Here is a 57,671-nt window from a genome sequence, read left to right on the forward strand (position 1 = left end):
CCGTACCACCTCGGGCATCGGGTGAGTATTCTCATTGACGTTGAGCTGAATGGGTACATCGAGCTGCGGAGCACCGTAGGGCGAAACGCCCCGCAAGTTTTCCCGCAATGGTAGGTTTGCCAGTCGCTCAAGCAGTTCACTCACCGGCCCAGTCTAGGACTCACCTCCGGCCGCGAACGAATGAGGGACAAGCAGGAGTAACAATCACCACGTAGGGTCATGGCCTAATTCACCGGTACATGCACCTGCTGGCCCACCTGAAGCACGTTCCGCTCCAGATTGTTGAGCTCAACGATCTCGGCCACGACGACGCGTGGATCTCGGTCGGGCGCGAACTCCGCGGCGAGGCCCCAGAGGGTGTCGTCCTCCAGAACTGTCACGGACTCGACGTCGGGGAACTGTACATCGCTAGAACTTGCGGCGCTCACCGGCGAGGCGATCATCGCGAGCCCGAGAACCAGCAAAGCACCCACGAGCATCAGCGGCAGGCCAATCAAAACCAGCCGCCCACGCTGGGTGAGGCGGAGCCGGGAGGACGATCCGGCGGCCATGCCGTACCCGGCGTCCGTTGCGTTCAGTGCGTAAGCCATCGTCTTGCCCTTCTTCTCTCTCGAGTCATCAAGCCCAGCCGAAACCGTGAGTTTCGAAGTGGGCCGGCGTTCGAACATTTCTGTAGAACGAAGTTTCGAACGACCTACCTCATGTTTAGCACTCTTGACCGAAGATTGTCGAGACACGTTCGAACAAATCTTTGAAACCCCTAGTCGGCTGGACTAGGGTTAATCCCGGTAGGTCACAGGAACTACTGCACCACCCGGCCCCCACAATTTGGGATGTGCCTGGAGCAGGTGCCCACCGGGTAGCGAGGAAGATGGTCCATGGCTTCGAGCGAGATTCCCAAGCGACGGCAGCAAAAGAGCCTCACCGTTCGCCAGCGCAAGATCTTGGAGACGATCCAACGGTCCATTGCCGCACATGGGTACCCGCCCTCCATGCGGGAGATTGGCGATACCGTCGGCTTGGCCAGCCTCTCCAGCGTGACCCACCAGCTCTCCCAATTAGAGCGGCTTGGCTATATTCGCCGGGATCCTCGGCGCCCACGAGCCATGGAAATCCTCAAGCCGTTGACACTCAATGCGGACACCACCGAGGACGAGCAGCCCAGCTACACATCGATCAACGGCACACCGGTAGCGGAGCTCACGAGTGCGGTCGACACGGCCATGGTCCCGCTGGTCGGACGCATCGCGGCTGGTGGGCCCATTTTGGCTGACCAAACTGTCGAAGATGTGATGCCCCTTCCCCGTCAGTTGGTGGGACAAGGTGAGCTGTTCATGCTCAAGGTCAGCGGTGACTCCATGGTGGAGGCGGCGATTTGTGACGGCGATTGGGTTGTGGTTCGGCAACAGAACACAGCAGAGAACGGCGACATCGTTGCGGCGCTCCTGGACGACGAAGCCACCGTCAAAACGTTCCGGCAACGTGACGGTCACACCTGGTTGTTGCCCCAGAATCGCCAGTACGAGCCCATCTTGGGCGACCACGCGTCCATCATGGGCAAAGTCGTTTCCGTGATGCGCGCCATCTAGCAGCCTTCTCCAACGGCCAGACGGGCCGGTGTCGACCCACCAGTGCAGGTCGACACCGGCCCGTCGTTGAATCTAGGCCGTCTCGCCCAGCCGTTTGAGCGCGCCGGTCACAATCTTCTTATCGACCGTTGGCCACATTGGCGGTAGTGATGAGCGCAGGAACCCGCCGTAGCGCTCCGTTGCGAGGCGCGAGTCCAGCACGGCGACCACGCCACGGTCATCGGTCGAACGGACGAGCCGGCCCGCGCCTTGGGCCAGCCGCACGGCGGCGTGGCTGGCCGAGACCGCCATGAACCCGTTGCCCCCGCGTTGGGCGATATCCCTGCTCCGCGCCGTCGAGAGGGGGTCATCTGGCCGCGGGAAGGGGATGCGGTCAATGATGACCAACCGGCACGAGGGCCCAGGAACGTCGACGCCCTGCCAGAGCGTCATCGTGCCGAAGAGGCAGGAATCCTTCTCGGCCCCGAATTGCTCCACGAGCGCGGTCATGCCCGACTCGCCTTGGCACAAAATGGTGGGTTTCAGCCGGGGCCGCAAGGCTTCGGCGGCGTCCTCCGCTGCGCGTTTCGACGAAAACAGCACCAGCGCACCGCCGTCTGAGGCCTCGATGAGATCGGCGATTTCGTCCAACGCCTCGGCTGAGACCTGGCGCCCCGGCTTCGGCAGGTGCTTGGCGACGTACAGCATGCCCTGTTTGGGATAGTCGAAGGGGCTGCCGACATCGATCCCTTCCCACGACGGCGCCCCGTCGCCTAAGAGCCCCAGATCCCCTGCCACGTGTTCGAAGGCGGCCCCAATGGCCAGCGTGGCCGAGGTCAACACAACGGTGCGGCCGTCAAACAACCCTTCACGCAACTTGCCAGCAACCGACAACGGAGCGATGTAGAGCGTGGCCGGGGTCGAATCGTCGGGCTGCACGTATCCCTGGCCGGGCACGAAGCTCCCAGGGCGCGAGGCCCACACGACCTCCCGCTCCTCAGCCGCCTCCAAGAGACGCCCCGACTGCTCCACGAGATAGACCAGTTGAGAACGTGCCATCTGCCGGGCACCATCGACCGGCTCGTTCCCTTCCGGCTTGGAATCGGCCATCGCCACGCGAGCCGCGTCATAGACTTCCTGGACTGCGGCGGACTGCACGTCATTGAGGCCCTTCGGCATGAGGCCAGCAGCAACACCCGTCAATGACTTGTCCAATGACTTGCCCGCTTGAGTCAACTTCTCGACGTTGACCTTGCAGTGCTTCCGTGCCGCGTTGGCAGCGCTGAGCACCATGCCGCCGGACAGGTCGCGGGTCACCGAACCCGTGACCCGGTCTTGGAGTTCGTGGGCTTCGTCGATGATCACCGTGTCGAACTCTGGCAGCACGGCGAGGCCCTCAAAGGCTGAGACAGCCAGCATGGCGTGGTTGGTGATGACGACGTCGGACTCCGCTGCTCGCGCGCGAGCCATCTCACTGAAGCATTCCTCTGCCATGGGACACTTCTGCGCACCGAGGCAATCGCGGGCGCTCACCGAGACTTGGCGCCAGGCCAGATCGCTGACGCCGGGGCGCAGATCGTCACGGTCCCCGGACTCCGTCTCTTCCGCCCACTCGCGCAGGCGAACGACCTGCCGCCCGAGGGACGACGTCGGTCCTGACGCCGCCTGGCGCGAGGCCCCATCCTCGGTCAGCGCAAAGAGCGCCCCCTCGTCCTCGTCCGGGTACCCACCACCCAGCTTGTACTTGCAGACGTAATTTCCACGGCCCTTGGCAATGGCCACGTCCATAGGCCGCGGTAATTGATCTTCGAGGTGCTCGAGAAGTCGCGGCACATCCCGATTGACGATCTGCGACTGCAGCGCGAGAGTCGCCGTGGAGACGATGACCGGCTTGTCCGCATTCACCGCGTGGGCGAGCGCTGGAACCAGATACGCCAGAGACTTTCCGGTTCCAGTCCCGGCTTGCACGAGGAGGTGGCGTCCCGTGTCGAAGGCGTCCGTGACGTGCTTGGCCATTTCCTGCTGGCCCGTGCGGCTTGTGCCTCCCATGCGAGCCACTGCGGTACCGAGTAGGTCAAGCACCTCGCTCGTACTAGGCATCCGGTTCGTTCCGCGCGTCGAGTCGGAATTCCTGCAGCTCGGCGCTCAAGGATTCGCGCACTTTGACCAGCAGCTTGGTCCCCTCGGCAAGGTGTTCAGTGGAAAGGATCTCGGCGTCATCTGCGTGGAGCCGACTGACCACATCGCCACGCTGATAGGGAACGAGCAGTTCCATGAGCACGTTAGGACGCGGAATTGCTTCCGACACGAGCTCCATGAGCTCCTGGATACCAGCACCCGTGCGCGCGGAAACGACGGCGGTGCGCGACTCGTGCTGCCGCAGGCGTTCGATGACAAACGGATCTGCCGCATCCGCCTTATTGAGCACGACGATCTCCGGAACGAGGTGCGCATCGACCTCCCTCAGAACCTCACGCACCGCGCGAATCTGGCCTTCAGGATCCGGATGGGAGACGTCAACCACGTGCAAGATGAGGTCGGAGTCAGCGACTTCCTCCAGCGTTGAGCGGAAGGCCTCGACGAGCTGTGTCGGCAGTGAACGGACGAACCCCACGGTGTCGGCGATCGTGAAGCCCACCCCGTCCGGCGTTTCTGCCTTACGGACTGTGGGGTCAAGCGTGGCGAACAGCGCGTTCTCCACGAGGACTCCGGCTTGAGTCAGGCGATTCAAGAGCGAGGACTTTCCCGCGTTGGTGTAGCCAGCAATCGCCACCGAGGGGACGGAATGGCGCTGTCGATTGGCGCGCTTGGCTTCTCGGGCCGGCTTCATGGCGGCGATTTCGCGACGTAGTTTTGCCATGCGGTTGCGGATGCGGCGGCGATCCAGTTCGATTTTCGTCTCACCAGGACCACGCGACCCAATCCCGCCGCCTGCCGCTCCGACGCGACCACCAGCCTGCCGGGACAGCGATTCACCCCAACCACGCAGGCGCGGCATCATGTATTCGAGCTGAGCCAGCTCCACCTGCGCCTTGCCTTCGCGACTCTTGGCGTGCTGAGCAAAAATATCGAGGATCAACGCGGTGCGGTCGATGACCTTGACTTTGACGATGTCTTCCAGCGCGCGCCGTTGTGACGGAGCCAATTCGGAATCGACAATGACCGTGTCCGCGCCCGTCTCCTGAACAATGTCTCGCAGTTCCTCGGCCTTGCCCGAGCCGAGGAACGTGCCGGGGTCCGGCTTCATGCGCCGCTGGAGGACACCATCGAGCACCTCGGAACCGGCTGTTTCCGCCAAGGCCGCGAGCTCTCGCAAAGAATTCTCGGCGTCTTGAGCCGTGTTCTCGCCCCACACTCCAGCCAAGACCACTCGTTCCAGGCGCAGCTGGCGGTACTCGACCTCGGTGACGTCTTCCAGCTCGGTCGACAATCCGCTGACGCGACGCAGTGCACGGCGATCAGCCAGGTCCTGTTGCTCGCCGTCGTAGTGACCGTGCTCCTCGCGCAGATCTGATAGCTCGCGAGCTGTCCCACTCAACCCCGCGGTGGATGCGCGCGCAGGCGCGGCGCCGCCTTCCGTTGCGAGGATGCGATCGATGACGGACTGGATTTCGGCATCGGCGGCCGAGGGCGTCGAGTCGTTGCCACGCGGCTCATCGGCAGCTGGAGTGTTGTGCTTCTGGGTCATATTTCCTTTGCAGTCATTGGTCCTTTAAGGATAGTCGCCCGGGCCCACAAAGTAGATCCCGTGGAAGAGGATGTGCCGGACAATTCAGTGATTGGGAAAAGTCTATCAGTTCGCTGATTCGCGCGCGGCCACACGGACTATTAAGGTTCAACGCATGAGCTCGGAGCACTATTTCAGCGCCCAACCGGCCACGGATCAGCAGCGTCGGACCCTGACCGTGACGCTGCGCGGCCAAGACCGCCGCGTGGAGACGGCAAACGGCATTTTCAGCCCGGGTGGGCTCGACAAAGGAACGGCCGTCCTGCTGGATGCCGTGCCCGAGCCCTCACAGGTCGGCCGCCTGTTGGATGTGGGGTGCGGCTGGGGCCCGCTGACCTTGTCGCTCGCCTGGGCCTCACCGGATGCGATGGTTTACGGGGTCGACGTCAATGAACGTTCCCTTCAGCTCACGCGGGACAACGCCGAACGCCATGGACTCACGAATGTCCATGCGGGTCAGCCCGAGTCGATCGATCCAACGCTCACCTTTGACACCATCTGGTCCAACCCGCCGATCCGCATCGGCAAAGACGCCCTGCACGCCCTGCTCCTCACCTGGCTGCCGAGGCTCACGGTCGGCGGCGAAGCGTGGCTCGTGGTCCAAAAGAACCTCGGCGCAGACTCATTGCTCCCGTGGCTTGCTCGGGAACTCGGCGCAGGCTATTCCTGCACCCGAGACTCGTCGGCGAAGGGATTTCGCGTGTTGCGGATCGTGCGCGAGGCCTAGACCTGAGAGTCAGCCCACGGTACCGCGCGCCACGATCGTTGCGGGTCCGGACAGTTCGACGTGTTCCGCCCCGTCAGCACCAGGGACGAATTTCACGCGCACCACGCCCCCTGGTACGCGGACATCCCAGGCCTCTGCCTCGGGATAGCCAGCCCAGTGCCGCGTGGCGATGACAGCGGCACACGCCCCCGTTCCGCACGACTGGGTCTCCCCCACCCCGCGCTCGTGCACCCGCATGGTGATGTGCCCGATGCCATCGCTGACCAGCGGCTCGGCGGGCACCACGAACTCCACGTTGGTGCCATGCGGCGGCGCCGGGTCGACGCGGGGAATCGTCGTGAGCTGAGCTGCGGACAATTCGGCGAGCTGCTGGAGCGCCACCACCGTGTGGGGGTTACCCAGATCCACGCTCAACGCCGGACGGGCCGCATCGATGCCCGGCGTTTCTACGAGCGAATCGAGGGCTTTCTCCTCCGCGGAGACCGGAAACGTGAAGCGCCACGGTCCAAGATCCACGGCATAGCCGTTGGCTGAAACCGCAACGTGCTTTACCCCTGCCCGCGTGCCGATCGGCAGTGACTCTCCGGGGGCTAGCTCGACGAGTCCCTGATCTAGCAGGAAGTGCACAAACGCGCGCACCCCATTTCCGCACATTTCCGCGATCGACCCATCGGCATTGCGGTAGTCCATGAACCATTCGGCCTCTGGGTGCTCAGCATGCAGAGCTTGGGCGTCCTGTACGTGCCGAGTTGGCACAGCCCGGATCAGACCATCGCCACCGATGCCTCGATGACGATCGCAGAGCGCGGACACCTCGTCCGCCGAAAGATCCTGCTGGGCTTCCGGATCGGCAATGAGCACGAAGTCATTGCCGGTCCCGTGGCCTTTCGCAAACGCGAGAGGAGCCAAGCGGGCGAGGGTCTCTTCAAGGTGTGGCATGGAACCAGCCTATCTGTGGAGGGAGTACAGTGTTTCGCTCAGTCGCTGGATGCTACAAAACGTTCGACGGCGGAGCATGCGGCCTCGGCCGCGTCCGGGGCAAGAACATCGAGCCAATCAACGCGCGGGTCCGCTCCGAACCAGGTGATTTGACGGCGAGCGAACTTGCGCGTGGCAATGACCGTGCGCTCGGTTGCTTCGGCGAGCGTCAGATCCCCGTCAATCACCTCGAGCGCCTCGCGGTATCCGATCGCCCGTGACGCAGTTTTGGAGTTTCGGAGCCCCACACCGGCCAGTGTTTCCACTTCCTCCAGGAGGCCTGCCTCCATCATGCCGTCCACGCGTCGGCGCAGCCGCTCGTGCAAGCTCGTGCGTTCCAGATTGAGCCCCAGCTGCAACGTGGGTTGCACGTATTCGCGTCGCGGCATGAAGGAGGTGAATGTCCGTCCGGTCAGTTCGAAGACCTCGAGCGCGCGAATCACCCGGCGTGCATCACTCACGCGCTCGGCAGATTCCGGGTCGATCGCCCGCAGGCGGTCGCGGAGTTTCGCTGATCCCACGGCCGCGTGTTCCCTCTCGAGGGTCTCCCGCACGGTGGCGTCCGTCGGCGGAAATTCAATGGCATCAACCGCGGCACGCACATAGAGGCCGGAGCCGCCGACGAGGATGGGCAGTTTGCCCCGTCCGCGCACCTCGGCGATGACTTTCCGCGCGTCCCGCTGGAAGCGGGCCACGGAGGCCTCCTCGGTGACGTCCATAATGTCCAGGAGGTGATGCCGGACCCCTCGGCGCTGATGGGGCAAAAGCTTGGCGGTGCCGATATCCATGCCGCGGTAAAACTGGAGTGCGTCCGCATTGATCGCCTCGCCATCGAACTGCTCGGCGATCCGCAGCGCCAGATCCGATTTGCCGGTACCGGTAGGGCCGACGACGGCGATGAGGGGCGGGTGACTGTCGCCCACGAGCAGCGCCCCTTAGGACCGGATGCCGATGGTCGGCATACCCAGGCTGACGCCCCGACCGTTACTGGCTGACGGCTGGGCCGGCACGCCACAACTCTCGGCCTGAGCGCGATCCCACGCGTCACCGGCTCGCGTCCGGCGCAGCACGTAGTCGCCCATCCCTTCCGGGTCAGCCACCACGTGGAAGGCGGCGGCGCCCGTCACGGTCACCGTGACCACGTCTCCTGGACGTGGCTGCTCCGCTCCGTCGGGAACCGAGAAGTGGACCAAACGTTGGTCCTTAGCTCGGCCAGACAACCGGCCGGTCTCGCTGGCTTTGCGCCCCGATTGGGCCGTGACCATGACCTCCACCTGAGTCCCGACGACCTTCGCGTTCTCTTCGGCGCTGATCCGATCTTGCAGCGCGACGAGCCGCTCGTAACGCTCTTGAACGATGTGCTTGGGCAGCTGCCCGTCCAGTTCAGCGGCGGGAGTTCCGGGACGCTTGGAGTATTGGAACGTGAAGGCGCTGGAGAAGCGAGAGGCCTCGACGACGTCGAGCGTGGCCTGAAAGTCCTCCTCGGTTTCGCCGGGGAAACCGACGATGATGTCCGTCGTGATCGCGGCGTGCGGGATACGCTGGCGCACCTTGTCGAGAATGCCGAGGAACTTCTTGGAGCGATAGGACCGGCGCATCTCCTTGAGCACCTTGTCCGAGCCGGATTGCAGTGGCATGTGCAGTTGCGGCATGACGTTGGGCGTTTCCGCCATCGCGTCAATAACATCATCCGTGAAGGCCGCCGGGTGGGGGCTGGTAAAGCGCACTCGCTCGAGGCCTTCGATCTCTCCGCAGGCGCGCAGGAGTTTACCGAACGCCAAACGGTCACCGAACTCCACACCGTACGAGTTGACGTTCTGCCCCAAGAGCGTGACTTCAATCGCCCCGTCGTCGACGAGCGCTTGCACCTCCGCGAGGATGTCACCTGGACGCCGATCCCGCTCCTTACCGCGCAGCGACGGGACGATGCAGAAGGTGCACGTGTTATTACACCCGACGGAAATCGAGACCCAGCCCGCATAGGCGTTGTCCCGCTTCGTCGGGAGCGTGGAGGGAAAGACGTCGAGGGATTCGAGGATCTCCAGCTGCGCTTCATCGTTGTGGCGTGCGCGTTCTAACAAGGTGGGTAGCGACCCGACATTGTGAGTACCGAAGACAACGTCTACCCACGGCGCCCGCTGAAGGATGGTGTCCCGATCCTTCTGGGCCAAGCAGCCACCGACAGCGATCTGCATCCCCGGACGTTCTTCCTTGACACGCGCTAGCTGTCCGAGGTTTCCGTAGAGCTTGTTGTCTGCGTTTTCCCGAACTGCGCACGTGTTAAAGACAACAACGTCTGCCGGAGCCTCATCGTGCTGCGAGGCCTGACTGAGTCCGGCGTCCTCGAGGAGGCCGGCAAGTCGCTCGGAATCATGCACGTTCATCTGGCAGCCGAAAGTGCGCACCTCGTAGGTGCGGGCGGCTGCAGGGGCTTGGGTCTCACTGGCGTCGGTTGTCACACTCACCCTTAAAGATTACCGAATCCGGGCAAATCGCCCGCCGTCGCGCAGCGTTAGTCCTGCGGGGCAGCACGAGCCTCGTCAATGGCCTCGGCGACCAGGGAGAACGCCAGCCCTCCGCCATACCCGCGGCGCGCCAGCAGTGACACGAGGCGGCGCGTGACCTTGTCCCGCTGCCCGCGGTCCGTCCAGTCAATACCGTGCTGGGTGCGTAGTTTCTTGTCAATCAGTTCCCGCGCCGCGGCTCGCTCGTCATCCTCGCTGACCTGTTCGAGAGCTTCCTCGATAAAGTCGGGGTCAATCCCTTTGGTTATCAGTTCCCGCTTGAGAGCGCTCGCCGAGAGCCGCTTGGTGGCCGCCCTGCTCCGCACCCACTGGGTGGCGAAATCGCGGTCATCAACCAGGCCCAGTTCTTCAAACCGATCCAAGAGGCTGCTCGCCACGTGAGCCGGAATGTCACGCTCACGGAGCTTAACGGTCAACTGGTGGCGCGATTTAGCCGCGCCCGTCAGCTGGCGCAACACGATGGCACGGGCTTGTTCCGTCAGCTCCGCGTCTGTGGGCTCCGCGGACGCAGACGAGGCCGTGACTGCGCCACGCCGTCCGGCGCCCCGACGCTCCGATCGGCGCCGCGGTGCGTCGGAGCGTGGCGGAGGACTTTGCTCGATCTGTGAGATCTTCTCCGCCAGCAGATGCCGCACGTCGTCAGGGTTCGACGTCTCGACCGGCGCGTGGCCAGCATCGGCCTGCGTCGCGGCCGCCGGAACCTGATCGGGAGCGGCCACCACGGGATCGTCGTCGGGATGCACGGCCCAATCGGGCGGCGGCCCAGCGGAAGAGAGCCACTCTTCCGCGTCCGGCGACACTCCGGTGACGGTTCGTTGGTCCCTGCGGGCCATCGAGCTACTTCTTGCCGTCGACGGCCTTCAATGGTGCCTCGGCCTCGACCTCAGACTCGATCGGCTTGTCCACGCCCAGCTTTTCGCGGATTCGGCGCTCAATTTCCGCGGCGAGATCCGGATTATCTTTCAGGAACTGACGGGCCTTTTCCTTACCCTGGCCCAGCTGATCGCCGTCATAGGTGAACCATGCCCCGGACTTCTTCACGAGGCCATGCTCCACACCCATATCGATGAGGCCACCTTCACGAGAGATGCCTTGACCGTACAGAATGTCCATCTCAACCACCTTGAAGGGCGGGGCCATCTTGTTCTTGACGACCTTGACCTTGGTGCGGCTGCCGACCGGGTTGGTGCCCTCCTTCAGCGTATCGATGCGGCGGATATCGATTCGCACGGAGGCATAGAACTTCAGCGCCTTACCACCAGTGGTGGTTTCTGGGCTGCCAAAGAAGACGCCAATCTTCTCTCGCAGCTGGTTAATGAAGATCGCGGTGGTCTTGGACTGCGCCAGGCGACCAGTGATCTTGCGCAGGGCCTGGCTCATCAGGCGTGCCTGCAGGCCGACGTGGCTGTCCCCCATCTCGCCCTCGATTTCGGCGCGCGGCACAAGGGCAGCAACCGAATCGATCACGATGATGTCCAGCGCGCCCGAGCTCACCAGCATGTCCATAATTTCCAAGGCCTGCTCGCCGGTGTCAGGCTGTGAAACGAGCAAGGCGTCGGTGTCGACGCCGAGGTTCTTCGCATACTCCGGATCCAGGGCGTGCTCGGCGTCAATAAACGCAGCGATGCCACCGTTCTTCTGAGCATTAGCGACAGCGTGGAGGGCAACAGTGGTTTTACCCGACGACTCCGGGCCATAGACCTCCACCACGCGCCCGCGTGGCAACCCGCCAATACCGAGTGCGATGTCCAAGGCGATCGAGCTCGTGGAGATCGTCTCGATGGGGGCCCGCGTCTCGTCGCCGAGGCGCATCACCGACCCCTTGCCATACTGCTTATCGATCTGCGCGAGTGCGGTCTCTAGGGACTTCTCACGGTCCATTGCTGCAGCCATTGTTCACCTCAAGTTCTTGGGCCCAAGGCCCGTATTCCGATTCGAGTCCTACGCTAGCGATTCGTACACACACATTGGGTTGAACGGCACGACGTGTGGACAAGATCCAGACTGTGGATGGGAAGTAGTTCGGGTTCAACTGTACCGCCAACCGAAGAAATCTTCGAATGTCGGGCCGGCGTGTTCGATCGGGATTCGAACGGTTACCCCTTGGGAGGAAGGTCGCGCCCCAACCGCCGCCCCTCAGGAATGGACTGGGTGTCACACACCGCGAGCCACACCGCTCGCGGATCCTCACCATCCGCCAAGGCTTGGCTGCCCGTGCGGTCCCCCATCCCATTGAGAACCAAGTCATCTGCCACCACGTGGGCATACCCGGTACCAAACTCGTCTTCCATCAGTCTCCAGAATTCACTGCGTCGCACCTGCACATTCTGTCATGCAGTCGGCCCGGAATCTGGGCCTAGCCCTAGCCGCCCTAGGATGGTCTGCATGACTTCCGAGGAAAGCACCGAGCGCGTGCGCGAGGACGCGATCAGCAGTATGGAGGAACAGCTCAGCCTGCTTTTTCGCCGCTCGCGAGCCATCGGCAACCGAGTCGCGCGCCGCGTCCATCCCGATATGGAACCCGGCGCCTACGGTTTATTGCGCGCACTGCAGCGCCACGGCTCTCTGCGCTTGACAGACCTCGCCGCGGAAATCGGCGTAGGCAAACCGACGGTGAGCCGGCAGGTGGCCATGCTGGAGAGCCTCGGCGTCGTGGAAAAGAAGTCCGACCCCCGCGACGGGCGCGCGCAAGCGATCTCGCTGACGGGCGACGGTTCCGCCCAATTGGCAGCCGCCCAATCCGCCCGACGCACCGTCTTCCACGGGCTGCTCGAGGATTGGGACGACGCAGACCTGACGCAGCTCTCGGGGCTCTTGGAACGGCTCAACGAGGCCTACCAGCGCGACGACGCCTTCTAAGCGCTCGGAACGCAGTACGCCCCGACACGCGATGAAGACTGCGTGCCGGGGCGTTGACGGATGGCGCTACTGGGCCGTTAGGGCTGGGAGACCGCTGGTTGCGGAAGATCTCCCGGCGTCGTCGGCCAATCCGTCAGTTCTTGACCGTATTCGTGAGTCAGCTCGCTCGGGACGGTATCGGGGACGCCGACACCCTCCGCCAGCGCCACGCGATCGCTGACTTCACGCAACATGAGGGACAGGGGGACGTCCAAAGCGGTACAAATCGAGGAGAGGAGCTCTGATGAGGCTTCCTTTTGTCCGCGCTCGACCTCGGACAGGTATCCAAGGGACACACGAGCGCTGTGCGACACCTCGCGCAGGGTCCGGCCCTGGCGCTGGCGAACGTCACGGAGGACTTCGCCGATCTCGTGGCGTAGGACAACCATGGTGCGCTCCTTCTGGTCTCGACGTTCGTCTTCTGCCGTGCCCACGTCCCGCCAACGGACCACGCCGTTGATGGTGACGGGTTGCTTGACCATTGGTATAGCCATTCTCCTTAGTCCTAGTCGCCACCGGGAGTAGCGGCGACACCGGGCCTTCACTTTCCGTTGGCCCTCATGCACTTCCAACGGAGGAGCGGGTGCTTTTGTTCCCGGTTGATTCTCACCCTATCCAGAGTGAGGCGCATGTCACCACCTCATTCCCCGAAGTTGTGGAAATTCTAGGAAACAAGATGCCGCAAAAGTGCCTGCAGGGCCGCGTCCGTGGCCTGTGCGCGGATGCTCTCCCGATCGCCCGCGAGTGAAAGCCTCTGCTGTCCGGTGCCACGCGACGTCGACCACCCGATGTAAACGGTTCCGACCGATTGACCATCATGGGCCTCCGGACCGGCCACCCCCGTCGTCGACACGGCGACGTCGGCGCCACACGCCGTCCGCGCCCCCACCGCCATGCGTTCCGCAACGTCTGGATGCACACTGCCGACCCGGGCTAGGAGGCTCGTCGACACCCCCAGGAGGGAGGCTTTAACTTCACTCGCATAGGAGACCACTCCGCCGCGCAGTACCGCCGAGGCACCCGGAGTATCAGCGATCGCTGCGGCGACTCGGCCCGCAGTGAGCGACTCGGCCGTCGCCACGGTCAAGCCACGCGCGACCGCCTCGGCGACGATGCGGGCCGAAACCGAGGCCTCGGTCATGAATCCTTCTGTTGCCGCGCCGTGTGCCGCAAGCGCACGGCTTGCACGACGTAGTCGACGCCGGTCACGACCGTGAGGACGATGGCCGCCACCATGACGACCATGGCGACCACCCAGAGCCATCCAATGGTCCATGTCAGCGGAATCAAGAAGAGCACAATGGCCACAGCCTGGGTGACGGTCTTGAGCTTGCCACCGCGGGAGGCCGGCATCACGCTGTATCGAATGACTACGAACCGCATGGCGGTAATGCCCCACTCACGCACCAGAATCAGCCCGGTGGCCCACCACGACAGCTCGCCGTAGATCGAGAACAGCACCAAGGCTGAGCCGGTGAGGAGCTTGTCCGCAATCGGGTCAGCGATCTTGCCAAAGTTGGTGATCAATCCGCGGCTACGCGCGAGGTCGCCGTCGAGCTTGTCCGTGTACATCGCCAGTGCAAACAGGGCGAGGGCGGCCCAGCGCCACGGCCCGTACTGCGGGTCACCGGAAGAGGTATCAAGAACATAGAACCAGACGAACACGGGGACCATGACGATCCGCGCCGTGGTGAGGACGTTGGCAATGTTCAGCGTGGGCACCGCATCCTGTGGAGCCCGCTCGCTGGCACTACCGCCGGCTGCGTGAGATTCACCTTGTTCGCTAGTCACGGTTCAAGGCTACCTGCCGGTGAGATTCCACGCGTCTTCTGAACCCGAGTCCTCGCCGTCGTAGTAATCCACCGCTTCCGGGCGGGCGTTTTCCTCATCCGCCAGGACGTCATGGGAATACTCCTGAGCGCTCGCGTACTCTTGCCCCTCGCCAGAGTGATTGGCGTTGGCGTTCTCCACCAACGCCGACTCCTGCGCGGACACCTCCCCCTCGTTGGCCGGCGGGGTTTCGCCCTTCATGGCAGCCAACACTCCGGGGAGATCATCCGGCTTAACCAGGACATCACGCGCCTTGGACCCTTCCGACGGGCCGACGACGCCACGCGACTCGAGCAGGTCCATGAGGCGCCCTGCCTTGGCGAAGCCAACGCGCAGTTTGCGCTGCAGCATGGAGGTGGAGCCAAACTGAGTCGTCACGACCAGCTCGGTGGCCTGCAGCAACACCTCGAGGTCGTCGCCGATGTCCTCGTCGATCTGCTTCTTCGGCGCCTCGACGGTCACGTCCTCCCGGTACACGGCCTGGAGCTGCCCCTTGACGTGTTCCACGACCTGGTGAATCTCGGATTCGGTCACCCAGGCGCCTTGGACGCGCATCGGCTTGGAGGCGCCCATGGGCAGGAACAAAGCATCGCCTTGTCCCAGGAGCTTTTCCGCACCCGGCTGGTCCAACACCACGCGCGAGTCCGTCACCGAGCTGGTCGCGAAGGCCATGCGGGAGGGGACGTTGGCCTTGATCAAGCCGGTGACGACGTCGACCGAGGGCCGTTGCGTGGCCAGCACGAGGTGAATACCCGCCGCGCGGGCGAGCTGGGTGATGCGCACGATCGAATCCTCGACGTCGCGCGGGGCGACCATCATCAGGTCAGCGAGCTCGTCGACGATCACCAGCAAATACGGGTAGGCCTTAAGCACCCGTTGGCTTCCGGCGGGCGGAGTCACTTTGCCGGCGCGCACGGCCTTGTTGAAGTCGTCAATGTGCTTGAACCCGAAGTTCGCCAAGTCGTCGTATCGGGTGTCCATTTCCTTGACGACCCACTGCAGCGCCTCGGCGGCCTTCTTCGGGTTGGTGATGATCGGGGTGATCAGGTGCGGCACGCCCTCGTAAGCCGTCAGCTCCACGCGCTTCGGGTCCACCATGACCATGCGCACTTCATCCGGGGTGGCCCGCATGAGGATCGAGGTGATCATCGAGTTCACGAACGAAGACTTACCGGCACCGGTGGCACCGGCGACCAGCATGTGGGGCATTTTGGCGAGGTTGGCGACGACGAAACCGCCTTCAACATCCTTGCCCACGCCCATGACCATCGGATGGTCCGTCTTGCGGGCCGCGTTGGAGCGCAGGACGTCGCCGAGCGCGACGACCTCCTTGTCCGCATTCGGGATCTCAATGCCGATGGCGCTCTTCCCGGGGATCGGCGAGAGGATGCGCACGTCGGACGACGCCACGGCGTAGGAAATGTTCTTCGATAGCGCGGTGACCTTCTCCACCTTGGTGCCCGGGGCCAGCTCGATTTCGTACCGGGTCACGGTGGGGCCGCGGCTGAAGCCCGTCACCTCGGCGTCGACCTTGAATTGCTGCATCGTGGAGGTCAGTGCGGCAACCACCGCGTCGTTCGCCTCGGAGCGTTCCTTCGCCGGGGGGCCCGCGGGCAGGAAGTCGGACTGCGGCAGGGTGTAGGCGACGTCGCCCGCCAGCTCTAGTTGTTCCGTCCGCTGCGGAATCGGCGGTAGCGGGGCGCCAGCCTTGGGGAGCACTTGAGTTTCGTTCGGGCCGTGCTCGGCGAGAGCGCGATTCACGGCCGTCGCGTCCAACGCCTCCGTATCAGGCTCTGCTGCTGTGGAAGCGGACGCGGCCGAGGAGCTGGAACCCAGACCCACGTTTTCCTTCACCCGGGCCATGGCCTTCTCGGCCGCTGTGGGACGCTTAACGCCCGGCGGGACCGCGGGCTCGCTCGGCTCGTCCGCAGTGCCACGGAACGAATCTCGCGCCGGATCGATCGGCTGGGTCGGGTCCAAACGGCGCGCCCGGTCGCCCTCTGAAATCACGGCGGTGTCGTACGCGCCATCTCCGGCGTCCTCGACGTCGTACACCGGGGGCTCCGCCTGACCCTTCCGTCCGAAGAACGAGGTGCGCGCCTTGGCCGGCTTCGAGCCGCGCTTTTTCTTCCGGCCCTCACTGTCATACAAGTAGGACTGGTCATGTTCGCCGTCCGCGGGCGACGAGGCGCTCTCATTCGCGGCCGTGTCCTGGCCCAGCAGCCAGCGGTAGCCCGTCCGGACGCGCTCGGGAATGCGTTTCAGCGGCGTGGCCGTGGTGATCATGAGGGAGAGGAAGACCAACATGGCCATGACGACGAGCGCGCCCCACCGGGAGATCAGACCCGCCAACGGCGAGGTGAGGAGGAAGCCGAGGATGCCGCCGCCGGCCCACAGGTGCTCGACGGCGTCGTTCACCGTGGGAATTCCGGCCACCGCGTGGGCCATGCCAGCGCCGCCAGCGATGCCGACCGTCAAACCGATCCCTACGCGATTGTTGACGGCGTCCTGCTCCGGATGCCGGAAGAGGCGGATGGCTCCCAGGAGAAGGACGAGTGGCAAGAGCACGCCCATGTAACCGATGGACCCCGCCACAATGTTGTGCACCCACGTGCCGTAGGCCCCAACGTCGCGCAGCCCCCACCATTCAACCGAGGCAACGATCAGTGCCACGACGACGAGGAAGAGCCCCGTGCCGTCGCGGCGGACTGCGTAGTCAGGCTGGACTTTGCTCCCGATCTGCCGAAAGGCTCCGCCGACGACGCGGCCGATCCCCATCCACGCCCCGCGGATGGCGCGCAGCGGCCACGCGAGCTGATGCTCGGGCGCGGCTGCGGACGGCTTCGCCGACTTTTTACGCGAACTAGAGCCACTGCTGGCCGTCGAGCGCTTCGTCGACGATCCGGACCGGCTGGAGGTTGTACGGGTCGCCATACTCTCCACCGTACCGCCACCGGTCCCTCGCGCCCCGAATTTACACGCTCCTGCGGGGTCCTAGACCTCGAGGACGACCGGCACGATCATGGGGCGGCGACGCAGCTTTCGCCCAACCCACGCGCCGATGGTGCGGCGCACCACCTGCTGCAGTTGGTGGGTCGTATGCTCTGGATGATCGCGGACCGCCTCCTGCAGCGCGGCCGCAATCTTGGGCCGAATTCCGTCGAAGACGGCATCATCCTCGGCCACCCCACGCACGTGAATGTCAGGACCGGAGACGATGGTTCCATCCTGCCGATTGACGACCGAAATGACGGAAATGAAACCCTCTTCACCCAAAATCCGGCGGTCCTTCAGGTCATCATCCGTCACGGCGCCCACCTTGGACCCGTCCACATAAACGTAACCGCAGTCGACGTGGCCCACCTGCTGCGCGATTCCGTCGCGCAAGTCAACGACAGACCCGTCCTCTGTGAGCAACACGCGCTCGGTCGGAACGCCCGTGGATTCGGCCAACCGGCCATTGGCGATGAGGTGTCGTGTCTCCCCATGCACCGGCATCACATGTGCTGGTCGAATGATGTTGTAGCAATACAGCAATTCACCGGCCGAGGCGTGCCCGGAGACGTGTACGCGCGCATTCCCCTTGTGTACGACCTCGGCGCCGAGGCGCATCAGCGCATTGATCACCCGGAAGACGGCATTCTCGTTGCCGGGGATCAACGACGACGCCAAGATCACCAGATCGCCCGGGCCGACCTGAACAGGGTGATCTCCCGTCGCCATCCGTGACAGCGCAGCCATCGGTTCGCCTTGCGAACCCGTCGACATCAGAACCTGCTTCTCCTGCGGCACCTCGTGGATCTTCTTCAGATCCACCAAGATGCCCTCGGGCACCCTGAGGTACCCCAATTCTGCCGCGATGGCCATGTTGCGCACCATCGAGCGACCTACGAGCGCGACCCTGCGCCCGTGTTCGGCGGCGGCGTCGAGGACTTGCTGCACCCGGTGTACGTGGGAGGAGAAGGAGGCGACGATGATGCGCTGGTCTGCGCTGGCAAAATAGCGGCTCAATACGGGGCCGATGTCCCGCTCCGCGGTCGTGAAGCCCGGGACGTCAGCGTTGGTTGAGTCCGGGAGGAAGAGATCCACCCCTTCCTCACCCAGCCGAGCGAAGGCACGCAAGTCAGTGATCCGGCCATCGAGAGGCAACTGATCCATCTTGAAATCGCCGGTATGCAGTACCGTGCCCGCGCTCGTGCGCAGGAAGACCGCCAGCGCGTCCGGAATCGAGTGATTGACGGCCACAAACTCGGCCTCAAAGGGGCCGAACGTCTCCGTCTGCCCCTCGGAGACCGTCAGCGTCACGGGGCTGATACGATGCTCCGCGAGCTTGGCCTCCACCAGGGCGAGCGTGAACCGTGAGCCGATGAGGGGAATGTCCTCCTTCAGCCGCAGCAGGTAGGGCACGGCCCCAATGTGGTCCTCGTGGCCGTGCGTGAGCACCAGCCCCACGACGTCGTCGAGCCGGTCCTTGATGGGGGCGAAGTCCGGCAGAATCACGTCCACGCCGGGCTGCGTCTCTTCAGGAAAGAGGACGCCGCAATCCACGATGAGAAGCTTGCCGTCGATTTCAAAGACGGTCATGTTCCGCCCCACTTCGCCGATCCCGCCGAGCGGGATCACCCGGAGGGTCCCGGCCTCGAGCGCAGGCGGGTCAGTGCTGCGCGCCGCGTCCGCGAGGGCCACCGTGGTTTCGCTCATGCTGCCCTCCTACAGGGTTCGCCCGGCCTCCGCGAGGTCCGCTTCAATGGCGGCCATTTCGGCCTCGCTCGGGGTCACCAACGGCAGGCGCACGGCCGGGCTGGCGAGCACGCCCTCGCGATTGAGGATCGTCTTGGCGGCCACGGCCCCCTGGGCGTGCGTCATCACGGCACGCTGCAGCGGATCGATCTCAAAGTGCTTAGCGCGGGCGGTGGCCAAGTCGCCAGCGTGAACGGCATCGACCAGCTCGCGGAAGAGCGGGGCGGCGATATGCGCGGTTACCGAGACGACGCCGATGGCGCCAGCGGCCATGAGCGGCATGGTGAGGCCGTCGTCGCCCGAGTACACGTGCAAATCCGTGTTCGCCAACACCCGGGTCGTCTCCTGATAGTCCGCCTTCGCGTCCTTCAGCGCCACAATATTGGGGTGATCCGCGAGGCGAATCAGCGTTTCAGTGGCGATCGCGATGCCAGCCCGGCCCGGAATGTCGTAGACCATGACGGGCAACTCGACCGAGTTGGCGATGGTTTCCAAGTGCGCTTGGACGCCCGCCTGGCTGGGCTTGTTGTAGTACGGTGCCGTGGCCAGAATCCCGTCCACACCGGCCTTGACGGCCTCCGACGTGAGGTGCAGCGAGTGGCGGGTGTCGTTCGTCGTGGAACCTGCGATGACCTTCGCTCGGCCACCGACGGCCTCGACGACGGCCCGGAACATGCCGATGTTCTCCTCATCGGTCAGGGTCGACGTCTCACCCGTGGTGCCTGTCACCACTAGGGAGTCGCAGCCATCGTCGACCAGCTTGATGGCGAGTTGGGCCGCCTGATCGTAGTCGACCTCTCCGGCGTCGGTCATCGGGGTCACCATGGCGGTGGACAGCGTCCCGAAGGGGTAGTCGTACGAGGGCGTGTTCGCGACGGTTTCAGACATGACACCTACGTTACCGCCCGGACTCAACTGGCGTCGCCCTCGGCACACCGTAGGCTGGTGCGCATGAGCGCATTGAGCCGGACTGGTCAGCCCCGTATTGCGGGCGTGGACGCGGCTCGTGGGCTGGCTCTGCTGGGGATGATGGCAACCCACATTGTGCCGCTGGCCGCCGTGAATGCTACTGGCGATGACGAACCCACGTGGGCGGCCACCTACTTTGCGGGTACGGCCTCGGCGCTCTTCGCAGTGCTCGCCGGCGCCAGCCTTGCGTTTGTGGCCCGATCCAAGGCTCCACACGCCGTCAGCCGCTCCGTCGCTCTGCGCGCGCTCATGATCACCGCGATCGGGTTGGCCTGCGGCATGTTGGACACCAACGTCGCCGTGATCCTGACGCACTACGGGTTGTTGTTCCTCGCCGTGATTCCCTTCTTGTGGGTCCGCACCAGCCACCTGCTGATGTGGGCTGTGGGCTGGCTCTGCCTCTCCCCCGTCGTTCTGTACGTCGCCGTGCCCTGGGTGACGCGGTGGGTGCATCCGGCCGACGTCGGCGGCTCCCCGACGTTCACCGATCTCACCCGGCCCGCGACGCTCGTGGCCGATCTTCTCTTCACGGGCTACTACCCCGTCGTCGTCTGGGTAGGGTTTCTGCTCTTGGGACTCTGGGTGGGACGGCTCAACGTGCAACGCCCACCGCTGGCGCTCGCCCTGCTGCTGGGCGGCGCCGTCGTCTCCGCGGGCGCGCGAGCCCTCAGCGCGGCGCTGTTGACCCCCGCTGGTCGCGCCGAGTTGGCCGCCGCGCAGGGCATCTCGCTGGAGCAACTCGATCTGGGGCTGAGCACCGGGTACTACTTCGGGCCCGTCGTGCAGAGCGGCTGGTGGTTTGCGCTGTCCGCTCCCCACACGTCAGCGCCACTCGATGTCCTCCATGTGGCCGGAACAGCCGTCGCCGCTATCGGTGCTTGTCAGCTGTTGGCGTTGGGGCTCGCTGCCTTGCTCGGCCGGTATGGGGAGGCGTTGCTCTGGCCGCTCTCCGGCGCGGGTTCCATCACCCTGACCCTGTATGTGGCTCACTTGGTCGCGCTCGACGCGCTGGCCAGCGTGACCGCGTCGCTTCCTCGGGTCGAGCTCTACCTCTGGTTTGCCGCCCTCAGCGCGCTGGCCGGAATCGTGGTGAAGTTTTGCGGGATCCGCGGACCGCTGGAAGCGCTGATCCGCGCCGTGGCGCGCCCGACGACGTAGCCAGCGACGAAGCGTTCACGCCTCGTGCCCCAGTGCGACGCGCAAGTACGACGCCGTCGCGCCCCGGGCGGCGCGCGCCACCTCGGCTGGCCGGCCCTCCGCAACGATGTGCCCGCCCGCGCTGCCGCCGGCTGGCCCCAGGTCGATGACCCAGTCAGCGCCCGCGACGACCTCCATGTCGTGTTCGACCACCACCACGGTGTCCCCTGCCTCGACCAGAGCGTGCAGTTGCCGCAGCAACACGTCCGTATCCGCCGGATGCAGTCCCGTGGTGGGCTCATCCAGCAAGTACAGCGTCCCGCCGCGGCGCCGCCGCTGCAGCTCTGAGGCGAGTTTGATGCGCTGGGCTTCGCCACCGGAAACCTCCGTGGCCGGCTGCCCCAACCGGAGGTAGCCTAAGCCCACCCGGCGCAGCGTTTCCAAGCTGCGGGACGCTGCGGGCAGGTCGGCGAGGAATTCCGCCGCGGCATCGACCGTGAGCTCGAGGACCTCCGCGATCGTCTTGCCGCGGTACCTCACCTCGAGTGTCTCTGGTTCGTACCGGGAACCTCCGCAGTCCGGGCACGGGCCATAACTGCCGGGCAGAAACACCAGCTCGACGGCGACGAACCCCTCGCCCTGGCAGGTTTCGCAACGGCCGCCCGCCACGTTGAACGAGAACCGGCCGGCGCCGAAGCCGCGCGCGGCCGCATCGTCCGTGTCGGCAAAGGCTCGACGCACGGCGTCGAACAGGCCGGTGTAGGTGGCGACGTTGGATCGCGGGGTGCGGCCGATCGGCTTTTGATCCACCGTGATCACGCGGTCCATACCGGAGCGCGCCGCGAGTTCGTCCACCAGCGTTGACTTGCCGGCGCCCGAGACGCCGGTCACCGCGGTCAACACCCCGAGCGGGAAACGGGCGTTCACGCCGTCAAGGTTGTGCCGCTGTAGGGCCGTGAGTTCGATCCATCCCGTCGGTTCACGCTCGGCGCTCAACCGGGGTGCCACCCGACCGGCCAGGTAGGGGCCGGTCACGGACTCGGCCACGTCAACCAGGCCTTCCGGCGGACCGCTGTAGATGACGCGGCCGCCGTGCTCACCGGCGCCCGGCCCCACGTCGACGATCCAGTCGGCCGCCGCGATGATCTGCCGATGATGTTCGACCACATACACGGTGTTGCCGGCAGCCTTGAGCTCGTCCAACACCTCGAGCAGGGCCTCGGCATCCGCCGGGTGAAGCCCCGCGGACGGTTCGTCCAAGACATACACCACGCCGAACAGCCCCGACCGTAGCTGCGTGGCGATCCGAAGGCGCTGCAGCTCGCCGGCGGACAGCGTCGGCGTCGTCCGGTCCAACCCTACGTAGCCCAACCCCAAGCGCAGCAGCACCTCGATCCGGCCGACCAGGTCGCGGCAGAGCTGCACCGCCACGTCGGTGCGCTCGCCGGTGCGGTGCCGTCGCGTCGCGGAGTCGGCACGTTCCAGTCCGGCGGTCGGCCGGAGGATGTCGATGAGGTCCTCGAGCGGCAGCGCGGACAGCTCCGCGATCGTCCGCCCGGAAAACTGCACGTCGAGGGCCGCGGCACGCAGCCCGCTCCCCGCACACGCGGGGCAGGGCTCGGTGCGCATGAAGTCCATGGCCTTGCGGCGTGCGGACTCGCTCTTGGAGTTCGCGACGACGTGTTTCACGTGGCTGCGCGCGCTGATGTAGGTGCCCTTATAGGGCCGGGCGTTGTGCTCGCGAAAGGGCACCACCTCCACCACCGGACGCTCCTCGGTCAGCAGGATCCAGTCCCGATCCGTCGCGTCCAGTTGCTCCCACGGGGTGTCGATGCTGTAGCCGAGGTGCACCAGCATGTCCAGCAAGCTTTTACCCTGCCACGCGCCCGGCCACGCGGCGATCGCCCCCTCGCGAATGGTCAGTGTTGGGTCCGGCACCAGCGATGCCGTGTCCACGGTGTGGGCCTCGCCCAACCCGTGGCACTGCGGGCACGCGCCCGCTGGGGTATTGGGCGAGAAGGCGTCCGAGTCCAGCACCTCCACTCCCTCCGGATAGGTGCCGGCGCGGGAAAAGAGCATCCGCAGCGAGTTGGACAGCGTGGTCACCGTGCCGACGGTCGAGCGCGTGCTCGCCGTGCCGCGGCGCTGCTGCAGGGCGACCGCTGGCGGCAAACCGTCAATCCGATCCACCTGGGGGTGGTGCCCCTGCTGAATGAGCCGGCGCGCGTACGGGGCCACCGACTCGAGGAAACGACGCTGAGACTCGGCGTAGAGCGTGCCGAAGGCCAACGAGGATTTTCCGGACCCCGACACCCCCGTGAACGCCACGACCGCCCCGCGCGGTACCTCGAGGTCCACATCACGCAGGTTGTTCTCTCGGGCACCGTAGACGCGGACCATGCCGTCGCTAACGGCGCAGGCGTCGTCGGTCGGTGATGGCACGGGGTGAGAGTTCTCGCTGAGCATCGGACTGACCCTATCAGCGGGGACACAGCGCACCGCCGGCGCCGCCCGCTGGTGCGGGGGCGCCGGCGACTTGATGCTCAGCGCTTAGCTGGCCTGCTCCGCGAGGTAGGCATCGAGGCGCTCCAGGAACGCCGCCATCTCACCACGCGTGGTGGACTTGCTGGCCCGGAACGTCTCATCACCGAAACCACCGGTGATGCCCGTGGACTCCAGCCACGTAATCGGCCCATAGAACGCACCGCCGGCAGCGACATCCGCAAACGGCGACTCAGCCGGGGCTTGGAAATCCATCCCCACCCCGTACACGTTCTGTGCATAGGACTGCAGGAACGCCGCCATCTGGCCGCGGGTAATCATCTCCTGAGACCCGAACCGGCCATCGGTGTACCCGGAGGTGATCCCGTTCGCCTTGGCCCAACCGACTTCCTCAGCCCAGCTATGCCCGGCCGGAATATCCGTAAAGACGTCCCCGGAACCGGCCTCAAACTCCTCACCCGCATACCGGTACAAGAAGCCCGCCATTTCCAACCGCTTCACATACTGCTGCGGACGGAACGTCCCATCGGTATAACCCGCCGTGACCCCCGAGCCATACAACCACTGAATCGACTCCTCAAACGAGGTCCCCTCCACATCCGTGAACGGGACGTCGACGGGCTCGACGGTGCCGGACTCAACGGAAATAGTGTGGATCGTCGTCGTGCCGGTGACCTCGTTGCCCACCACGAGCAACGGTTCACCATTCGGCGAGGCCGCAGCCGGAACGAAGTCTAGGCCCTCCGGGCCAAGGTCTCCCACTTGGTTGACGAGCGCTGCACGCTCTGCGTCACTGGCACCAGCGTCTTCCAGGGCCTCATACTCGTCACCGAGGTTCGTCGTGAATTCACGATTGTTCAGGTAGGACTCGTACACCGGCGCAGTGGGGTCAGTGATGTCATAAATGATGACGCCAGAGAGACGTTCAAACCCGATAAATGCGTAGGTCCTGCCCTCCAGTTCACCAATGACCAGATTCTCCGGCTCTACGCCTTTAGCGTCACTGCGGTTCTCAACCTCATTGTTGTCGTGCCCCGCATTGAAGACGAGATCGGTGGATTCGCTCAACGCGGCCGTGATCCTTTCGAAATCAGCGCCAGAGTCGAAGACCAACTGGCCAGCCGTATCGAAGATCGAGAAGGAGCGAGCGCCATAAGCATAGAGCTCGCGATAGCAGCCAGCCTCCGCGTCGAAACCCATGTCGAGAGCGACCTCAAGCCGGCCAAGCTGAGCATCATGGGTGGACTCGGCCAGCGACGCGCATACCGAACCGTGACCTGCGTCCGCGAGGTTCTTCACACGATCTCCCCCGACGAAATCGCCCCACTCCCGCATGTCCCCCTCATTGGCGGTGACGAGGTAGGTCTCGCCATCGACCTCATAGGAGTGCAGGCCGTCGGGCATGAAGAGTCCGAACAAGCCAGGGTAGGTCTCGAGGTTTACTCTCGGGGCATCTTCGGGGTCGCGATCCGACGCATCGAGTGGCACCGTACCCCAGTCCTTGGCGCCCAACGGCAGCAGATCGGTCACCGTGGCGCTGGGCAAATCGACGACGGCGATGGTGTTGTTTTCCTGCAAGGCTACGTAGGCGGTCGTTCCGCTGGTGGTGACGTACTCGGGCTCAAGATTTCGGGACACCGGGAGATCGTCCCCGTGCGGTGCCGGCCCGAAGATCCGCACGCCGTCCGGCAACTCGTCCCCCTCAAACGCATGGAAGTCGGCGGTGCTGACATCGGTCTGTGCAGGAGCGGCCAACTCCTGGGGCAGGGACACAACCCCGACGGACCCTTCGGGATCCACCGCAAAATCCTCGCTCGGCTCACCCTCATTGGCGACGACGGCGTAGCGACCGTCGTCAGAAAACGTCACCATGTCTGGCAAGGCTCCGACGGTCACCTCTCCCAAGATGGCCTGCCCCTGACTCGTGGCATCAAAAAACATCAAGCGTCCCGGAAGCGTCTTTTCCTGAGCCGGTTCGAGCGCGACGACCCCGAGGCCGTCCGAGCGAATCGCGACGGAATTGGCAATACCGTCTTCGGACGCGATGGTGAACGATAACCGCGGGGATGCCGGGTTGGACACGTCCAACACATCAATGGCTCCCTTAGCCGCATTAACCTGGAAGACACGATCGCCAAAGGCTTGAACGATTTCAGCGGCACCCTGGTCATAAATCCCCGTTTGATACGTACCCATGGGCTGTAGTTGCACCACCGCATTCGGTGCGGCATCCCGGATGGGGTCAATCAACCCGGGCGGCGCGGCTACAGCAGCAGGTGCCACAACGAGAGCAGCGAGAGACACCGTGCACGTGGCAGCGGCGAGCCGCACCCCGGATCGCGGTGTGATGAATGCAGGCATGAAGAGTCCCCACGTCGTCGATTGATGAACAAGACGTGGCCCGTACAGCCCGTTGCTGCACCGGCCACCGCGTCCTGTGTATGCAGCCAACGTGGCGAGCAAGTAACCGGCACCTTAACGCCACTGAGTGTGACATTCGAACCGGGGCTGACTCATGACCTCAGGGTGCCGGAGTGGTGGTCTCCTTGCGGTAGAGCGCGATGGCTCGCTTCATGACGGTTCGCGCGTTGCGCCGATCACCCGCGGCGTCGTAGGCCAGGGCAAGACGGTGCAGGCTGCGCCATGACTCGGGATGCGCCTCGGCCTCCTCGCGGTAGGCCACGAACGCCTCGTCGGCCGCCTCTTTGACGATCCGGCCCGAGGGCAGTTTGGGCAGGTTGTCCTCCGGCAGCAGCCCCTCGGCCTCGAGGATGTGCGCCATCTTCTGCGTCCGCGCGCCAAAGAGGAGCTCGCGAATCAGGATCCACACACCGATCACCGGCAACACCAATGCTGCCGCCCCAATGACCTTTGCCGTCGGTTCAGCGGCGGAGAGGAAACGCCACGCACTGCCGAACGCCGCCCACAGATAGAACACAAACAGCGCCAGGATGGCCCCGACCCACAATTTCGTCTTCATACAGCCTTTCTGGCCCCTAGCGACCGAGGTCCAAATAGCCGTCGAGCCCGTACGTCAGGCCCGGCCGCTGGGCCACCTTGCGGAGGCCGAGCAATACGCCGGGCATGAAAGAGGCCCGATCGTAGGAATCGTGGCGGAGCGTGAGCTGCTCCCCCGCGCTGCCCAACAGGACTTCCTGGTGAGCGACGAGCCCCCGGAGCCGCACCGAGTGCACGCGCACACCCTCCACGTCCGCCCCTCGGGCGCCGTCGAGCGCGGTTTCCGTGGCATCCGGGCTCGCACCACAGGCAGCGGCCGCGCGTTCGGCGGCGATCAATTCGGCCGTCCGCACGGCCGTCCCCGAGGGCGCGTCCACCTTATTGGGGTGGTGCAGTTCGATGATCTCCACTGACTCAAAGTATTGGGCAGCTTGGGCTGCGAACGCACTGGCGAGCACGGAGCCGAGCGCGAAATTGGGCGCGATGAGGACTCCCACCTCGGGGTGCTCAGCGAGCGCATCCGTCAGAGCGGCGCGGCGGGCCTCGGTCCAGCCGGTGGTGCCGACCACCGCGTGCAGGCCGTGCTCCACGGCGAAACGCACGTTGGCTTCGGTGGCGTCAGGAACGGTGAGGTCCACGACGTGCGTGGCCCCGGCCTTGAGCACCTGCTCGAGGGCGTCACCGCGGCCGAGTGCGGCCACGAGCTCGAGGTCTTCAGCAGCTTCGACGGCGGCCACGGCTTCCGCACCCATGCGGCCGCCCGCGCCCAATACGGCGACGGAGATTCTTTTGCTCATGCGCTCTAGGTTATCGCTGGTCCCCGATCCCCACCCATTCGGTGTCCCCATCCGTGAAGAACTGCTCCTTCCAGATCGGAGCATTAAACTTGATGGCCTCCACCACCTCGCGGCAGGCCTCGAAGGCTTCGCCGCGGTGCGCGCTGGCCGCCGCGGCAACGAGCGCGGCATCGCCCACGGAGAGCTCCCCCACCCGATGGATCGCCCACAGGCGGGCCCCCGGGTGCCGCGCGGCGACCTCTTGTGCGAGCTCACGAATCCGCGCATCCGCCGTCGGGTGACCCGAATACACCAGCCGGGTGACGCCTCGGCCGCCGTCGTGATTGCGGACGACCCCGCCAAACGTGACGACGGCGCCCGTCGCCTCCGTTTCGACCGCGTCCCACGCGGTGGCTTGGTCGATGGGCTCGGCGCTGACGCCGGCGCGGACGACGACGCCCGGAGACTCTGCGGGCGTCTGAGCGGGACTAGTGGGCATGGCTGCCCTCCAATTGAGCGCAGATATGGTCGATCAGTGGGGCGAGCACGGACAGCGCGTCCATCACACCGGAGGGCGAACCGGGCAGATTCACGATGAAGGTTCCGGGCCCCTCCGGGCCGGTCACGACGCCCGCGTGGCCTCGAGACAGCGCGGCGAAGGGCGTTTTGGCGAGCCCGGCCGCACGAATGGCTTCCATGACGCCGGGGACGTGGCGCGTCAGCAGTGGAGCGGTCATCTCTGGAGTTTGGTCATCGGCGGAGAGGCCCGTTCCCCCGCTGGTGAGAATGACGCGCGGTGTGAGGGCGAGGAGTGCCTTGAGTCCGGAGGCCACGGGTGCTCCGTCGGGAACGATCACTGGGTTCACGACGTCGAACCCATGATCATCCAACCAGTCCGTCAGCACGGGCGCCGTTCGGTCCTCGTACACCCCGGTGGCCGCGCGAGTGGAAGCGATGAGCACGGCGGCGCTACGAGCCGGACGAGGTTCACAGGCACTCATGCGTCATCGCCTCCGGCGGTGGCCGCGTCGCGCGTGTCCCAGTCACCCGATTTTCCGCCGGATTTGGCGAGCACCCGGGTGGCATCGATCACGGCGTGCTTGTCCACCGCCTTGATCATGTCGTACACCGTCAGTGCGGCGACGGAAACGGCGGTCAGCGCCTCCATTTCCACCCCGGTCACGCCGCGGGTTTTCACCGTGGCCTCCACGGCGAGCGCAGCGTCATCCCCCGTGACGGGCGCGAAATCTACAGTGACCTTGGAGAGCGGGAGCGGGTGGCACAGGGGCACCAACTCCGGGGTCTTCTTGGCCGCCATGATGCCGGCTACCCGCGCCACGGCCAGCGCATCCCCCTTCGGCAGCGTGCCGTCGAGCAGTTGCGCCAACACCTCTGGCCGGGTGCGCACGACGGCGGCCGCGGTGGCCGTGCGAGTCGAGACGTCCTTAGTCGAAACATCCACCATGTGCGCAGTGCCATCCGCGCGGACGTGTGTCAGCGACGGGGAGTGTTGTTCGGTCACGTTCATTCTCCGATCACCAGGGTGTCTACCATCGCGCCGGAGCCTACGTGCGTGGTCGATTCTTCGACCAGCACGAGGGCGTTCGCAGCGGCGAGCGGGTACATCAAATGGGAGCCAGGGCCGCCGAGCAGCTCGACGCTCGGCAGTTCCGCCGGGTCGGCTGCGACGTCGGTCAGGCGGGCCCGGCGCAGTTGCAGCTTACCGGGCGGGCTGTCCGTCTCCGCCTTCAGGCGGGCGCGTTGCCGGCGGCGGGGCGCCGCACCGAAGCGTTCGGCGAGGACGGGGCGGACGAACATCTCAAAGCTGACATAGGAGCTGACGGGGTTGCCCGGAAAGGCGACGACCGGCACGCCATGCCCGTCGAGTTCGATGACCCCCGCGCCTTGCGGCCCGCCGGGCTGCATCGCCACCGCCCCAAACTCGACGCCCGCCTCGGCGAGGGCGAGCTTGACCACCTCGTACGCGCCGGCGCTGATGCCACCACTGGTGAGAATGAGGTCCGGTGTGTGACGACGGGCGGCCTCGCCGAGCTGGGCCCAGAACACCTCCGGTGCGTCGCTGGTCACCCGCAGACCGACGGCCTCCGCCCCGGCCTCGGCGAGCGCTGCGACGAGCATCGCACTATTGGATTCGTAAATCTGCCCGGGCGCGAGCCCCTGCTCCGGCGCCGTGCCCGGGTCCACAATCTCCTCGCCCGTCGCGATCACGAGCGCGCGGAGCGGGGCCACGACCGGCAGCTCGGTGAGGCCTAACGCCGCCGCCAACCCGACGTGACGGGCCGACACGCGCTCTCCAGCGGCCATGACCCGCGCGCCCACTCCGACGTCCGACCCGGCACGACGCACGTACTGGCCGGCTCCACTGGCGCCCACTGAGCCGATCCCCGGGAGACTGACCCGCGACCCGGCGTCGTACTCCACGCCGACGTCCACGACGAAGGCGGGAAACGTCTCCGGAACGGCCGCCTCGATGGGGACCACGAGCTCGGCACCGTCCGGCAACGCGGCGCCGGTCATGATGGGTGCGGCCGTCCCTGGCGCCAGAGGCGCCGGGTCGGTGCCCGCAGCGATGGGCCGCGCGACCGCCAGACCGACGCGCGCGCCGGCCTCGCTCGACGCGAGATCGGCCGCACGCACGGCATACCCGTCCATCTGCGAATTATCGAACGGCGGTAGGTCGATGGGTGCCGCAACATCCTCTGCCAAGACCCTGCCGAGTGCGGCCCGAAGGGGCAGCGTCTCGGAGCGTGCCGCGACGCGCCCCATGAGCTCCGCCACCGCGGCGCGGTGCTCGGTGACGCTGCGCCGGAAACGGGAGACCTCCGTCATGCTTTCCTGCCCTTCATACGTCCATCGTAGGGGTCACGGCGCGTCGGCGCGGGCCCGCGTGGGCTCCGCCCGCCGGGACAGCCTCCACGCCATCCAGGCAGCGCCGGCGATCACCAGCAGATAAAACCCGATGAGAAGCAAGGCGAGCCCCAGGGCCGCTGTGGGATCGGACGAATTGAAGGCCAAGTCAATCTGGAGCGGAATCGTGCGGGTCGCCCCCGCAACCGATCCGGCGAAAGTCACCGTGGCGCCGTACTCGCCGAGCGCACGGGCGAACGCCAGCAGCGTCCCGAGAGCGATACCCGGGGCGGCCAAGGGCAGGGTCACGTACCGCAGCACCTGAGTCGCCGACCCGCCCGCATTCACGGCGGCCAGCTCGAGATCCTGATCCACACCCTCCACGCTCGACAACGCGGCGACGGTGAGGAACGGCAGAGCCACGAAGACTTGAACAATGACGACGGCGGCAGGCGTGTACGCCACCGTCAGGCCCATTGATTCCAAGAGGCCGCCCAGAGCGCCGCGCCCACCCCAGAGATACAGCAGCGCCAAGCCGGACACGACGGGCGACAGTACCAGAGGCACGATCAGTACCAATCGCATGGCGGCGACGCCCCACGCGCGCCGGCCCGGCCCGCGCCAGCGGTGGAGCAGGATGGCGAGCGGCAGGCCGAGCAGCAAGCAGATCAGGGTCGAGACGCCCGAGGTCGTTAACGACAAGAGGACCGCGTCGCGGGCTCCCGGTGCGGCCAGCGCGCCCCACAACGCGTCCGGCTCCGTGGCGGCGACGAGCGCCACGAGGGGGGCCGCCAGAACGGCCAGCGCCACCGCCGTCGGCACCCATAGCCAGCCCGGGGTGATGCTGCGCAGGAGGCGGGGCGAGGCGGATTCGTGAGCGCTCATGGGCCGTCCTCCCCCGCTGCCGCGTCGGGTACCTCAAATCCGGCGGAGGCGAGGAGGTCTTGTGCTGGTTCTGTCATGAGCCACCGGGCAAAGTCGGCACCGGGCGCTTCGGCAGCAGCGGAGGCGGGCACCAGCACGGGGTACTCGTTCACGGGGGCGTCGAGCGGCACCGCGTTAAGCTGGGGCGCGGCCGCGGCGTCCGTGGTGTACACGAACCCGGCCTCCGCTTGCCCCTCGGACACCTTCGTCAAAACTTGCCGGACGTTAGATTCCAGGCTGGCGTCCTCGCGGATGGACTCGGCCTCGTGATCTTGAAGCCACGCGTGAGCAGCACGTCCGCAGGGTACGTCGGGAGCACACAGCGCCACTGTGATGTCAGGGAGCCACGCCGCCAACGCCGCATCGGCTCCCTCCGCTGCGGCGCCCTCGACGCCTGCCGGAAGCGCGGTGGATTCACTGGTGACCAGCATCAATCCGTTTTCTGCCACGGTGCCGAGGCGTTCATACCCCGTCCCGGGGTCTAGGGCCTCCAGCGCGGCGACGTCCGCCGTCACCAAGACGTCGGCGCGGTGCCCCGCATTGACCTGCTGGACGAGCCGCGCCGAGGACGCCAACGTCAGGGTGATCTCTGTGCCCGGGTGCGTCGATTGGTACGCCTCGATGAGCTCGGGGGCCACGTCAGTAAAAGAGGCTGGCGCGGCAAAAACCACGGGTGACTCGTCGACGGCGCACCCGGCGAGGCCTAGGGTCCCGGCGATGACGACGGCGGCGGACGCGAGGCCGCGCAGTGCCCCGTGGGACGTCACAGCACGGACGGAACGGGGGCGGTGAACGACACGCATACCGGCGAGTCTAGCCCCGGACGACGTGCACCCTTATACATCGCCAGCCGAAGTGACTACGCTTGAGGGATGGAACGCCAGCAGCTAGGACTGATCGACCGGTTCGGTCGCGTCGCGACCGATCTGCGCATCTCCCTGATTGACAAGTGCAACCTGCGCTGTACCTACTGCATGCCTGCTGACGGCATGGCGTGGCTCCCGAAGGACAAGCTGATGCGGGCCGACGAGATCCAACGCCTGGTCCGCATTGGTGTGCGTGATTTGGGGGTTCGCGAGCTGCGTCTGACGGGCGGTGAACCGTTGGTGCGCGTCGACCTTGTCGACATCATCGCCGGGATCCGCGACGAACACCCGGACCTGCCCATCTCCATGACCACCAACGCGGTGGGACTCGAGAAGAAGGCCGAAGCCCTAGCCCACGCCGGGCTGAGCCGCATCAACGTCTCCCTCGACACCCTGCATGCCCAAACGTTCAAGCAGTTGGCTCGCCGGGACCGGCTGGAGGGGACCCTCGCCGGCATCGCCGCCGCCGACGCCGCAGGGCTCACCCCCCTGAAGATCAACGCCGTGCTCATGCGTGGGGTTAACGATGATCAGGCGCCGGAACTGCTGGATTGGTCCCTACGCCGCGGCTACGAGCTCCGCTTCATCGAGCAGATGCCGCTCGACGCTGATCACGGCTGGCGCAAGGACAATATGGTCACCTCAGCCGAGATCCGTGCCTCCCTCGATAACGAATTCATCCTCACTCAGGATCCGCGGGCTCGCGACGGCGCCCCCGCCGAACGCTTTCAGGTGGCCCGGCGTACCGCGCCCGGACACCTTGCGGGCACCGTGGGCATCATTGCCTCCGTCACCGAGCCGTTCTGCACGGACTGTCGCCGCACCCGGATCACCGCCGAGGGACGCATCATGGCCTGCCTGTTCTCCCGGACCGAAACCGACTTGATGGACCTCCTGCGCGCCGATGCGAGCGATGCGGAGATCGCCGAGCGCTGGCGGGGCGCCATGTGGGGTAAACCGCGCGCCCACGGCATGGGTCACCCGGGGTTGGGCGACGACGACTTCGTCCAACCTGACCGCACCATGAGCGCCATTGGCGGCTGACGGCGGGCCGAGCGGCCCCACGACCTCGTACGAGCAAGGAACTTTGTCATGCTGATCCGCTATTTTGCCGCGGCCTCGGCCGCCGCGGGATGCGCCGAGGAAAAATTTGACGACGTGGCACCGCCTGTCACGCTCGGCGAACTACTCGACGCCGCTGTGGCTCGCCACCCCGCGGAGGCCGGCTCCGCCGTGCCCTCGCTCGAACGCGTCATCTCCCGATCGACGTTCCTCATCAACGAGGTCTCCGTCCGGGACCGGTCCCGCGCGCTGGCCGCGGGCGACGTCGTCGATATCCTGCCGCCGTTCGCCGGCGGATAAGCCCTGAAACAGCAGGAGGCGGGCGGAGCTGCGATGCGCCGCCCGCCTCAGCCGCAACGTCGCTAGGCGAGGCCCAATTCCGCGGCGTCGGTGAAGGGACCGACCACGGTCACGGTGCGGCGTCGGCCGGCCAGCTCCGCCGCCAACTGCTGGACCTTCGCGGCCGTCACCGCACGGATCTTCTCCAAGGTCGTGTCGATGTCTTGGAAGTGACCCGTGACCAATTCAGCCCGCCCCAGCCTGGACATCCGTGATCCCGGATCCTCGAGGGCGAGGACGAGGCCGCCGGACAGCTGGCCGATGGCCCGCGCCAGCTCCGCCTCGGTGATGCCTTCGACCGCCAGCAATTCGAGCTGTTCGGCCATAAGCTGCACCACCTGTGCCGCCTTGGCGGGCGAGCAACCGGCGTACATCCCGAAGTACCCGGCGTCAGAATAGGCCGCCGAAAACGAGTAGGTCGAGTACGCGAGGCCACGCTTCTCACGGATCTCTTGGAAGAGGCGCGAGGACATGCTGCCGCCGAGAACCGCGTTGAGCACGCTCATGGTCTGCCGGCGCTCGTCCGTTGCAATGAGGCCGGGGCACCCCATGATGATGTGGGCCTGCTCCACCGGCCGATGGACGACGTCGACCCGCTGCTGTCCCTCAATGATGGCGGGCTCGTGCGCTCGCCGCTCAACCGGCTGGGCGCCCTCGGCCAGTGTCCACCCCGCCTGTTCGAGCGCCGCCATGACCTGTTCGCACACCGTCGCGTGGTCCAGGGAACCGACGGCGGTCACCACGATTTCTTCCGGGCGGTAGTAGCGCTCGTAGTGCTCGAGCACGGAGTCGCGCGTAATCCCGTGAATCGCCTCCGGGGTGCCCCCGATCGGGCGGCCCAGCGGGTGATCCCCCAAGACCGCCTCGACGAAGCGCTCGTGGGCCACGTCGGCCGGATCGTCGGCATCCATCGCGAGCTCTTCGAGGATGACGCCGCGTTCCTGTTCCAGCTCGTCAGGATCGAGCACAGCCGAGGTCACCATGTCAGCGATGACGTCGATCGCCAGCGGGAGGTCCGTGTCCAGCACGCGTGCGTAGTAGCAGGTGCTTTCCTTGGCCGTCGCCGCGTTGGACTCGCCGCCTACCTCGTCAAAGGCCGAGGCGATGTCCATGGCGTCTCGACGGCGTGTTCCCTTGAAGAGCAGATGCTCGAGGAAGTGGGTGGAGCCATAGGTGCCAGCAGACTCATCTCGCGAGCCGACACCGACCCAAAAGCCGATCGTCGCCGAGCGCTGGGCGGGCATTGATTCGGTCAGCACACGCACCCCGCCGGGGAGGACGGAACGGCGCACTTCGGCGCCGCCGGCCTCCCCGGCGAGCAAGACGGTGCCTGATCCGTCAAGCGGAATCAGAGCCATCTGTGTGTGACGAGCCTTACTCGGAGGACTCGGAGGACTCGTCCTCCGCGACCACCGGGGTCAGGGAAAGCTTGCCGCGGTCGTCGACCTTGGTCAGCTCAACCTGCAGCTTCTGGCCCACGGAGACGACGTCTTCGACGTTGTCCACGCGCTTGCCGCCAGCCAGCTTGCGCAGCTCCGAGATGTGGAGCAGGCCGTCCTTGCCCGGCATGAGCGAGACGAACGCGCCGAACGTGGTCAGCTTGACCACGGTGCCAAGGTAGCGCTCCCCCACCTCGGGGACCTGCGGGTTGGCGATCGCGTTGATCGCCGAACGCGCGGCCTCGGCGGACTCGCCATCGGTGGCGCCAATCAGCACGGTGCCATCGTCCTCGATGGAGATATCCGCTCCGGTATCTTCCTGAATCTGGTTGATCATCTTGCCCTTCGGGCCGATGACCTCGCCGATCTTGTCCACCGGGATCTTCACCGAGATGATGCGCGGGGCGTACTCGCTCATCTCATCCGGGGCATCAATCGCGGCGTTGAGAACATCCAGGATGTGCAGGCGGGCCTCGCGGGCCTGCTTCAGCGCTGCGGCCAAAACGGACGCCGGGATCCCGTCGAGCTTGGTATCCAGCTGGATGGCCGTGACGAACTCGGACGTACCGGCAACCTTGAAGTCCATGTCACCCATGGCATCTTCGGCCCCCAGGATGTCGGTCAGCGCCGCGTAGCGGGTCTCGCCGTCGACCTGGTCGGACACCAAGCCCATCGCAATGCCGGCCACGGGCGCCTTCAGCGGAACACCAGCGTTGAGCATCGACAACGTCGAGGCGCAGACGGAGCCCATCGACGTCGAGCCGTTGGAGCCCAGGGCCTCGGAGACCTGACGGATCGCGTACGGGAACTCCTCGCGGCTGGGCAGGACGGGCACGAGCGCGCGCTCGGCCAGGGCGCCGTGGCCGATCTCGCGACGCTTCGGCGAACCGACGCGGCCGGTCTCGCCCGTGGAGTAGGGCGGGAAGTTGTAGTTGTGCATGTAGCGCTTCGACTTCACCGGGGACAGCGAGTCGATCTGCTGCTCCATCTTGAGCATGTTCAGCGTGGTGACGCCCATGATCTGCGTCTCGCCGCGCTCGAAGATGGCGGAGCCGTGCACGCGCGGCAGGACCTCCACCTCGGCGGTGAGCTGACGGATGTCCGTCAGGCCACGGCCGTCGATGCGCAGCTGCTCCGTGAGGATGCGCTGACGGACGACGTGCTTGGTCACGGCGCCGAACGCCTTGGCGACCTCGCCGCCACGGCCCTCGAGCTTCTGGCCCTCGCCGGCCAGTGCTTCCACGACGTCGTCACGGTAGGCACTCGCGGCGTTGTCGCGATCCTGCTTGTCGGCGATGGAGAAAATCTCGGTCAGCTTGGAGGTCGCCTCGGACTCGACGGCGGCGTACACGTCGTCCTCGAAGTCCTTGAAGAGCGGGAACTCCACCGTCTCCTTGGCGGCACGGGAGGCCAAATCGGCCTGCGCCTCGCAGAGGACCTTGATGAACGGCTTGGCGGCCTCGAGACCCTCGGCGACGATCTCCTCGGTCGGCGCGGTCGCGCCGCGCTCCTTGATGAGGTTCCACGCGTTGTCGGTGGCCTCGGCCTCGACCATCATGATGGCGATGTCGTCCTCGGTCTGGCGACCGGCGACGACCATGGAGAACACCGCGTCCTCGAGCTGGCTGTGCTTGGGGAACGCGACCCACTGCGGCTGGCCGGCACCGTCGTCCACGAGCGCGACGCGCACGCCACCGATCGGGCCGGAGAAGGGCAGGCCGGAGAGCTGGGTGGACATGGACGAGGCGTTGATGGCCACGACGTCGTACAGGTCATCCGGGTTGATGGACAGCACGGTGACGACCACCTGGACCTCGTTGCGCAGGCCCTTGACAAAGGCCGGGCGCAGCGGGCGGTCCATGAGGCGACACGCCAGGATGGCCTCCGTGGAGGGGCGGCCTTCGCGGCGGAAGAAGCTGCCCGGGATGCGGCCGGCAGCGTACATGCGCTCCTCGACGTCCACGGTCAGCGGGAAGAAGTCGAATCCCTCGCGCGGGTGCTTGCCGGCCGTGGTGGCCGAGAGCATCGAGGTGTCCTCGTCGATGAGTACGAGGGCCGAGCCGGCTGCCTGCTTGGCCATACGGCCGGTCTCGAATCGAATGGTGCGGGTACCAAAGCGGCCGTTATCAATGACCGCTTCGGAGAATTGAAGTTCAGACAAAGCGTCTACTCCGTTTCTGGTTGGACGGATCCACCGCCGCCGCATCGATGCTCCGCACCCGCCGGCGCTTGGCGCCGTCGGATCAAGAGTGCACCCGGTCTTCGATCGAGGCCCACGGCTTCCGCGCGCAGCGGATCCGTAAACCACTACCGAGGACCGCGAATGCCGATGTCTGGGCCGCGAGGTCCGCAGTGATGTGAAACTTATTCAGTTGGTCGGGGGAAACTCCCCCAGTACAGACTAAAGGCGGCGAGTCGAACAGGAAAACATCCGGTTCGATTCGCCGCCTTCCGTGTCCCGCCCGAAGGCGATACGCGAAGCCTTACTTACGCAGGCCGAGGCGCTCGATGAGCGAGCGGTAGCGCGTGATATCCACGCGCTTCAGGTAGGTCAGCATGCGACGACGGCGACCAACCAGGGCCATCAGGCCGCGGCGGGTGTGGTGATCGTGCTTGTGCTCCTTGAGGTGCTCGGTCAGGTCCGAGATCCGGCGGGTCATCACAGCGATCTGCACCTCAGGCGAACCGGTGTCGCCCTCGTGGGTAGCGTATTCGTTGATGATCTGCGTCTTCACAGCGGCGTCAAGAGCCACAATAAACTCCTCGAGTTGTACCGCGAACAGGAAACACGCCCTCACGGACGCCAGCGCCCTCCACCGCGGACTGCAGGGGGCACCAACGACGATTCTATCACCGATCAATCCCCGGGAGGGTCACGCCGATGCCCCGCGCCCAGTGAGCTCGGCCCGCCACGCGTGCGTGAAATACGGGAGCGTCAGCCCGGCTCCGGCGTCGTACTCCAAGTGCTCATAAAGGTACCAACGCAAGTTTTTCTCCACCGTGGCGCGGGTGGACTCCGCGGCACGCAGGTAGTAAGCCCGGGACCGGGCGAGTTCGATGAGGAACTCGGGCGTGACCTCCTGCCCCCAGTGCTCTTCGTGCCGACTCCACGGGCCGAATCCCTCCCCCTTGACCGGTTCGAACTCCGGCCGATGCACGTCCCCGGCGTGCATGATGCGGGCCAATCGATGCACCCACGGCACGGTCACGTCCAGCTGATTCCACACTAATCCGAGGGCAGCCGCGCCCCGGTTGGCCGCGGGCCGCAGCAGACGGCGGGCCTCGGCCGTGGCCGCCACCGGGTCCACCCAGTGCCACGCTTGGGCGCAGAGGACGACGTCGCAGCTCGCCGCAGGCAGCCCGGTCGCCTCTGCGGTGGCCTGGACCGCGGGCACCGCCGGAAGCTTTCGCCGCAACGCGTCGAGCATGTCAGCCGAGGGGTCAACGGCACTCACGTGGGCCCCGCGCGAGACGAGGTCCTTGGTCAGCAAGCCGGTACCGGCGCCGGTCTCGACCACCCGAAGACCCCGTGCTGCGGCGGGTGAACCGGAGGCTCCGAGCAGAAAGTCCACGGCGGCCGCGGGATAACCAGGACGGACGGCGTCGTACTGTTCCCCGCCCACCGCAAACGCGCCGCCGTGCTCGCGGCGGGCCTTGGGCGCCTTCGAGGGCAGGTTGGGCCGCGGCCGGTGCGTGGTCATGGATGCGCTGCGCGGGCTCAGGTGTTCGCCGTGTCCTGCGCGAGCACGGCCCGGGCACGGTCCACGTCGTCATTCATCTGCTCGATCAGTGCTTCCACCCCGTGGTAAGCAACCATGGGGCGCAGGCGCGCGATGAATTCAACGAGGACGTCCTGCCCGTAGAGATCGAAATCTTCCACTGATTCCTCGGGACGGTCGATCACGTGGGACTCGACCTGACGGGAGACGCCGTCGAACGTCGGATTAGAACCCACGGAAATGGCGGCGGGCCAGCGCGTTCCGCCGTGATCGAGAAGCCATCCCGCGTAGACGCCATCGGCCGGGATCACACCCGTCGCGTCAGCGGAGAGGTTCGCCGTCGGGAACCCCAGTTCACGGCCGCGGGCGGCCCCGTGGACCACCTCGCCGCGCATGCGGTGCGGCCGGCCCAAGATCTCCGCCGCGGTGTCGACATCTCCTCCGGCGAGGGCCTCGCGAATCCACGTTGAAGACCACCGGCGGTCATGCCCGGCGTCGTCGATCCCGATCACCTCAAACCCGTGCTGGGCGCCAAGCTCCGTCATGGTGTCAAAGTCTCCGGCGTTGCCGCGCCCGAAGCGCACGTCGTGACCGATGACCACGGCGCACGCGCCAAGCCGCTCGACGATCACGGAGCGGACAAACTCGTCCGGGCTCTGCTGCGCGAAGTCGAGTGTGTAGTGGATCGTGACCAGCGCATCAACGCCCGACGCAGCGATCAACGCGGCCCGGTCCTCGGCCCCAGTAATCAGTTCCAGCTCAACGTCCGGTCGATGCACGCGGCGCGGGTGAGGGTCAAAGGTCACCACCACCGCGCGGGCGTTCCTGCTGCGCGCTTCGGCGACGAGCTGGGCGAGCACGGCGATATGGCCGCGGTGGACGCCGTCGAAATTTCCGATCGTCACCACGGCAGGACCAAACTCCGCCGGGACGGCGTCCAAGCCGCTGAAGTGCTGCACGTTGCTCCTTTGACGTTCCTCAGGCACGCTCTGGTGCCCTTAAGACTGTAATACGTCTGCGGCGGAATCCTGCCGCGGCCGGTGCCGCCAAAGCCACCACAGACCCAGGAGTGGCAAGAGCAGCGGAATGTATCCGTACCCGCTGCCGAAATGGGACCACACGGCCGGATGGGCGAACAGTTGCGGCGCGGCGAAGCTCAGCGTGCCCACCACGAGCACGCCGACCAGCTCGAACAACACGGCGCCCAGTGAAAGCGCCCAACCGCCCCTACGCCGCGTGGCGAGGGAAATCGTCGCCACGATATAGACGACGGCCGCAAGCGCCGAGAGCAAGTAGGCCAGCGGAGCCGCGCTGAAGTCGGTGGCGATCTGGTAAGCCGCCCGGGCCGTGGCCGACAGGGCAAAGACGCCGTACACGGCCACAATGATGCGGCCTAAGCCGGTGTGCCGGGACGTCGTGCGTGGCTGGTGCGCGCCGCCGGTCGAGGCCGAGGTGTTCCGGGGGCTCATGCGAAGATCCCTCCGTGCCAGATCTGTTCCATACGGACCAGCATGACGGCAACGGTGGCTCCAACGGCCGCGAGGACCACGTTCGACCACCGAGTTTTATCCGTCACCGCCCACCAAAACGCGATGATCGGGATGATGAACGCGGTGAGGACGTACCCCCAGAACTCCCATCCTGCTCCGACGAGCGAGTCTCCTCCCAGTTGCCGCACCCCAGCGACGGCCGCGTACACCACGAGCAAGAGCTCGACCGCAGCGACGGAAATGATCGCCACGTCATCCGGATAGTCATGGATGAACGCTGCCACCAAGCAGATGAGGAAAGAGGCCACGCACACGATGGTGGCAACAATAAAAAGACCGGAGGCGATCACGGTGCGGTGTTCAGCTCGCTTTCGTTATCAGGGCGCCGCACTAGTTGGCGGCGAAGACGATCTCCGGGCGGGCTACGCCGCCCTTATTCTTCAAGAGGGCGACGACGGTCCCGGACGGCGCAACGGCCGCGTGAATATCCTCGGTGGCGTTCTCTTCGACGCGGCGACCGAAGGAGAGCTCCGTGGCCTCACGGTCCGTCAGGAGGCGGTTCGGGAAGAGGGCTCTCGCCGCCGCGTCGAGCTCAAGCAGCCCGAATTCATCCGCCAGCTCGTCGAGCGTGCGTGCCACGTCAAGACCGTACGGTCCCACCCGCGTGCGGCGCAGCGCGGTGAGGTGCCCGCCGACGTGAAGCGCGGCGCCGAGGTCCCGGGCCAGCGCGCGAATATACGTTCCCGAGCTGCAGTCCACGGTGACATCCACGTCGATGATCTTGCCGCCCTGCAGGCGGCGCACGTCGCGAATATCGAACCGCCCGACGCGCACGGGGCGCGCCTCCAGCTCCACGTTCTCCCCCTTGCGCACGCGCGCATAGGAGCGTTCGCCGGCGACCTTGATGGCGCTGACGGCCGAGGGAACTTGCATGATGTCGCCCGTCAGCTGGCCCACAGCGTCTGCCACGGCCTCTTCCGTCACGGTGGCCGCGATGGTGTGCTCGAGGATCTCGCCCTCGGCGTCGTCCGTGACGGTGCTTTGGCCGAGCCGGATCGTCGCCTCGTACGTCTTGTCGACCCCCACAATGTACGTCAGGAGCCGGGTGGCCTTATTGACACCGACCACCAAGACTCCGGTGGCCATGGGGTCTAGTGTGCCCGCGTGACCCACCTTGCGGGTGCCAGCCAGACGGCGCATGCGCCCGACGACGTCGTGACTCGTCCATCCCGCAGGCTTATCGACGATGACGAGGCCGGACGCGCTCGTCGGCCCGGCCTGGTCTGCGGATGACCGGGGACTCACGCCCGGGGCTCCTCGCCCGTCTGCTCGTCAGACTCGTCCTCGTCGGCCACCTTCTTGTAAGGATCGGCCTCGCCGGCATAGGCGGCCCCCTCGGCCAGCGCCGCGACCTCCGCGTCTCGTGCCTTGGCCGCGCGGAGCACCTCCTCGAGATGGGAGGCGTTGACGGGGACCTCGTCCGGGACGAAGTCGAGGGTTGGCGTCAAGCGAATCGTGAGGTTCTTGCCGACCTCCTTGCGCAGCACGCCGCGCGCCTTCTCCAGGCCCTGGGCGGCCGCCGCTTTCGCTTCGTCGTCGCCAAAGACGGTGTAGTAGACCGTGGCCTGCTGCAGGTCCGCGGTGACCCGAGCGTCGGTCACCGTCACCGGTTCGACGCGCGGATCCTTGACGACGCGGCCCAGCGCTTGGGCGACAACGACTTTGATGCGCTGCGCAAGGCGTGCTGCGCGTGCCTGATCAGCCATGATGGCCTCCTTTGAAATTCTCCTGCTGAGAAAAATCTATCAATGAGCCGACGACGGCGGGCACCGTGGTCACGGTACCCGCCGTCGTCTGCTGCGTGCGCCGGTTAGACGCGCGGCTTCTCCTGCATCTCGAAGGTCTCGATGATGTCGCCTTCCTTGATGTCGTTGAACGCGCCGAGCCCGATACCGCACTCGTAGCCTTCGCGGACCTCGGTGGCGTCATCCTTGAAGCGCTTGAGCGACTCAATGCTGAGCTTCTCCGCGACCACCTTGCCGTCACGCACCAGGCGAGCCTTGGCGTTACGGCGCATGATGCCCGACCGGACGATCGAACCGGCGATGTTGCCCCACTTGGAGGAGCGGAAGACCTCGCGGATCTCCGCCGTGCCCAACTGGACTTCCTCGTATTCCGGCTTGAGCATGCCCTTGAGCGCATTCTCAATGTCGTCGAGGGCCGCGTAGATGACAGAGTAGAAGCGCATATCGACGCCCTCCTTGTCGGCCAGCTCCTGCACGCGCTCCGCCGGGCGGACGTTGAAGCCGATGATGATCGCGTCATCGACGGTCGCCAGGTTGACGTCGTTCTGCGTGATGGCGCCGACGCCGCGGTGGATGACGCGCAGCTGCACTTCCTCGCCGACGTCGATCTTGAGCAGCGAGTCCTCGAGCGCCTCGACCGCACCGGAGACATCGCCCTTGAGGATGAGGTTGAGGGTGTCAATCTTGCCCTCAGCCACAGCCTGGTCGAAGTCTTCCAGCGTGATGCGCTTGCGGCGCTTGGCGAGCTGTGCGTTGCGGTCAGCGGCTTCGCGCTTCTCCGCGATCTGGCGCGCGGTGCGCTCGTCCTCGGTGGCGAGGAACGTGTCACCGGCGCGCGGGACCGTCGAGAGGCCGAGGACCTGAACCGGACGCGACGGCAGAGCCACATCCATGGCCTCGCCGTTCTCGTTGAACATGGCGCGGACGCGTCCGTGGCCGTGGCCGGCCACGATCGTGTCACCAACGGCCAGCGTGCCGGACTGGACGAGAACGGTCGCGACGGCGCCGCGGCCCTTATCCAAGTTGGCCTCGATCGCAATACCGCGAGCGTTCTTGTCCGGGTTGGCGCGCAGATCCAGCGCCGCATCGGCTGTCAGCAGGACGGCCTCGAGAAGATCGTCGATACCGTCGCCCTTGAGCGCGGAAACCGCGATGAACATCGTGTCGCCGCCGTAGTCCTCCGGAACCAGACCGTATTCGGCGAGCTGGCCCTTGACCTTCTCCGGGTTGGCGCCTTCCTTATCCATCTTGTTGACGGCGACCACGACGGGAACCTCGGCTGCCAAGGCGTGGTTAAGCGCCTCAACGGTCTGCGGCATGACGCCGTCGTCCGCGGCCACCACCAGCACGGCGATGTCCGTCACCTTCGCACCACGAGCACGCATAGCCGTGAAGGCCTCGTGACCCGGGGTATCAATGAAGGTGATCGCGCGATCTTGGCCCTCGTGCTCGGCGTGGACCTGGTACGCACCGATGTGCTGGGTGATGCCGCCGGCCTCGCCCTCGATGACGTTGGAGCGACGGATCGCATCCAACAGGCGGGTCTTGCCGTGGTCGACGTGACCCATGACCGTGATCACTGGCGGACGAGCCTCGAGCATGTCGTCGGTCTCGGCCTCGGCCTCGCCCTCAATGTCGATATCGAAGGACTCGAGCAGCTCCCGCTCCTCGTCCTCCGGCGAGACGACCTCGACCTTGTAGCCGAGCTCCTCGCCGAGCAACTCGAACGTGGTCTCATCCAGCGACTGGGTCGCCGTCGCCATCTCGCCCAACGTCATCAGGACCGTCACGAGCGCAGCCGGGTTGGCATTGATCTTCTCTGCGAAGTCAGCCACCGATGCACCGCGGCGCAGGCGCACGACCGTGTTGCCATCGCCCTTGGGGACGGTCACGCCGCCAAACTGGCGCTCGCGCTGCTGCTCAAATTCCTGACGCTTGGCGCGCTTCGACTTGCGCTGCTTGCCGCGCGAACCGCCCTTACCGAAGGCACCTGCCGTGCCGCCGCGGCCACGACCGCCGCCGCCACGGAATCCGCCGGGGCCTCCGCCCGGACGGCCGGGGCCGCCACCGCCGGGTCGACCACCGGCACCGGGGCGTCCGCCGCCGGGTGCCGGCTTGGCCGGACGCTGGGCTGGCATCATGTTCGGGTTGGGGCGCGGGGCACCGCCGCCGCTACCTCCCGGCCGGGGCGCGCCCGGACGCGGGCCACCCTGTCCGGGTGCGGGACGAGGACCGCCCTGCCCCGGTGCCGGACGCGGACCGCCCTGACCGGCACCCTGGCGGGCCGGTCCGCGACCGCCCTCACCGCGGCCTGCGTCACGCGAACGCATGCCCTGCGACGAGGAGTACGGGTTGTTGCCGGGGCGCGGGCCACCGCGGCGGCCACCTTCGCCACGTCCGCCGTCGCGGGAGCGCATGCCCTGCGAGGAGGCGTAGGGGTTGTTGCCGGGGCGCGGCGCGCCCGGCTTCGGGGCCGGCTTGGGGCCGGGCTTGGGGGCACCGGGCTTCGGAGCCTCGGCCTGTGCAGCCGGCTTGGGGGCCTCGGCGGCCGGGGCCGGCTTGGGGGCCTCAGCTGCCGGCTTCGGGGCCGGCTTGGGGCCGGGCTTGGGAGCGGACTTGGCAGCAGACGGCTTGGCCGCCGGCTTGTCCGACTTCTGCTCGCCGCCACCCGCGTTGGGGTAGGCGCTGCGGAGCTTCTTCACCACGGGGGGCTCGATGGTCGAGGAGGCGGAGCGAACGAACTCGCCCATCTCCTGCAACTTTGCGAGGGCTTCCTTTGAAGGAATGCCGAGCTCTTTGGCGAGCTCGTGTACGCGGACCTTGGGCACTTTTCTCCTGTCTCGGTCCGCCCCACTCGCACAGTGCTAGGGATGGACCGTCATGTTCTTACGTCTGCGGTGTCCGCCGTGGGACGGCACACCTGCTACGGCGCATAACTTCTGTTTCATAGCTAGGCGCTCATCGCTTACCACTCATCGGGTTTCCATCAGTCTTCTGACCCGCTTTCAGGTTGAACGTTTGCTTCGGCGCGTCCGCAAGTCGCGAACGCGTCGATGGCCGCGTGCATCACCGACTCATCCGGCGTCGGCACCGGGGCACGAAAGGCCCGGGCGAACGCCCGCTTCTTGACGATGATGGCGGCACACTCCGGCTGCGGATGCATCCAAGCACCCCGACCGGACTTGCGCCGAGCGGGATCGGGGACAACGGTGAAGGGTGTTGTTTCCCGATCCAGGACCCAGCGCAGCAGCGCAGCCTGGTCATCAACACGACGGCATCCAATGCACGTCCGTTGCGGGCTGTGGTGCTCGCTCACGTGACGCTCCATCTGATCAATTCCGTCCGGCTGACGCCAAACCACCAACCAGTCTACCGCGAATGCGCAACTCGGGCCCCTCCCCTGCCGCCTCGGCGGGGCGAAACGCCGGCCGATCCCGCCGAGCCCCCGCGGCCTATCGTCCGGCTGCCGCCTGAGCATCGGAGACGATGTCAATACGCCAACCGGTCAACTTCGCCGCGAGTCGGGCGTTCTGCCCCTCCTTGCCGATGGCCAGCGATAGCTGGCTCTCGGGGACGATGACGCGCGCTTGACGCGACGCCTCATCCACAATCGTGACCGAGGACACCTTGGACGGGGACAGCGCCGAGCCGATGAACGTCGCCGGATCCTCGCTGAAGTCAACAATGTCGATCTTCTCGTCATTCAGATCATTCATCACCGCGCGCACGCGGGTGCCCATCTCGCCGATGCAGGCTCCCTTGGCATTAATGCCAGCCTTGGTGGCGTGGACGGCGATCTTGCTGCGGTGCCCCGCCTCACGGGCCACGGCGATGATGCTCACGGAACCATCCGCGATCTCGGGAACCTCGAGCTTGAACAGCTCTTTGACGAGGTTCGGGTGCGTCCGCGAGAGCGTGACTGATGGCCCCTTGGTGCCCTTGGTCACCGAGGTGACGTAGGCGCGCAGACGGCCTCCGTGCGGGTAGGACTCGCCTGGAACCTGCTCGGGAGGAGGCAGGAGGGCCTCGATCTCGCCGAGGTCCACCTGCACCATGTGCGGATTGTTGCCCTGCTGAATCTGGCCGGAGACCAATTGGCCCTCGCGGCCCTTGAAGCGACCCAGCACCTTGTCATCCTCGGCGTCGCGCAGACGCTGCATGATGACCTGACGCGCCGTCGATGCCGCAACGCGTCCGAAGCCCTCCGGGGTGTCGTCAAACTGCCCGACGACGGTGCCGTCCTTTTCGATCTCGTCCGCCCAAATCGTCACGTGGCCGCTCTTGGGGTCCATTTCGGCGCGGGCGCGAGAGAAGGCTCCGGGGGTCTTGTGGTAAGCGGCCAGAAGGGCCTGCTCGATGGTCGGGATGACCTGCTCCAGCTCGACCCCCCGCTCACTGACCAAGAGGCGCAGCGCGCTCATATCGATATCCATCTCAGGCCTCCTCGTTGCTGTCGAGAATCGTCTCGGCGCCCGGGTCTGGGCGATTAAATTCCACTTCTACCTTGCCGTGAACGACCTGCTCGAACGGCAGGCTCACGGGATCGCCGGGCTTGGGCTTCATGCCCTTCTTGGGCTGGATCTCCGGCACCAACACCACGCCACCGTCCGTGACCTCACGGAGGCGTCCGGTGACGTTGTCCGCGCCGGCGATCCTGGCGGTCACCATACGGCCCAGATTCCGGCGCCAGTGGCGCGGCTCGGTCAGCGGGCGACTCACGCCGAACGAGGACACCTCGAGATCGTAGGGGGCCTCGGAGTCCTGCGGGTCCTGATCAAGGGCGCGGGAGACGGACTCAGAGACCTCGGCGATCGTGTCCAGGTCGACGCCGTCTGTACCGGTTTCACGATCAACCACCACGTGCACCACGCGGTGCGTTCCCGACCGGCGCAGCTCGACTTCCTCGAGGATCAGGCCGTGGGAGGCAACCGTGGGCCTCAGGTACTCCGTGAGGCGGTCCGCCTCTGGTTGGGCGTTCTCCGGCGTGCCGGGCATCAGTTCCTCCCACATATTCGATGTTGTGGCCACCAGACTATCGACTCGACACGCTTTTCGCTTGCTGGGCACCTCTGGTGGCGCGCAAACGGCTCTGCCCCGTGGGATGATCGACGTGATGAGCCAGCATGCCCGCCACACCGCAACCCGTCCACCACGGCGCCCGCCGTGGTGGCGGCGAACGGCCCGTGGACTGCGCCAAATCGTGGTTCTGACTCTTCTCGCGGCCATCGTCGTCGCGCTCGGGACCACGGTGTCCACACTGCCGCCTGAACGCCGCGCCGCCGATGCGGCGACGGGCGAGGGCCAACGCCCTCGTGTTGAAGAACACGTTGAGCTCGTCGCCGAACGCGTGGCCCAGGAGACACCGGAGGCTCTGCCCGACGCCATCGCGCGGGCCCTCGAGCGCCATCCGCACTTGATCGGCCCCCCAGAACGGACTGAGCCGTGGTTCGAGGCGTTGCCATCGCCCGTGTCCACTGACTCGCCCGACGGCGATGAGGAAGCGGCCCCCTTACCAGAGGTGCTCGAGCTCGCCACGCGCGAGACGTTAACGCGGGCACTGAACGTCACGGTGGACCCCGAGGCCCGCGATGCCACCGGAACGGCCGTGCCCGCCGAGCGCCTGCGCACGCTCGTCGCCGTCGGGTTAGAGCAGTGGCAGGCGCTCGCTCACGTCGATCCGGACGCCGCAGCGGCCGTGCGTGAAGATCTCCTCGCGGCGGACGCGCAACCAGACGACGTCGGCACCGCTGACGAGCGGGCCTGCGGCGCCCTCGAACAGGCGGCCGCGACCGCCTACGAGCTGGCCTACCTCTACGAGTACACCGCGGTGCGCACGGGCACCGATCGCGACGACGACGACGCCGACGGGACGTGGCGGTGGCGGGCTGCCGCCGCCCGGGCCACCACCGGCGACCACCTGGCTGCCCTCTTGCCCACGGGCTGCACGGCGCTGCGCAGCCCGGCTTATCCCGCGCCCGCCGACTCGGCGCTCGCGGACCGCGCCAGCGCCCTAGAGGGCCGCTGGGCGCTCGAGCTGCGCGAGGCCGCTGCGGCTGTTCACCCGGCCGCGCGGGCGGCCCTCATGGAACAGGCCCTGACCGCCGCGGGCGAGACGTGGGTTGGTTTCGCCAGGGCCGAGTTCGATTAGGCCGCGAAGTCGGCCACGACGTCGTACCCCAAGCGCGCGATGAGCACGGTCACGACGATCAGGAAGATCACGCGGATGAACTTGCTGCCCTTGCTGATGGCCATCCGGGCGCCCACGTACCCGCCCACCATGTTCGCGAGGCCGAGAACGAGCCCCAGTCCCCACAAGAGGTGGCCGCTCGGCAGAAAGAACGCGAGCGCACCAAGGTTCGTCGCCATGTTGACGAGCTTGGCCTTGGCCGAGGATTCGAGAAAGTTGTAGCCGAGGAACACCACGAGGGCGATGATCAGGAAGGACCCAGTCCCCGGACCCAAGAGGCCGTCGTAGAAACCGATGATGAGGCCAATGAGCGCGGCGACCGCGTGATGGCGGCGCCCGCTGTGGCGGAGCTGGGTCAACTCCCCCACGGTCGGCTTGACCGCGGTGAAAATGGCCACCGCCACGAGCGCGGCGACGATGACCGGCTTGATCACCTCGGCCGGCAGGACCGCCGCGATCATGGCGCCGCCGAAGCTTCCGGCGAGCGCGATCAGCGCCATCGGAATCGCCGTGCGCAGGTCCGGATGGACCCGCCGGTAGTACGTCACGGCGCTCGTGGTGGTGCCAAAGATGGAGCCCATCTTGTTGGTGGCCAGCGCCTGGACGGGCGTGATGCCGGGCACCAGCAAGAGGGCCGGTAACTGCACCAATCCGCCGCCGCCGACCACCGCGTCGACCCAGCCCGCGGCGAACCCTACGACGATGATGAGCAGCAGGGTTCCGAGCTGGATGGCCTCCAGCCCGGAACCCGTCAGCCACCCGTACGCATCGGGCGCGAACAGCTCCACGTTAGCCGCGGACGATGCCGGCCACGTGGTCGACGACGTCCGCGACGGCGACGTTCTCCCGCTCGCCGGTGGCGCGATCCTTAACCTCGATCTGGCCGTCGGCGAAGCCACGGCCTACGACGACGACTGTCGGGATGCCGATGAGCTCGGCGTCACCAAACTTCACGCCGGCGGAGACCTTGGGGCGGTCGTCGTAAAGCACCTCAACGCCGCGGGATTCGAGGTCGGCGACGATCTTCTCCGCCCCCTCGATCAGCTCATCGCCCTTGCCCGTGACAAGCACGTGCACGTCCGCGGGAGCGACGCTGCGCGGCCAGATGAGCCCCTGATCGTCGTGGTAGTGCTCAGCGATCGCGGCGACCGCGCGGGTGACGCCGATGCCGTAGGAGCCCATCGTGACCGTGGCTTGCTTGCCGTTGGCATCCAAGACCCGAAGATGCAGAGCCTCGGCGTACTTCCGGCCGAGCTGGAAGATGTGCCCGAGTTCAATGCCACGGGCGGTCTGCAGCGGCCCGGAACCGTCCGGCGCCTCGTCGCCCTCCCGGACTTCGCACGCCTCGATAGTCCCGTCCCACGTGAAGTCACGTCCGGCCACCAGCCCGAAGACGTGCTGGCCGCGAACGTTGGCGCCGGTAATCCACGTCGTACCGGAAACGACGCGCGGATCGACGAGGTACGTCAGCCCCGTGGCGCCCTCGCTACCGAGGACCTGGTGATCCAGCCCCAGCCCGGGGCCCATGTACCCCTTGACCAGGAGCGGGTGGGAGCGCAGGTCCTCGTCGCTGGCCTGCTCCACCGAGACCTCACCGCTGATCTCCATCAGCAGGCCAATATTCGCCTGAACCCGCTTCAGATCCACTCCGCGATCCCCGGGGACTCCCACGATGACGACCTGCCGGGCCCCGGACGGGTGCACGATGGTGAGCGCGACGTTCTTCAGGGTGTCCGCAGCGGTCCACTGACCGTCCTCGCGAGGTGCGATCTCATTCGCGGCGTCGACCAGCGTGGCGATCGTCGGCGTATTCGGGGTGTGCCGGACTTGGAAGGAGGCCGCGTCGTCGTACGGGATCTCCTCCGGCACCACGGTGCTGACGGCCTCCACGTTGGCCGCGTACCCGCCGGCGGAGCGCACGAACGTGTCCTCGCCAATCGGCGTGGGGTGCAGGAACTCCTCGGAGGTAGAGCCGCCCATGGCCCCGGCCGTCGCGGCCACGGGAACCACTTCGAGGCCGAGGCGCTCGAAAATCTTGAGGTAGGCGGCGCGGTGCTTCTGGTAGGCCTCCTCCAGCCCCTCATCGTCGATGGTGAAGGAGTAGGAATCCTTCATGACGAACTCGCGGCCGCGCAGCAGACCGGCCCGCGGGCGGGCCTCATCGCGGTACTTCTGCTGGATCTGGTACAGGTAAACCGGCAGATCCTTGTACGAGTTGTAGAGGTCCTTCACCAGCAGGGTGAACATTTCCTCGTGTGTGGGGGCCAGCAGGTAATCCGCGTCCTTGCGGTCCTGCAGGCGGAACAGGCCCTCGCCGTACTCTTCCCACCGGCCCGTGGCCTCGTACGGCTCACGCGGCAGTAGGGCTGGGAAGGACACTTCCTGGCCGCCAATCGCGTTCATTTCCTCCCGCACAATGGCCTCAACCTTGGCCAGGACCTTCAGCCCCATGGGCAGCCACGTGTAAATGCCGGGTGCGGCGCGGCGGATGTAACCGGCGCGCATTAGGAGCTGATGACTTGCGACTTCGGCGTCTGCGGGGTTGTCCCGGAGCGTGCGCAAGAACAGGGTGGAAAGGCGAAGTGCCACTAGCGTTCCGATCGACGTTGTTTCAGTTCAAACCTCACTCCCGCGTGCAGCGGTATGTAGTCCCCCTACTCTAGCGTCATCAACCGTGTTATTGCGCCTCGATTCCGCTTCGCCCGGTGGGGCCAACTAGGCTCATTCTCCGTGCGCGCTATGTTGAGGTTTTCGCAGCCCATCACCGCCGGCGTGATGGCCGCGGTGACCGGCTTCGCGTCGTCGTTCGCGATTGTCCTCGCCGGCCTCAGCGCAGTCGGTGCCAGCGCAACCCAACTCACCTCGGCGCTTCTGGCCGTGTGCCTGCTCAACGGCGTTCTGGCCATGGCGCTCAGCTGGGCTACACGCCTGCCGCTCTCCTTCGCCTGGTCCACGCCGGGAGCCGCGCTTCTGGCCACGGCGGGCGCGGTGACGGACCAGTTCGACGCCGCCGTGGGCGCCCTCATCGTGACCGCGGCCCTGATCGTGGTCACCGGGTGTTGGCCCGCGCTCGGCCGGCTGGTCGGCCGGATTCCGGCCTCGATCGCGGCGGCCATGCTGGCCGGAATCCTCTTCCCGATCTGCCTCGCCCCGGTGACCGCGTCGCTCGAGTTGCCCGCCTACGCCCTGCCGATCGTCGTCGTGTGGTTGGCGGCCCGCCGGTGGGCTCCACGCGCCGCGGTCCCGGCGGCGATGCTGGCCACGGCTGTCGCCGTGGCGGTTTACGCCTGGGGTACGACGCCGCCGCCCGCCTCCGCGCTGCTGCCGCGCCTCGAGTTCGTGGCGCCGGCGTGGGATCCGGCCGTGATCGTGGCCCTCTCCGTTCCGCTGTACATCGTGACGATGGCCGGGCAGAACCTGCCCGGATTCACCGTGTTGACCACGTTCGGGTACCGCCAGCCCGTGGCCACCCCGGTGCTGCTGTCCTCGGGCGCGGCCAGCGGCGTCGGCGCCCTGTTCGCGGCACCGACCGTGAATTTGGCGGCGCTGTCGGCGGCGATCGTCGCGGGGCCGGAAGCCGGCGAGGAGCGCGATCACCGCTGGATCGCCGCGTTCACCGGTGGCGCCACCTATGTGGTGCTCGGGCTGGCCGCGCCGTTCGCCACCCTGCTCGTCGAGGCGGCACCGGAGTCGCTCATTCAGGCGGCCGCCGGGCTGGCCCTCATGACGGCCATGCTGAACGCAGTCTCCACTGCGTTTGAGCGGGAGGACCAGCGGCTCGTCGCGCTCGGCACGTTCCTCGTCGTCGCCTCCGGCCTGACGATCGCGGGCATCGGCTCGGCGTTCTGGGGCCTGCTGGCCGGCGGGGCCCTCCTTCTCACGCTCCCCCGCCGGCGCTAGGCTCGCTGCAATACGTCAATTGGCCGGCAAAGCAGCCGTCACAAGGTCGAGGGGATCCAGATGAGCAGCCAGACCCACCAGTCAGTGAGCAACACGGGCAATGAACACACAGAGTCCGCGTCTCACGACACGCTGAAAGCCAGCGCCGCGTTCGTCATCTGGGGCATCGTGTTGCTGGTCGTCTCACCGTTGGCGGGACTCCCGTTGTACTCCGCGCTGCTCTACACGGGCTTCCGCTACATCGACGCGGGAGCCCTCGGCTTCATGGGATTCGTGTCCGTCGCGGGCACGATCGTAGGGCTCGTCCTCTTGCTGATCGGCATTTACCGGGCCCTGACCGCAGTGCATGTCGGGGCCCGGGAGGCGGCACGCGCGAGCGGTCGGCTCATCACCGGACCTCAGCGCGACGCCGCCCCGGAAGAACGGCTCGACGACCCCAATCCCGCCCCCAAACCGGAGTCAACCATCATCGTCCGCCGAGACTAGACGCGGGCCGGGTTCATTGCCTGCCTACTCAGGCTCGATGGGGATCCAAAGCCGCGCGGTCCCCTGGGCGCTGCCCGGCTCCAGGTCCGCGGTCATGAGCTGCGGCCCCGGCGCCCAGCGGTAGGGGTTGGACGGGAACCATTCGGTAGCCGCGTCCGCCCAGAGCTGCTGTGCGACCTGCGGCATCTGCCCCTCGGCTTCAAAGACCACCCACGTGCCGGCCGGCAGGTGCAGTTCCTCGAATTCCACCGGGGTGTCCTGAGTGGTCGCGGCCGCGCGCCAGTAGTCGACGTCGCTCCCCTCCGTGGCGTCCGGCTGGTTCCCGGCCGTCACGGACAGCAGCCCGCGCGGTTCGACGTCGTTCAGCGCCGCCATCCGTTCGCGCACCTCGGCAGGAATCGAGCGCTCGAAGTCGATGATGGCCTGGTTCGGGCCGGAATACACCACGGGAACGGTGGCCCGGAGGCCGACGAGTGTGGTGGCTGGCAAGTCAACGATGCGATGGTTCATCGGCGTCGTCCCTTCTACTCGGAGATGAAATGAGAGACGAGACTGGGACGCCAGGCTGGCACCGGGTTCGCGGGCCTGGGCCGGCGAGATCCCGTGGACGGCGCGGAAGGCCCGCGTGAACGCCTCGGCCGAGGTGTACCCGTACCGGATGGCGACGTCGAGGATGCCGTCCCCGCGCAGGATGTCCGCGGCCGCTACGGTCATGCGGCGGCGCCGAACGTATTCGGACACCGGCATGCCGGACAGCGTGGAGAACATTCGCCGGAAGTGGTATTCGCTGGTCATCGCCGCGCGGGCGACGTCGGCCATGTTCAGTTCCTCGGTGAGGTTGGCTTCGATCAGCTCGAGTGCGTCGTTCCACAAGTGCACGCTCGCGCCCCTTTCTCTCGAATCCAACCTACGAGTCGGCTGGCACCACCCGCCCGACAATCCGTGCCCGAAATCGTCGGCTCATCGGGTGCCGGTACACGGCGGTAAAGACTTAACTCGCGTGGCCTTCAAGAGAGGGCTCGCTGAAGCGTTCCATCACGCCACGGCAATACCAGCAGCGACCAGACTGGTGAGCCATTCGGCACTTCGATGGCCTTGTTTGCCTGCCCATGCCGAACTCATACGAGCAGCACTCTCCTACACATCCGCAGCCCCCCGCCTCGATGATCTACCAATCTATGGACACCTCTGGCTATTGTAGACAAACTGTTACCGCTCATACACGACGCCTTCAACCACAAAGCTACAGGGGAATAGCATGACCTGGGAAGACCAACATCGCGATCATAGCCTTTGGTCATCAGTAAACAAAGCCTTGCAAATAATCGCCAAATATCCAGCGAATAAGATGGATGATAATCTATACAGACTAAGTTCGCTACTTAATGAGATAAGCTCACACGCCAACGTCCCTCACCCAGCACTTACATCAGAACATTTGAGTCAGGTTCAGACCTTAGTCGATAGAACTGTCGAACTATTAGACGCTAACCCAGCAGCGATCTTTGCGCTGCAAGCCAACCGACAGCCAGTCCCATTTACCCAACTGGCAGCCCATATCCGAACTTGGCCTACCACCGGAAAGGCGCGTCTAAACGGACTTGGAAACCGAGCTGAGCGGATCGAACGGGAATTCGCGAAGCTTTCTTCAGAAACTGATTCACAACTCAAGACCCTTAGGGCGCGTGTAGCAAAAATTCGCGAAAGCGCTTTAGCCTCCCTGCAGGTATATAAAGCCGACTCTGAACAACAACTGGATTCCCATGTCAAATCCATCGAGGATAAACTTGATGAACTCAAAAAAGATATTTCCAACATTAGACAACTGTCGAGCGACACGAACGAAACGATCGGACAGCAAAAAACACGCTTAGATACGGCACTAAACACATACCAAGAGTCCTTCGCCAAGTCTCAGGACGAGCGGGCCACAGAGTGGGACGAAGTCCTTAAGCATCACGAACTTGAAGCTAATCGCCACTTGACTCAGATGGAGGACTACGAGACCCAATCAAGAAACGTCCTCCAAGAAATTGGAATTAATGCCACAGCTTCCGACTATGGAAACTATGCGAACAATCAGTCAGAAGCCGCAGATCGCTGGCGCAATGGAGCCGTGTGGGCACTATCCATCGCGGCCTTTCTTTTCGTAGTGGCTGCTGCCCTCCCAATTTTAGGTTTTGGAAACGATCTCCAGTGGTGGCAGGCCATACTCCAGAAATTTGGCGCCCCAGGCGGCGCCGCTGCCGTAGGTTATATGTTGCTCCGCGAATCAGCGCAGCACCGAAAAGAAGAGCGCAGTTCACGGCAAGTAGAACTAACACTAACGGCGCTCGAACCCTTCATCGTCAACCTGCCAGAAACACAGCAAGAGAGAATCCGCGTCGAAACCGCTCAAAGAATTTTTGCTCAGGGTCATGTCCTGCGAGACTCTTCCGGCAGCGGTTCAATAAAGGGCGACGATTCAGCCACCCGTCCTGTCAACGATAGAGATCATGGCAACTAATTATTCTCAACACTTGGCAGTCGACATTTCATCTGCCATCAATAAATGGCAATGAAATAAAGGAGTTATTAGCGAATGTTCAAATAATAACTAGCTGGCATGACCTTCAAGGGTGGGCCCACTGAAGCGCTCCATCACGCCGCGGAAGTCGTAAAGCGTGCTCTCGTCGAACAGCACGAGCGGATCCTCGGCGATGTCCGTGTAGGGCGGCTCAAAGAGCATGTCCAAGGTCATGCGGCCCGTTTTGGTGAGGTGGTCCACCATCATGCTGAGCATCTGTTGCTGGCGCGTATTGAGCAGGCTTCCGGACAGCAGCTCCGCGAAGGACTCACGGACTGCTTCCTTCTCCAGCCCCACCAACGACTTCACGAAAGTCGGCAGGTCCTGGCCCGCGATCTCGTCGAGCTTCTCGGCAGGAACCTTGCCGTCCTCCAGCACCAAGGCTTCCAGCGCTTCAAGATCCTGATCGGTCAGTGGCTTACCGCGGCGGAGCTTCTGCACCGCAAGGTGATCGAGGTGCCGCTGCAAGTGAGCTTGAATGTGCAGGCGGTAGTTTTCGACGTCGATGCTCGGCGTCGTGATCTCGCCATCCGTCACGCCGATCAGCGTGTCTTCAAAATCCGAATAGACGGGCTTACGCTTGGCCTTCTCCAACACGTGAATGAGTCCGCGCAGACTCACCCTGACCTGCTCCAGCCAGGCCGGGTCTTGTCCAGCCCACGCGTCCGCCGTCTCCTCGACCTCGAGGATCGCTTCGATCAGGTGTCGATGCTTCGCGATCGATGCTTCATGCACTCGCTCGGCCAACGCGCCGGCCAAGAGCTTGAGCTGCTTGCCCACCTTGAGTGCCGTGTCGCCGTCGTGCGTCAGCACGGCCAGCTGCAGGTTGAGGGTCAGGAGATCAAAGCGCCGGGCTTCCTGGCTGTCGTCCGTCGGCAGCGTTTCCATGAGCCCGGAGAGTTCGGCGTCCGTTTCGACTTCGTCGACGTCGCCAAAGTCTTCCCACGCCTGACGCTGCGAGTATTTTTCGACGGCGGCCAGGTGCGGCCGGATCAGGAAATTATTGCGTTCCAGCCGGGAGACTTGGCCATGCAACGTGGTCCGCAGGTTCTCGATGTAGTCGGCGTGATAGCCAGCGTGAGTCGCGGCGATGAGCGTGCGTGCCCGCGCGCTAAACATCCGGGCGGCCAGCGACGGCGTTAGGCGTCCTTCCGGTGCGTCTCCCCCGGCATTGAAGAAGTCCACGTTCCCGCAGACGTCAAAGATGATGAAGTCTTCCTTATCCTGGCCGGGACCATAGAGGTCCGGGCGGAGGCGGGTTCCGCGTCCCACCATCTGCCAGAACTTGGTCCGGGACTTCACGTCCTTGAAGAACACCAGGTTCACCACGTCCGGCACGTCCACACCGGTATCCAGCATGTCCACGCTGATGGAGATCTGCGGGCGCTTGTCCGGATCGCTAAAGGCGTCGATCAGCATCTGGTTGTGCTTAACGCTGTGCGTGATGACGCGAGCGAAGTCCCCGCCGTGGTGCGGGTAGTTGCGGTCAAACCGTTCCTTGATGAATTCGGCGTGAACCTGATTCTTGGCGAAGATGATCGTCTTACCGATCTCATCCCCGCCGGAGACGTGCCGTCCTTCGGACATCAACACGCCGAGGACTTTGTCCACGGTGTCGGCGTTGAAGAGCCACTTGTTGAGGTGAACGGACTCGACGGCGTCGGGGATGTCCCCATCCTCGCTCCATTCGAACGAATCCCAGTCGGCCCGTTCGTCCTCACTCAACTCGGCGTAGCGAACCCCGCGCTGCATGAATCCGAGCTCAATGTTGCGGATCTTGTGCGGGACCAAATAGCCGTCGTCGACGGCCTGCTCCAACGAGTAGGCGCTGGTCGGCTTGCCGCTCTCGAGTTCAAACAGCCCGTAGGTGTTCTTGTCGATTTCATCGCGGGGCGTGGCGGTCAGGCCCACCAAGTAGGAGTCGAAATAATCGAAGATCCGCTTGTACTTTTGGTACACGGACCGGTGGGCCTCATCGATGATCACCAGGTCGTAGTATCCGACTCCGCGCCAATCTTCCCCTGTCGCCCGCCCCTCAGTGGAGTCGGCGATGATGTTCATCATCGTTGGGTACGTGGCTAGGTGAAGCCGGGAGCCCGCGGCGTCGTCGTTGCCAACCCCGAGCCGTGCCGGCGAGGACCCCGGCAACAATTGCCCGAAGACCTTCTTGGCCTGGTTCACCAAGGCATTGCGGTCCGCGAGGAAGAGGACTCGCTTGGCCCACCGGTAGTCGGTCAACAGTTTGGTGAGTGCGACGACGGTGCGCGTCTTGCCAGTGCCGGTCGCCATCACGAGGAGCGCCTTGCGACGCCGCGCCTGCAGTGTCTCGGCGACAGCGCGGATGGCCTCCTGCTGGTAGGGCCGGTCGGCGATGCCGGTCGGGAGCGGCGCATGGGCGAGGTCCCGCCGGCCGGTGCGGCGGGCGATCATGAGTTCGAGTTCGTCGCGCGTGTGGAAACCAAGCACGCGGCGGGACGGATAACCATCGGGGCGCCCGCCGGTGATGCCGAATACGGCGTCGTCCCAGAGCCAGTGCTCGTACCCGTTGGAGTAGTAGATCAGCGGGCGGCGGCCAAACAGTTTTTCGAGCGCTTCCGCATAGTAGCGCGCCTGTTCTTCGCCGCTCTTGGGGCTGGCCGCGGCCTTCTTTGCTTCGACGACGGCGAGTGGACGCCCGTCTTCCCC

At 65.7% G+C, this 57,671-nt stretch carries 53 protein-coding genes (2 of these 53 cut by a window edge); 10 read left to right on the top strand and 43 right to left on the bottom strand.

What is annotated here, in order from left to right:
• Positions 1–144, bottom strand: the 5' end (the start) of a protein-coding gene (locus IW252_RS02715; RefSeq protein WP_196835160.1) for a histidinol-phosphate transaminase. Its footprint begins 966 nt before the window's first position; 144 of the gene's 1,110 nt are visible here — the first part of the coding sequence; its start codon is at positions 142–144; its stop codon lies beyond the left edge, outside the window.
• An 80-nt stretch (positions 145–224) separates the two neighbouring features.
• Positions 225–590: a LysM peptidoglycan-binding domain-containing protein gene (locus IW252_RS02720; RefSeq protein ID WP_196835161.1), complete on the bottom strand. Its 366-nt coding sequence runs from the start codon at positions 588–590 to the stop codon at positions 225–227.
• 288 nt (positions 591–878) lie between these two features.
• Here IW252_RS02720 and lexA point away from each other — a divergent pair, with 288 nt between their 5' ends.
• A complete protein-coding gene (gene lexA, locus IW252_RS02725; RefSeq protein ID WP_196835162.1) occupies positions 879–1,589 on the top strand; it encodes a transcriptional repressor LexA in 711 nt (236 codons plus the stop codon).
• Between the two features lie 72 nt (positions 1,590–1,661).
• Here the strand turns inward: lexA and IW252_RS02730 are convergent, their stop codons facing one another.
• Together IW252_RS02730 and hflX are read right to left on the bottom strand one after the other, a co-directional pair.
• Positions 1,662–3,668, bottom strand: coding sequence for an ATP-dependent DNA helicase (locus IW252_RS02730; protein ID WP_196835163.1), 2,007 nt, complete (start codon positions 3,666–3,668; stop codon positions 1,662–1,664).
• Entirely contained in the window at positions 3,661–5,256 is a 1,596-nt protein-coding gene (gene hflX, locus IW252_RS02735; protein ID WP_196835164.1) for a GTPase HflX, read from the bottom strand. The genes IW252_RS02730 and hflX overlap by 8 nt, the downstream gene beginning before the upstream one ends.
• Before the next feature lie 154 nt (positions 5,257–5,410).
• On the opposite strand from hflX, the gene IW252_RS02740 reads away from it, so the two are divergent.
• A complete protein-coding gene (locus IW252_RS02740) occupies positions 5,411–6,022 on the top strand; it encodes a class I SAM-dependent methyltransferase (protein ID WP_196835165.1) in 612 nt (203 codons plus the stop codon).
• 9 nt (positions 6,023–6,031) lie between these two features.
• Here IW252_RS02740 and dapF read toward each other — a convergent pair whose 3' ends face one another.
• The 6 genes from dapF to IW252_RS02770 all read right to left on the bottom strand — a co-directional run bounded on the left by dapF (position 6,032) and on the right by IW252_RS02770 (position 11,843).
• Positions 6,032–6,961 (bottom strand): diaminopimelate epimerase, encoded by a 930-nt coding sequence (dapF, locus tag IW252_RS02745; RefSeq protein WP_196835166.1) that lies wholly within the window; start codon positions 6,959–6,961, stop codon positions 6,032–6,034.
• Positions 6,962–6,999: 38 nt separating this feature from the next.
• Positions 7,000–7,923: a tRNA (adenosine(37)-N6)-dimethylallyltransferase MiaA gene (gene miaA, locus IW252_RS02750; RefSeq protein ID WP_196835167.1), complete on the bottom strand. Its 924-nt coding sequence runs from the start codon at positions 7,921–7,923 to the stop codon at positions 7,000–7,002.
• 12 nt (positions 7,924–7,935) lie between these two features.
• On the bottom strand, positions 7,936–9,465 hold the full coding sequence (gene miaB, locus IW252_RS02755; RefSeq protein WP_196835168.1) for a tRNA (N6-isopentenyl adenosine(37)-C2)-methylthiotransferase MiaB: 1,530 nt from the start codon (positions 9,463–9,465) through the stop codon (positions 7,936–7,938).
• Positions 9,466–9,512: 47 nt separating this feature from the next.
• The gene (locus IW252_RS02760) at positions 9,513–10,358 is read right to left on the bottom strand and encodes a regulatory protein RecX (RefSeq protein ID WP_196835169.1); all 846 of its coding nucleotides are present in this window, start codon (positions 10,356–10,358) and stop codon (positions 9,513–9,515) included.
• Positions 10,359–10,362: 4 nt separating this feature from the next.
• On the bottom strand, positions 10,363–11,418 hold the full coding sequence (gene recA, locus IW252_RS02765; RefSeq protein WP_196835170.1) for a recombinase RecA: 1,056 nt from the start codon (positions 11,416–11,418) through the stop codon (positions 10,363–10,365).
• A gap of 203 nt (positions 11,419–11,621) precedes the next feature.
• Positions 11,622–11,843, bottom strand: coding sequence for a DUF3046 domain-containing protein (locus IW252_RS02770; RefSeq protein ID WP_196835171.1), 222 nt, complete (start codon positions 11,841–11,843; stop codon positions 11,622–11,624).
• A gap of 67 nt (positions 11,844–11,910) precedes the next feature.
• Here IW252_RS02770 and IW252_RS02775 point away from each other — a divergent pair, with 67 nt between their 5' ends.
• Complete coding sequence (locus IW252_RS02775) at positions 11,911–12,384, top strand: MarR family winged helix-turn-helix transcriptional regulator (RefSeq protein WP_196835172.1); 474 nt, start codon at positions 11,911–11,913, stop codon at positions 12,382–12,384.
• Positions 12,385–12,461: 77 nt separating this feature from the next.
• Here IW252_RS02775 and IW252_RS02780 read toward each other — a convergent pair whose 3' ends face one another.
• From IW252_RS02780 to dapA, 6 genes are all read right to left on the bottom strand, one after another.
• On the bottom strand, positions 12,462–12,905 hold the full coding sequence (locus IW252_RS02780; protein WP_196835173.1) for a helix-turn-helix domain-containing protein: 444 nt from the start codon (positions 12,903–12,905) through the stop codon (positions 12,462–12,464).
• A 182-nt stretch (positions 12,906–13,087) separates the two neighbouring features.
• The gene (locus IW252_RS02785) at positions 13,088–13,564 is read right to left on the bottom strand and encodes a CinA family protein (RefSeq protein WP_196835174.1); all 477 of its coding nucleotides are present in this window, start codon (positions 13,562–13,564) and stop codon (positions 13,088–13,090) included.
• Complete coding sequence (gene pgsA, locus IW252_RS02790; protein WP_196835175.1) at positions 13,561–14,214, bottom strand: CDP-diacylglycerol--glycerol-3-phosphate 3-phosphatidyltransferase; 654 nt, start codon at positions 14,212–14,214, stop codon at positions 13,561–13,563. Before pgsA ends, IW252_RS02785 begins: the two co-directional genes overlap by 4 nt.
• 9 nt (positions 14,215–14,223) lie before the next feature.
• Positions 14,224–17,187 (bottom strand): FtsK/SpoIIIE family DNA translocase, encoded by a 2,964-nt coding sequence (locus IW252_RS02795; protein WP_196835176.1) that lies wholly within the window; start codon positions 17,185–17,187, stop codon positions 14,224–14,226.
• Positions 17,188–17,247: 60 nt separating this feature from the next.
• The gene (locus IW252_RS02800; protein ID WP_196835177.1) at positions 17,248–18,954 is read right to left on the bottom strand and encodes a ribonuclease J; all 1,707 of its coding nucleotides are present in this window, start codon (positions 18,952–18,954) and stop codon (positions 17,248–17,250) included.
• Between the two features lie 9 nt (positions 18,955–18,963).
• Positions 18,964–19,881: a 4-hydroxy-tetrahydrodipicolinate synthase gene (gene dapA / locus IW252_RS02805; RefSeq protein ID WP_196835178.1), complete on the bottom strand. Its 918-nt coding sequence runs from the start codon at positions 19,879–19,881 to the stop codon at positions 18,964–18,966.
• 63 nt (positions 19,882–19,944) lie between these two features.
• Here dapA and IW252_RS02810 point away from each other — a divergent pair, with 63 nt between their 5' ends.
• On the top strand, positions 19,945–21,120 hold the full coding sequence (locus IW252_RS02810) for a heparan-alpha-glucosaminide N-acetyltransferase domain-containing protein (protein ID WP_196835179.1): 1,176 nt from the start codon (positions 19,945–19,947) through the stop codon (positions 21,118–21,120).
• 15 nt (positions 21,121–21,135) lie between these two features.
• Here the strand turns inward: IW252_RS02810 and IW252_RS02815 are convergent, their stop codons facing one another.
• From IW252_RS02815 to modA, 10 genes are all read right to left on the bottom strand, one after another.
• Positions 21,136–23,565, bottom strand: a complete 2,430-nt coding sequence (locus IW252_RS02815) for an ATP-binding cassette domain-containing protein (protein ID WP_196835180.1) — start codon at positions 23,563–23,565, stop codon at positions 21,136–21,138.
• 84 nt (positions 23,566–23,649) lie between these two features.
• Positions 23,650–25,962 carry a choice-of-anchor I family protein gene (locus IW252_RS02820; RefSeq protein WP_196835181.1) on the bottom strand — a complete coding sequence of 771 codons (2,313 nt, stop codon included), beginning with the start codon at positions 25,960–25,962 and terminating at the stop codon, positions 23,650–23,652.
• Positions 25,963–26,122: 160 nt separating this feature from the next.
• Positions 26,123–26,581, bottom strand: coding sequence for a hypothetical protein (locus IW252_RS02825; protein WP_196835182.1), 459 nt, complete (start codon positions 26,579–26,581; stop codon positions 26,123–26,125).
• Between the two features lie 16 nt (positions 26,582–26,597).
• Complete coding sequence (dapB, locus tag IW252_RS02830; RefSeq protein WP_196835183.1) at positions 26,598–27,356, bottom strand: 4-hydroxy-tetrahydrodipicolinate reductase; 759 nt, start codon at positions 27,354–27,356, stop codon at positions 26,598–26,600.
• A gap of 10 nt (positions 27,357–27,366) precedes the next feature.
• A complete protein-coding gene (locus tag IW252_RS02835; RefSeq protein WP_196835184.1) occupies positions 27,367–27,834 on the bottom strand; it encodes a molybdenum cofactor biosynthesis protein MoaE in 468 nt (155 codons plus the stop codon).
• The gene (locus IW252_RS02840; protein WP_196835185.1) at positions 27,824–28,336 is read right to left on the bottom strand and encodes a MogA/MoaB family molybdenum cofactor biosynthesis protein; all 513 of its coding nucleotides are present in this window, start codon (positions 28,334–28,336) and stop codon (positions 27,824–27,826) included. Before IW252_RS02840 ends, IW252_RS02835 begins: the two co-directional genes overlap by 11 nt.
• Positions 28,333–28,863, bottom strand: a complete 531-nt coding sequence (gene moaC / locus IW252_RS02845; RefSeq protein ID WP_196835186.1) for a cyclic pyranopterin monophosphate synthase MoaC — start codon at positions 28,861–28,863, stop codon at positions 28,333–28,335. Before moaC ends, IW252_RS02840 begins: the two co-directional genes overlap by 4 nt.
• Entirely contained in the window at positions 28,860–30,185 is a 1,326-nt protein-coding gene (locus IW252_RS02850; RefSeq protein ID WP_196835187.1) for a molybdopterin molybdotransferase MoeA, read from the bottom strand. The genes moaC and IW252_RS02850 overlap by 4 nt, the downstream gene beginning before the upstream one ends.
• Positions 30,186–30,218: 33 nt before the next feature.
• Complete coding sequence (locus IW252_RS02855) at positions 30,219–31,088, bottom strand: molybdate ABC transporter permease subunit (protein ID WP_196835188.1); 870 nt, start codon at positions 31,086–31,088, stop codon at positions 30,219–30,221.
• Positions 31,085–31,930: a molybdate ABC transporter substrate-binding protein gene (gene modA / locus IW252_RS02860; RefSeq protein WP_196835189.1), complete on the bottom strand. Its 846-nt coding sequence runs from the start codon at positions 31,928–31,930 to the stop codon at positions 31,085–31,087. The genes IW252_RS02855 and modA overlap by 4 nt, the downstream gene beginning before the upstream one ends.
• A gap of 69 nt (positions 31,931–31,999) precedes the next feature.
• Between modA and moaA the strand changes: the two genes are divergently transcribed.
• The gene (moaA, locus tag IW252_RS02865; protein ID WP_196835190.1) at positions 32,000–33,037 is read left to right on the top strand and encodes a GTP 3',8-cyclase MoaA; all 1,038 of its coding nucleotides are present in this window, start codon (positions 32,000–32,002) and stop codon (positions 33,035–33,037) included.
• 48 nt (positions 33,038–33,085) lie between these two features.
• Positions 33,086–33,355 (top strand): MoaD/ThiS family protein, encoded by a 270-nt coding sequence (locus IW252_RS02870; protein WP_196835191.1) that lies wholly within the window; start codon positions 33,086–33,088, stop codon positions 33,353–33,355.
• A gap of 62 nt (positions 33,356–33,417) precedes the next feature.
• Here the strand turns inward: IW252_RS02870 and IW252_RS02875 are convergent, their stop codons facing one another.
• The 13 genes from IW252_RS02875 to rimP form a co-directional block, all read right to left on the bottom strand.
• On the bottom strand, positions 33,418–34,752 hold the full coding sequence (locus IW252_RS02875; protein WP_196835192.1) for a M16 family metallopeptidase: 1,335 nt from the start codon (positions 34,750–34,752) through the stop codon (positions 33,418–33,420).
• Positions 34,753–34,768: 16 nt separating this feature from the next.
• The gene (locus tag IW252_RS02880; protein WP_231365878.1) at positions 34,769–36,994 is read right to left on the bottom strand and encodes a polyribonucleotide nucleotidyltransferase; all 2,226 of its coding nucleotides are present in this window, start codon (positions 36,992–36,994) and stop codon (positions 34,769–34,771) included.
• A 322-nt stretch (positions 36,995–37,316) separates the two neighbouring features.
• On the bottom strand, positions 37,317–37,586 hold the full coding sequence (rpsO, locus tag IW252_RS02885) for a 30S ribosomal protein S15 (RefSeq protein ID WP_196835194.1): 270 nt from the start codon (positions 37,584–37,586) through the stop codon (positions 37,317–37,319).
• A gap of 120 nt (positions 37,587–37,706) precedes the next feature.
• Entirely contained in the window at positions 37,707–38,534 is an 828-nt protein-coding gene (locus IW252_RS02890; RefSeq protein ID WP_196835195.1) for a class I SAM-dependent methyltransferase, read from the bottom strand.
• Between the two features lie 17 nt (positions 38,535–38,551).
• Positions 38,552–39,511, bottom strand: coding sequence for a bifunctional riboflavin kinase/FAD synthetase (locus IW252_RS02895; RefSeq protein WP_196835196.1), 960 nt, complete (start codon positions 39,509–39,511; stop codon positions 38,552–38,554).
• Positions 39,512–39,550: 39 nt separating this feature from the next.
• Positions 39,551–40,021 (bottom strand): hypothetical protein, encoded by a 471-nt coding sequence (locus tag IW252_RS02900; protein WP_196835197.1) that lies wholly within the window; start codon positions 40,019–40,021, stop codon positions 39,551–39,553.
• Positions 40,018–40,350, bottom strand: a complete 333-nt coding sequence (locus tag IW252_RS02905; RefSeq protein ID WP_331271412.1) for a hypothetical protein — start codon at positions 40,348–40,350, stop codon at positions 40,018–40,020. The genes IW252_RS02900 and IW252_RS02905 overlap by 4 nt, the downstream gene beginning before the upstream one ends.
• An 82-nt stretch (positions 40,351–40,432) precedes the next feature.
• Complete coding sequence (gene truB / locus IW252_RS02910) at positions 40,433–41,347, bottom strand: tRNA pseudouridine(55) synthase TruB (RefSeq protein ID WP_196835199.1); 915 nt, start codon at positions 41,345–41,347, stop codon at positions 40,433–40,435.
• The gene (rbfA, locus tag IW252_RS02915) at positions 41,344–41,808 is read right to left on the bottom strand and encodes a 30S ribosome-binding factor RbfA (protein ID WP_196835200.1); all 465 of its coding nucleotides are present in this window, start codon (positions 41,806–41,808) and stop codon (positions 41,344–41,346) included. Before rbfA ends, truB begins: the two co-directional genes overlap by 4 nt.
• A 104-nt stretch (positions 41,809–41,912) precedes the next feature.
• Positions 41,913–44,675 (bottom strand): translation initiation factor IF-2, encoded by a 2,763-nt coding sequence (gene infB, locus IW252_RS02920; protein WP_196835201.1) that lies wholly within the window; start codon positions 44,673–44,675, stop codon positions 41,913–41,915.
• A gap of 158 nt (positions 44,676–44,833) precedes the next feature.
• Positions 44,834–45,163 carry a YlxR family protein gene (locus IW252_RS02925; RefSeq protein ID WP_331271413.1) on the bottom strand — a complete coding sequence of 110 codons (330 nt, stop codon included), beginning with the start codon at positions 45,161–45,163 and terminating at the stop codon, positions 44,834–44,836.
• 136 nt (positions 45,164–45,299) lie between these two features.
• The gene (gene nusA, locus IW252_RS02930) at positions 45,300–46,280 is read right to left on the bottom strand and encodes a transcription termination factor NusA (RefSeq protein WP_196835203.1); all 981 of its coding nucleotides are present in this window, start codon (positions 46,278–46,280) and stop codon (positions 45,300–45,302) included.
• A gap of 1 nt (position 46,281) precedes the next feature.
• Positions 46,282–46,857, bottom strand: a complete 576-nt coding sequence (rimP, locus tag IW252_RS02935) for a ribosome maturation factor RimP (RefSeq protein ID WP_231366155.1) — start codon at positions 46,855–46,857, stop codon at positions 46,282–46,284.
• A gap of 103 nt (positions 46,858–46,960) precedes the next feature.
• On the opposite strand from rimP, the gene IW252_RS02940 reads away from it, so the two are divergent.
• Positions 46,961–47,995 carry a hypothetical protein gene (locus IW252_RS02940; protein ID WP_196835204.1) on the top strand — a complete coding sequence of 345 codons (1,035 nt, stop codon included), beginning with the start codon at positions 46,961–46,963 and terminating at the stop codon, positions 47,993–47,995.
• Here IW252_RS02940 and IW252_RS02945 read toward each other — a convergent pair.
• Together IW252_RS02945 and IW252_RS02950 are read right to left on the bottom strand one after the other, a co-directional pair.
• Positions 47,992–48,822: a sulfite exporter TauE/SafE family protein gene (locus tag IW252_RS02945; protein ID WP_331271415.1), complete on the bottom strand. Its 831-nt coding sequence runs from the start codon at positions 48,820–48,822 to the stop codon at positions 47,992–47,994. The genes IW252_RS02940 and IW252_RS02945 overlap by 4 nt on opposite strands.
• Position 48,823: 1 nt before the next feature.
• Entirely contained in the window at positions 48,824–50,623 is a 1,800-nt protein-coding gene (locus IW252_RS02950; protein WP_196835205.1) for a proline--tRNA ligase, read from the bottom strand.
• A gap of 150 nt (positions 50,624–50,773) precedes the next feature.
• Here IW252_RS02950 and IW252_RS02955 point away from each other — a divergent pair, with 150 nt between their 5' ends.
• Positions 50,774–51,934: a benzoate/H(+) symporter BenE family transporter gene (locus IW252_RS02955; protein ID WP_196835206.1), complete on the top strand. Its 1,161-nt coding sequence runs from the start codon at positions 50,774–50,776 to the stop codon at positions 51,932–51,934.
• A 60-nt stretch (positions 51,935–51,994) separates the two neighbouring features.
• Positions 51,995–52,420: a hypothetical protein gene (locus IW252_RS02960; protein ID WP_196835207.1), complete on the top strand. Its 426-nt coding sequence runs from the start codon at positions 51,995–51,997 to the stop codon at positions 52,418–52,420.
• 24 nt (positions 52,421–52,444) lie between these two features.
• Here IW252_RS02960 and IW252_RS02965 read toward each other — a convergent pair whose 3' ends face one another.
• Positions 52,445–53,299, bottom strand: a complete 855-nt coding sequence (locus IW252_RS02965) for an AraC family transcriptional regulator (protein ID WP_196835208.1) — start codon at positions 53,297–53,299, stop codon at positions 52,445–52,447.
• Positions 53,300–53,678: 379 nt separating this feature from the next.
• Here IW252_RS02965 and IW252_RS02970 point away from each other — a divergent pair, with 379 nt between their 5' ends.
• A complete protein-coding gene (locus IW252_RS02970; protein WP_196835209.1) occupies positions 53,679–54,926 on the top strand; it encodes a hypothetical protein in 1,248 nt (415 codons plus the stop codon).
• A gap of 90 nt (positions 54,927–55,016) precedes the next feature.
• On the opposite strand, the gene IW252_RS02975 is transcribed toward IW252_RS02970, so the two are convergent.
• Positions 55,017–57,671, bottom strand: partial view of a DEAD/DEAH box helicase family protein gene (locus IW252_RS02975; RefSeq protein WP_196835210.1) — the 3' portion only. The gene runs 795 nt beyond the window's last position; only the last 2,655 of its 3,450 coding nucleotides appear in the window; the start codon falls outside the window, past its right edge — the gene reads right to left on this strand; its stop codon occupies positions 55,017–55,019.

The sequence above is a fragment of the Zhihengliuella flava genome, assembly GCF_015751895.1.
Classification (GTDB): Bacteria; Actinomycetota; Actinomycetes; order Actinomycetales; family Micrococcaceae; genus Zhihengliuella; species Zhihengliuella flava.

What these genes read in the sequence shown, in the direction of transcription:
- IW252_RS02720 (WP_196835161.1), bottom strand. Translation starts at nt 590, where the DNA reads ATGGCTTACGCACTGAACGCAACGGACGCCGGGTACGGCATGGCCGCC.
- nusA (WP_196835203.1), bottom strand. Translation starts at nt 46,280, where the DNA reads ATGGATATCGATATGAGCGCGCTGCGCCTCTTGGTCAGTGAGCGGGGG.
- IW252_RS02820 (WP_196835181.1), bottom strand. Translation starts at nt 25,962, where the DNA reads ATGCCTGCATTCATCACACCGCGATCCGGGGTGCGGCTCGCCGCTGCC.
- dapA (WP_196835178.1), bottom strand. Translation starts at nt 19,881, where the DNA reads ATGTCTGAAACCGTCGCGAACACGCCCTCGTACGACTACCCCTTCGGG.
- IW252_RS02940 (WP_196835204.1), top strand. Translation starts at nt 46,961, where the DNA reads ATGAGCCAGCATGCCCGCCACACCGCAACCCGTCCACCACGGCGCCCG.
- hflX (WP_196835164.1), bottom strand. Translation starts at nt 5,256, where the DNA reads ATGACCCAGAAGCACAACACTCCAGCTGCCGATGAGCCGCGTGGCAAC.
- IW252_RS02850 (WP_196835187.1), bottom strand. Translation starts at nt 30,185, where the DNA reads ATGACGGAGGTCTCCCGTTTCCGGCGCAGCGTCACCGAGCACCGCGCC.
- modA (WP_196835189.1), bottom strand. Translation starts at nt 31,930, where the DNA reads ATGCGTGTCGTTCACCGCCCCCGTTCCGTCCGTGCTGTGACGTCCCAC.
- IW252_RS02970 (WP_196835209.1), top strand. Translation starts at nt 53,679, where the DNA reads ATGACCTGGGAAGACCAACATCGCGATCATAGCCTTTGGTCATCAGTA.
- IW252_RS02730 (WP_196835163.1), bottom strand. Translation starts at nt 3,668, where the DNA reads ATGCCTAGTACGAGCGAGGTGCTTGACCTACTCGGTACCGCAGTGGCT.
- IW252_RS02760 (WP_196835169.1), bottom strand. Translation starts at nt 10,358, where the DNA reads ATGGCCCGCAGGGACCAACGAACCGTCACCGGAGTGTCGCCGGACGCG.
- IW252_RS02800 (WP_196835177.1), bottom strand. Translation starts at nt 18,954, where the DNA reads ATGAGCGAAACCACGGTGGCCCTCGCGGACGCGGCGCGCAGCACTGAC.
- IW252_RS02875 (WP_196835192.1), bottom strand. Translation starts at nt 34,752, where the DNA reads ATGGCTCTGATTCCGCTTGACGGATCAGGCACCGTCTTGCTCGCCGGG.
- IW252_RS02780 (WP_196835173.1), bottom strand. Translation starts at nt 12,905, where the DNA reads ATGGTCAAGCAACCCGTCACCATCAACGGCGTGGTCCGTTGGCGGGAC.
- recA (WP_196835170.1), bottom strand. Translation starts at nt 11,418, where the DNA reads ATGGCTGCAGCAATGGACCGTGAGAAGTCCCTAGAGACCGCACTCGCG.
- IW252_RS02785 (WP_196835174.1), bottom strand. Translation starts at nt 13,564, where the DNA reads ATGACCGAGGCCTCGGTTTCGGCCCGCATCGTCGCCGAGGCGGTCGCG.
- IW252_RS02795 (WP_196835176.1), bottom strand. Translation starts at nt 17,187, where the DNA reads ATGGCGACCCGTACAACCTCCAGCCGGTCCGGATCGTCGACGAAGCGC.
- IW252_RS02740 (WP_196835165.1), top strand. Translation starts at nt 5,411, where the DNA reads ATGAGCTCGGAGCACTATTTCAGCGCCCAACCGGCCACGGATCAGCAG.
- moaA (WP_196835190.1), top strand. Translation starts at nt 32,000, where the DNA reads ATGGAACGCCAGCAGCTAGGACTGATCGACCGGTTCGGTCGCGTCGCG.
- moaC (WP_196835186.1), bottom strand. Translation starts at nt 28,863, where the DNA reads ATGAACGTGACCGAACAACACTCCCCGTCGCTGACACACGTCCGCGCG.
- IW252_RS02890 (WP_196835195.1), bottom strand. Translation starts at nt 38,534, where the DNA reads ATGACCACGCACCGGCCGCGGCCCAACCTGCCCTCGAAGGCGCCCAAG.
- dapB (WP_196835183.1), bottom strand. Translation starts at nt 27,356, where the DNA reads ATGAGCAAAAGAATCTCCGTCGCCGTATTGGGCGCGGGCGGCCGCATG.
- rbfA (WP_196835200.1), bottom strand. Translation starts at nt 41,808, where the DNA reads ATGGCTGATCAGGCACGCGCAGCACGCCTTGCGCAGCGCATCAAAGTC.
- IW252_RS02825 (WP_196835182.1), bottom strand. Translation starts at nt 26,581, where the DNA reads ATGAAGACGAAATTGTGGGTCGGGGCCATCCTGGCGCTGTTTGTGTTC.
- IW252_RS02955 (WP_196835206.1), top strand. Translation starts at nt 50,774, where the DNA reads ATGTTGAGGTTTTCGCAGCCCATCACCGCCGGCGTGATGGCCGCGGTG.
- dapF (WP_196835166.1), bottom strand. Translation starts at nt 6,961, where the DNA reads ATGCCACACCTTGAAGAGACCCTCGCCCGCTTGGCTCCTCTCGCGTTT.
- IW252_RS02815 (WP_196835180.1), bottom strand. Translation starts at nt 23,565, where the DNA reads ATGCTCAGCGAGAACTCTCACCCCGTGCCATCACCGACCGACGACGCC.
- IW252_RS02870 (WP_196835191.1), top strand. Translation starts at nt 33,086, where the DNA reads ATGCTGATCCGCTATTTTGCCGCGGCCTCGGCCGCCGCGGGATGCGCC.
- lexA (WP_196835162.1), top strand. Translation starts at nt 879, where the DNA reads ATGGCTTCGAGCGAGATTCCCAAGCGACGGCAGCAAAAGAGCCTCACC.
- rimP (WP_231366155.1), bottom strand. Translation starts at nt 46,857, where the DNA reads ATGTGGGAGGAACTGATGCCCGGCACGCCGGAGAACGCCCAACCAGAG.
- IW252_RS02855 (WP_196835188.1), bottom strand. Translation starts at nt 31,088, where the DNA reads ATGAGCGCTCACGAATCCGCCTCGCCCCGCCTCCTGCGCAGCATCACC.
- IW252_RS02840 (WP_196835185.1), bottom strand. Translation starts at nt 28,336, where the DNA reads ATGAGTGCCTGTGAACCTCGTCCGGCTCGTAGCGCCGCCGTGCTCATC.
- IW252_RS02960 (WP_196835207.1), top strand. Translation starts at nt 51,995, where the DNA reads ATGAGCAGCCAGACCCACCAGTCAGTGAGCAACACGGGCAATGAACAC.
- IW252_RS02775 (WP_196835172.1), top strand. Translation starts at nt 11,911, where the DNA reads ATGACTTCCGAGGAAAGCACCGAGCGCGTGCGCGAGGACGCGATCAGC.
- IW252_RS02835 (WP_196835184.1), bottom strand. Translation starts at nt 27,834, where the DNA reads ATGCCCACTAGTCCCGCTCAGACGCCCGCAGAGTCTCCGGGCGTCGTC.
- IW252_RS02810 (WP_196835179.1), top strand. Translation starts at nt 19,945, where the DNA reads ATGAGCGCATTGAGCCGGACTGGTCAGCCCCGTATTGCGGGCGTGGAC.
- IW252_RS02900 (WP_196835197.1), bottom strand. Translation starts at nt 40,021, where the DNA reads ATGAGCCCCCGGAACACCTCGGCCTCGACCGGCGGCGCGCACCAGCCA.